The sequence below is a fragment of the bacterium genome (genome assembly GCA_040755755.1).
Taxonomy (GTDB): Bacteria; SZUA-182; SZUA-182; order DTGQ01; family DTGQ01; genus DTGQ01.
Genome location: JBFLZW010000010.1, coordinates 115,343 through 163,644, shown reverse-complemented (window position 1 = coordinate 163,644; position 48,302 = coordinate 115,343). Strand labels below are relative to the sequence as shown.

Sequence of the window (48,302 nt, the reverse complement as noted above, 5' to 3'; positions counted from 1 at the left end):
CTGCCTCCGGTATCATGGTCTTTAGTTTTTTTCTGCCCATATAATACCGGAAACTTCAGTCAGGGGTGGGGGAATTTTGCATTGTCACAAACCCCTAAAATGGGGGAATTTTAGATTATCACAATCATTTGACCAATGATAGACAATTGGCTGATTTGGTAGGTTTCAATCCTCACCCGCCCGCGAGGGCGGGTGCCGCCAGTTCAACTCAATTAATGGCTATCCCTAGCGTTATGTTTCAATCCTCACCCGCCCGCGAGGGCGGGTGCCGCGCTCATGGGAGTTCAGACCCACGAGCCTGCGTGGGGTGTTTCAATCCTCACCCGCCCGCGAGGGCGGGTGCCGCTTTCCAAATTCGCCAAACTCCGTGCGGGTCGTCGGAGTTTCAATCCTCACCCGCCCGCGAGGGCGGGTGCCGCATAGTGAGCTACGAGCTTACGATGCTACGGTTGTCGGGTTTCAATCCTCACCCGCCCGCGAGGGCGGGTGCCGCCAAAAACTTATCGATGATATTCTCAACATCATTTTGTTTCAATCCTCACCCGCCCGCGAGGGCGGGTGCCGCTTGATTGTCCAACCCAATGAACACTTCTATAAACAGGTTTCAATCCTCACCCGCCCGCGAGGGCGGGTGCCGCGATATAGCGATGACAATACATTTTGTTCAGACTCAGGTTTCAATCCTCACCCGCCCGCGAGGGCGGGTGCCGCGATCTCGTGGTATGGGATCGTATTTGCCACCAGTGTTTCAATCCTCACCCGCCCGCGAGGGCGGGTGCCGCCCGGGCGGTCGGGGAAAGTTATTTCTACGGAGATGTTTCAATCCTCACCCGCCCGCGAGGGCGGGTGCCGCCGGCCAATTTTCGATATTTGCCATATGACTTTTAAAGTTTCAATCCTCACCCGCCCGCGAGGGCGGGTGCCGCCAGGCCAGGGGAGCCACTCGGCCGGATGTGGAGATTGTTTCAATCCTCACCCGCCCGCGAGGGCGGGTGCCGCTTTCCTCCATTGGTAGCGGGCTGGTATAAGATTATGGTTTCAATCCTCACCCGCCCGCGAGGGCGGGTGCCGCCTGAAAAAAACCATCGATCCGCTCCTGATCGTCATCGTTTCAATCCTCACCCGCCCGCGAGGGCGGGTGCCGCTGCCTTGATATTCTCACTATTCAAAACTCTGGTGAGTTTCAATCCTCACCCGCCCGCGAGGGCGGGTGCCGCCTGTAATACCGCCAAAATAACCTATATAATTATCAGTTTCAATCCTCACCCGCCCGCGAGGGCGGGTGCCGCTCTTGCAGGAGTCAACTATGCGTGGGAAGTGCTTTTGTTTCAATCCTCACCCGCCCGCGAGGGCGGGTGCCGCGTTCTGAAGGGTTTCGTAACATCCTGAGCATAAAGTTTCAATCCTCACCCGCCCGCGAGGGCGGGTGCCGCTGGTGAATGCTGATAGATATCCTCTTTAAAAGTTTGTTTCAATCCTCACCCGCCCGCGAGGGCGGGTGCCGCTCCTGTTACCCGATATAAATTCTCAGGAGGAGAATGTTTCAATCCTCACCCGCCCGCGAGGGCGGGTGCCGCGAGCCAATACAGTACTATCTTTGCCACCTGATACTGGTTTCAATCCTCACCCGCCCGCGAGGGCGGGTGCCGCACTATTCCTCGAAATCTTTATCTGTTATCAGGGAGGGTTTCAATCCTCACCCGCCCGCGAGGGCGGGTGCCGCCTGATCAGGCAGGGCGATCTATTATTTGCTTGGGATGTTTCAATCCTCACCCGCCCGCGAGGGCGGGTGCCGCCACCGTCAGTAGTGGTAATAGTAACACTACTAACGTTTCAATCCTCACCCGCCCGCGAGGGCGGGTGCCGCGCTGATAGATCCCCTGGCTACCGGCCAGCCAGGGGAGGTTTCAATCCTCACCCGCCCGCGAGGGCGGGTGCCGCTTTTGCCTGTGGATCAGGTGCAGGGTTACTGCCATGTTTCAATCCTCACCCGCCCGCGAGGGCGGGTGCCGCAAGGTTTATGATTGGCAATTCATGAAAGGTTTCGGTTTCAATCCTCACCCGCCCGCGAGGGCGGGTGCCGCAGTTAGGAAGCACTACCAGGGTAATAACCAGTAAGTTTCAATCCTCACCCGCCCGCGAGGGCGGGTGCCGCCCGGCTGATTATGTTGCCAAAGTGTACAAATCACTGGTTTCAATCCTCACCCGCCCGCGAGGGCGGGTGCCGCAATACCAAGAATGTTCTTGATGCAGCTCGAGAGCGTTTCAATCCTCACCCGCCCGCGAGGGCGGGTGCCGCACGTGTGGGATCCTGAGCAGCAATTGCTGCTCCGGGTTTCAATCCTCACCCGCCCGCGAGGGCGGGTGCCGCGGTTCAGTTCGCGGTATTCCAAGCGTCTGTTCCAGGTTTCAATCCTCACCCGCCCGCGAGGGCGGGTGCCGCGATACTATTACATTGAATTTACTATTACGGTCAACGGTTTCAATCCTCACCCGCCCGCGAGGGCGGGTGCCGCTTGAATTATCTATCTCCTGAAGTAGCCGATAGAAGTTTCAATCCTCACCCGCCCGCGAGGGCGGGTGCCGCTATTCAGGCTCTGAGTATCAATCAGATCGGACTAGTTTCAATCCTCACCCGCCCGCGAGGGCGGGTGCCGCGCTATGTATTGAAGGAGCCCGTGAGTCTGCCGCCGTTTCAATCCTCACCCGCCCGCGAGGGCGGGTGCCGCTTAATATAATTTTCTTTTTCCAATACCCAATATGGTTTCAATCCTCACCCGCCCGCGAGGGCGGGTGCCGCTCTATTCTGTGTTCGCAGGCATTCATTGATAACGAGTTTCAATCCTCACCCGCCCGCGAGGGCGGGTGCCGCTACAAATCCCCGATTTTTGGAAAGGTAAAATAGTAGTTTCAATCCTCACCCGCCCGCGAGGGCGGGTGCCGCCAGCCAGGGGAGGGAAACCCGGTCGGATGAAAGGGTTTCAATCCTCACCCGCCCGCGAGGGCGGGTGCCGCCTATTCCTCGAAATCTTTATCTGTTATCAGGGAGGGTTTCAATCCTCACCCGCCCGCGAGGGCGGGTGCCGCGAGTTTGCGTACCCATTGTACAACCCGTTCGATACACGTTTCAATCCTCACCCGCCCGCGAGGGCGGGTGCCGCAGCAAAAAAATTCGGGCTCACATTAAGTGAGTATACCCGTTTCAATCCTCACCCGCCCGCGAGGGCGGGTGCCGCCATAGACAAGCTTTAGCTCGTCGTGCCCTTCGTAGTTTCAATCCTCACCCGCCCGCGAGGGCGGGTGCCGCGTGGCAAGATCAAGGTTATGCCCAAGGATACGATGTTTCAATCCTCACCCGCCCGCGAGGGCGGGTGCCGCTATGAGGGTACAAGGCATTCATTTGCAAGTCAGGCAGGTTTCAATCCTCACCCGCCCGCGAGGGCGGGTGCCGCTTGTCGCTCCACCACATGCGTGAGGAGTCAGATGTTTCAATCCTCACCCGCCCGCGAGGGCGGGTGCCGCAGTCACCCTGATTACCGGAAAATCAGGAATAACTTGTTTCAATCCTCACCCGCCCGCGAGGGCGGGTGCCGCACGAAATCATTTGGCGAATGGATTACAGAGAGAAGAGTTTCAATCCTCACCCGCCCGCGAGGGCGGGTGCCGCTAATGATGTATATTCAACGATACGACAATACCAAGTTTCAATCCTCACCCGCCCGCGAGGGCGGGTGCCGCACCAGGGCGAAGTGCAGGCAGCATTGGCAATCTTGTTTCAATCCTCACCCGCCCGCGAGGGCGGGTGCCGCGCAATAGTTAAAGTGATACTTTAAGGTAAGTGATTGTTTCAATCCTCACCCGCCCGCGAGGGCGGGTGCCGCGGTAAAGAGTGATGACAAGCAGGCTCTCTCCCTGTACGTTTCAATCCTCACCCGCCCGCGAGGGCGGGTGCCGCGGTACGGGCAGCAATTCAGGCTACCAGAGATGCGAGTTTCAATCCTCACCCGCCCGCGAGGGCGGGTGCCGCAGGTACGGGCAGCAATTCAGGCTACCAGAGATGCGAGTTTCAATCCTCACCCGCCCGCGAGGGCGGGTGCCGCTATCGCCTGATGTCTACATCGCGCGCGAGGCTCTCGTTTCAATCCTCACCCGCCCGCGAGGGCGGGTGCCGCGGTACGGGCAGCAATTCAGGCTACCAGAGATGCGAGTTTCAATCCTCACCCGCCCGCGAGGGCGGGTGCCGCATACGGGCAGCAATTCAGGCAAGTAGAGATGCGAGTTTCAATCCTCACCCGCCCGCGAGGGCGGGTGCCGCTCGCTACATCGATCAGCTCGTCAGCTTCACGTTCGGTTTCAATCCTCACCCGCCCGCGAGGGCGGGTGCCGCTCTAAAGCTCTGATTCCATTTTTGGTACTCGGTTGTTTCAATCCTCACCCGCCCGCGAGGGCGGGTGCCGCGCTCTCCCCAGGTTATCGGCCAAACCTGGGGAGGAGTTTCAATCCTCACCCGCCCGCGAGGGCGGGTGCCGCGATTTTGGCTGTTTCAATACCTCGATACATGAGGTGTTTCAATCCTCACCCGCCCGCGAGGGCGGGTGCCGCTACAGTAATAAAGCCGGTTCCCGGCCCAGGTAGAGTTTCAATCCTCACCCGCCCGCGAGGGCGGGTGCCGCTGGGTGCGCTCCAAATCGATTGTGGAGGCCAAGCCGTTTCAATCCTCACCCGCCCGCGAGGGCGGGTGCCGCACCTGTAATATCGGCGGGGCCGAAAAATGGACTCCTGTTTCAATCCTCACCCGCCCGCGAGGGCGGGTGCCGCGAAAATAATCTTCGCAATCTCCTTATCGATGCCGGTTTCAATCCTCACCCGCCCGCGAGGGCGGGTGCCGCGTGAGTTTGAAGCGTCGATCATTAACCCCTTTGTTGTTTCAATCCTCACCCGCCCGCGAGGGCGGGTGCCGCATGCAATCACATATTGCTGTGATTTCTGCCAGAGTGTTTCAATCCTCACCCGCCCGCGAGGGCGGGTGCCGCCTGGGGATGTCTACGGTAACTTCTAACTCACTAGGTTTCAATCCTCACCCGCCCGCGAGGGCGGGTGCCGCGTGGAGGTTAGAAATGGTTAAATTTGCCGAAACCAGTTTCAATCCTCACCCGCCCGCGAGGGCGGGTGCCGCATGACAATTCCTGCACTTAAGCCACACCCGCTGAGTTTCAATCCTCACCCGCCCGCGAGGGCGGGTGCCGCATTTCTTGTCCGGTGAGTTTCAGCCCAGGCAAGAGTTTCAATCCTCACCCGCCCGCGAGGGCGGGTGCCGCCGGTCGGGCAATTTTTTGTCCGTAGAACACGAGTTCGTTTCAATCCTCACCCGCCCGCGAGGGCGGGTGCCGCCCTGCGAACCGTTTTCTCTCTGCTCACCGCCGCCGGTTTCAATCCTCACCCGCCCGCGAGGGCGGGTGCCGCGACAGCTTGACGATATCCCGGAACCTGACGAGCGAGTTTCAATCCTCACCCGCCCGCGAGGGCGGGTGCCGCGCTTGCCCTGTACTCATCAACCCACCCTTCACCCTGTTTCAATCCTCACCCGCCCGCGAGGGCGGGTGCCGCATGTTTATGCACCAAGGGACAGGCATTGGCAAGTCGTTTCAATCCTCACCCGCCCGCGAGGGCGGGTGCCGCGGGAGTTCAGACCTACGAGCTTGCGTGGGATGAGACGGTTTCAATCCTCACCCGCCCGCGAGGGCGGGTGCCGCATTTCCAAATTCGCCAAACTCCGTGCGGGTCGTCGGAGTTTCAATCCTCACCCGCCCGCGAGGGCGGGTGCCGCCGGCCAGCCAGGGGAGAATCACCCGGCCGAATGAGGTTTCAATCCTCACCCGCCCGCGAGGGCGGGTGCCGCCAGGGGAGGACAACCATAGCCGGATGTGGAGAATAGTTTCAATCCTCACCCGCCCGCGAGGGCGGGTGCCGCAATTCATCGATAGCGGTACAGGTACAGGAGATATTGTTTCAATCCTCACCCGCCCGCGAGGGCGGGTGCCGCAGATAGCGATAACCACCCACTGTACTTCGGTTGGGTTTCAATCCTCACCCGCCCGCGAGGGCGGGTGCCGCGACCAGGGGAGGACAGCCATAGTTGGGGAGGAATGGTTTCAATCCTCACCCGCCCGCGAGGGCGGGTGCCGCAGTATTATGGGAGGAATTCGAGAAATTCTCTGGAGTTTCAATCCTCACCCGCCCGCGAGGGCGGGTGCCGCCCGATAATCTACGCACGGCCGTGCTGGATAATGTTGTTTCAATCCTCACCCGCCCGCGAGGGCGGGTGCCGCGATATGACCTTTCATGCATAATCCCTCCTGACATGTTTCAATCCTCACCCGCCCGCGAGGGCGGGTGCCGCGATAGCCGAGCTTGGCATTGATACCGATGGATTCCGTTTCAATCCTCACCCGCCCGCGAGGGCGGGTGCCGCTTGTTTCGTCCTCTGGGGATAGCTGGGGGCATTCGTTTCAATCCTCACCCGCCCGCGAGGGCGGGTGCCGCGATGTCGGACGAATTCGGTCAACCATAGCCAGCCAGTTTCAATCCTCACCCGCCCGCGAGGGCGGGTGCCGCAGGCGGTGGTAGGTGGACAATAGTTGGTTCAAATTTGTTTCAATCCTCACCCGCCCGCGAGGGCGGGTGCCGCGGGAGGGAAACCGGCCGGATGAGGAGATATAAAAATGTTTCAATCCTCACCCGCCCGCGAGGGCGGGTGCCGCTTGCCGGATATTTGGGAGATTGGCGAAAGATTACGTGTTTCAATCCTCACCCGCCCGCGAGGGCGGGTGCCGCGTGAGTTTGAAGCGTCGATCATTAACCCCCTTGTTGTTTCAATCCTCACCCGCCCGCGAGGGCGGGTGCCGCAGCCCGCCTATATATATATATGATATAACCCTCTCGACGTTTCAATCCTCACCCGCCCGCGAGGGCGGGTGCCGCTGTCGCAATAAACCTGGTGCCCCCTCCCCTGGCAAGTTTCAATCCTCACCCGCCCGCGAGGGCGGGTGCCGCCTGGGGAGGACCACTAGGCCGATTGAGGAGAATGGGTTTCAATCCTCACCCGCCCGCGAGGGCGGGTGCCGCTGCTCATCATGTCTGACTAAAGCATTTTGCTCTAGTTTGTTTCAATCCTCACCCGCCCGCGAGGGCGGGTGCCGCCTGGAAACGGGTTGCGCTGAGCTCATGGTAATGACGTTTCAATCCTCACCCGCCCGCGAGGGCGGGTGCCGCTACAATCGGTGCAAAATGGCAGCAAAAAATCAGCAGTTTCAATCCTCACCCGCCCGCGAGGGCGGGTGCCGCTTTAGGGTGTTTGGGAAAAGCGGGAAGTTTTTGGGTGTTTCAATCCTCACCCGCCCGCGAGGGCGGGTGCCGCTCGCTCGGCAATAGCTAAATTACTCCCGGAAATTGTTTCAATCCTCACCCGCCCGCGAGGGCGGGTGCCGCTACTGGCAAAAGACCGATCGAGTATGGGATATGGGTTTCAATCCTCACCCGCCCGCGAGGGCGGGTGCCGCTATTGCCCTGTAACTAATTGTAATTATTGTATTCATAGTTTCAATCCTCACCCGCCCGCGAGGGCGGGTGCCGCATATTATCGGGAAAAACGGTGAAGTGGATATCGTGTTTCAATCCTCACCCGCCCGCGAGGGCGGGTGCCGCCGGCCGTGCTGGATAATGTCAAAAGTTTACTCAAGTTTCAATCCTCACCCGCCCGCGAGGGCGGGTGCCGCGCCGGGGAAAGGTTGGAGGTACCATTTCAAGTATCAGTTTCAATCCTCACCCGCCCGCGAGGGCGGGTGCCGCAGCTGCACCGAGAGCTCAATTTGCTGGCGCTCGACGTTTCAATCCTCACCCGCCCGCGAGGGCGGGTGCCGCTGTAGCTGCACCGAGAGCTCAACCTGATGCCGCTCCACGTTTCAATCCTCACCCGCCCGCGAGGGCGGGTGCCGCCTGATAACTCCCCTGGCCACCGGCCAACCAGGGGAGAGTTTCAATCCTCACCCGCCCGCGAGGGCGGGTGCCGCAGTTAAGCGAAAGTTATGTTTATAAGCACTGGCGCGTTTCAATCCTCACCCGCCCGCGAGGGCGGGTGCCGCCGGATATGCCGGTAAAAAACTTAACCGGCGTATCAAAGTTTCAATCCTCACCCGCCCGCGAGGGCGGGTGCCGCGCACATTGGAAATCGAGGACGCAGGATTCCACGGTGTGTTTCAATCCTCACCCGCCCGCGAGGGCGGGTGCCGCGAAATACTACCGAAATTCTCCCCTGGGGAACACCAGGTTTCAATCCTCACCCGCCCGCGAGGGCGGGTGCCGCAGCCTCCATCGTTCATTTCTCAGGATCCGGAGAATGAGTTTCAATCCTCACCCGCCCGCGAGGGCGGGTGCCGCGATCGAGCCCGACAAAACATCCTGATCGTAATCTTGTTTCAATCCTCACCCGCCCGCGAGGGCGGGTGCCGCTGTGGGCGATTAAAGAGACTATGGGTCGGATGAGTGTTTCAATCCTCACCCGCCCGCGAGGGCGGGTGCCGCTATAGATATTTCCGACAAATTTGGATTCTTCCCGGTGTTTCAATCCTCACCCGCCCGCGAGGGCGGGTGCCGCCCGGGGAAAGGTTGGAGGTACCATTTCAAGTATCAGTTTCAATCCTCACCCGCCCGCGAGGGCGGGTGCCGCATATCCAGATAACACAATCCCATTGTGGCTACAGATAGTTTCAATCCTCACCCGCCCGCGAGGGCGGGTGCCGCTCGATCGGTAAGCAAAAGAAATGGAACCAAACATGTTTCAATCCTCACCCGCCCGCGAGGGCGGGTGCCGCCTTTTGCCCGGAAAGGCAAAGAGTACCGGCAGAGAGTTTCAATCCTCACCCGCCCGCGAGGGCGGGTGCCGCATTCCCCAGAATCGAGGATTTGACCAATTTAGGTCGGTTTCAATCCTCACCCGCCCGCGAGGGCGGGTGCCGCATGAGTCAAGGTTAAAATCGATTTTAACTCGGATCGTTTCAATCCTCACCCGCCCGCGAGGGCGGGTGCCGCTCTGAAAGATTTTTGGCTCAAAAGAACAAACCAGAGTTTCAATCCTCACCCGCCCGCGAGGGCGGGTGCCGCATTATAAGGTAGAGATCACAGATGCTGATACTCAGATTGTTTCAATCCTCACCCGCCCGCGAGGGCGGGTGCCGCTATGTGAATTGCCAGAGTTTGAGCCAAAGACCTATGTTTCAATCCTCACCCGCCCGCGAGGGCGGGTGCCGCGCTGCACCGAGAGCTCAATTTGCTGGCGCTCCACGTTTCAATCCTCACCCGCCCGCGAGGGCGGGTGCCGCCCGATGGAATAAATTTTCTGCCGATTGACAAAAAGTTGTTTCAATCCTCACCCGCCCGCGAGGGCGGGTGCCGCGCTTTTTTAGTGGCACTACGAGGATCGGAGGGGCCGTTTCAATCCTCACCCGCCCGCGAGGGCGGGTGCCGCGAGGTCGGCAAACATAAGATTTGGATGAGATCAAAGTTTCAATCCTCACCCGCCCGCGAGGGCGGGTGCCGCTGGCTATAGTCCAGTACCGTGGTCCCCGACTTCCAGTTTCAATCCTCACCCGCCCGCGAGGGCGGGTGCCGCCATCCTGCGGCCAATCCGCAGGATCGAGGAGATAAGTTTCAATCCTCACCCGCCCGCGAGGGCGGGTGCCGCGAAGGTTAATTTTCTTCTTCCGTGAGCGGACAATGTTTCAATCCTCACCCGCCCGCGAGGGCGGGTGCCGCTGGATTTTGGCTGTTTCAATACCTCGATACATGAGGTGGTTTCAATCCTCACCCGCCCGCGAGGGCGGGTGCCGCAGGTAGATCAAAAATTATATATGCAAATGTTCCTGTTTCAATCCTCACCCGCCCGCGAGGGCGGGTGCCGCCAAAGTAGACGCCCATGCAATACCTCCCACATTGGTTTCAATCCTCACCCGCCCGCGAGGGCGGGTGCCGCGCAATAAAATAAATGTAAATCCTAATACTCATCATGTTTCAATCCTCACCCGCCCGCGAGGGCGGGTGCCGCAAGACATATCAGGGCCTTGTTTAATTGGGGGAAGTTTCAATCCTCACCCGCCCGCGAGGGCGGGTGCCGCTGGGAGGTTGAGGTTCTCCGGGATACGCATCCCGGAGTTTCAATCCTCACCCGCCCGCGAGGGCGGGTGCCGCAATATTCCGAGCGCTTGAAACAAAACCAGCAGGTTTTTGTTTCAATCCTCACCCGCCCGCGAGGGCGGGTGCCGCTCGATGCCGATATCCACTTGGACCCGATCAGCGAGTTTCAATCCTCACCCGCCCGCGAGGGCGGGTGCCGCTCCTTTTTTTGCTCATCAAAAGGTAAACTGTACAGTTTCAATCCTCACCCGCCCGCGAGGGCGGGTGCCGCGGTATGTGATTGGACTAAATCTCTGCCCGAATTTATGTTTCAATCCTCACCCGCCCGCGAGGGCGGGTGCCGCTCGAAATGGGTAAAGAATACCTATCATGGTATATCGAGTTTCAATCCTCACCCGCCCGCGAGGGCGGGTGCCGCTGGGATTATGTTAGAATTCTGATTGGGGCTCAGATTGTTTCAATCCTCACCCGCCCGCGAGGGCGGGTGCCGCGTGGTAGAGATAGACGATAGATTTAAGGTGTTTGGGTTTCAATCCTCACCCGCCCGCGAGGGCGGGTGCCGCGAAAGGTCTGACATCATTCCTCAACTTTACTCCAGTTTCAATCCTCACCCGCCCGCGAGGGCGGGTGCCGCTGGGAGGTTGAGGTTCTCCGGGATACGCATCCCGGAGTTTCAATCCTCACCCGCCCGCGAGGGCGGGTGCCGCCGGACTTCTGATCTGGAGCCCAGGAGGAACATATGTTTCAATCCTCACCCGCCCGCGAGGGCGGGTGCCGCGGAAACGAGCGATGTGCAATTGATTCAGGTTGCTGTTTCAATCCTCACCCGCCCGCGAGGGCGGGTGCCGCTTATACCCTGCACGAGTGTATGCGCGCGATAGGTTGTTTCAATCCTCACCCGCCCGCGAGGGCGGGTGCCGCGCGGATCCACAGACCCTCACCATCATCATTAGTGCGGTTTCAATCCTCACCCGCCCGCGAGGGCGGGTGCCGCCCTCCTCATCATCCTCATCATCATCATTGAGGAGATCGTTTCAATCCTCACCCGCCCGCGAGGGCGGGTGCCGCCGGTCATCTTCAATGTAATTCAGACAAAATTCAAGTTTCAATCCTCACCCGCCCGCGAGGGCGGGTGCCGCTGGTTCATTTCTTGCTAGCCAGAGGCATGATCAAACGTTTCAATCCTCACCCGCCCGCGAGGGCGGGTGCCGCGGTAAAAAGCGACGACAAGCAGGCCCTATCGCTGTACGGTTTCAATCCTCACCCGCCCGCGAGGGCGGGTGCCGCTCTTCCGACGCCGAAATGCTGGCGTCCTGGCAAGGTTTCAATCCTCACCCGCCCGCGAGGGCGGGTGCCGCCCGATAACCTGGGGAGAGTGCGTCAATCTCCGCGGTTTCAATCCTCACCCGCCCGCGAGGGCGGGTGCCGCGAGAGGATAACAGAGGTTGTTATCCTCCCCAAATTGGTGTTTCAATCCTCACCCGCCCGCGAGGGCGGGTGCCGCTCCCGCGCATACACTCGTGCAGGTTACAGGGCAAAGTTTCAATCCTCACCCGCCCGCGAGGGCGGGTGCCGCAAGCAGATTGCTATTCAGCATCGTATGTGGTCGGCAGTTTCAATCCTCACCCGCCCGCGAGGGCGGGTGCCGCCATTATCCAACACGGCCGTGCGTAGATTATCGGGCAGTTTCAATCCTCACCCGCCCGCGAGGGCGGGTGCCGCCGGGGAAAGGTTGGAGGTACCATTTCAAGTATCAGTTTCAATCCTCACCCGCCCGCGAGGGCGGGTGCCGCTGGAAGTCTGGAGCTCTTTCACCCTTATGATTGTCAGGTTTCAATCCTCACCCGCCCGCGAGGGCGGGTGCCGCAGTATCTGTATTTCCTCAAACATAAACAGATACTTAAATCCTCATTTACGCGAACCCCTGAAATTTAGGCTGCAAAATGTTCTAATAAAAAGTATCACCTCCTCCCAAGCTTAATAAAACCATATCCTTACCTCATCCGCGACCCCCCCGGCATTTCCGATGGTGCATCAGGTTCGCGCTGAATAACATTTATTCCTTTCACACTTCCCCTCCCCACCCCACCTGCATGCGGGTGGTGGAGACTATTTATTGCCTGGTCAAATTATCAAAGGTTCATCAAAGAATAGGGTCCTGCTCTGTCCATATGTCTCAACATAGTTGTCCCTCTGCCCTACAAGCCGGTAGAGTCGAAGGTTGTCTTCGTCTTTGTTGATCTCCTTGAGAAGTTTCCTTCGCAGTTGTTCGAATTGTACATCATTGACCTGACATTCGAAGACGGATTTTTGCACTCGCTGGCCATAATTTTTACATACCTGGGCTACCCGCCGCAGTCTCCTACAACCAGCTTTTGTCTCGGTAGATACATCATAAGTGACGATAATCAGCATGTATTTAGTTCCTTACCCGCAATCACTTGCTCACTCCTTGTTGCTTTGTACATCTTCGGTGAGTGAGGAAATAGTGAAAAGGATTCCATTGGCTCATGGGTAACTTTTATGGTGCTCTCACACCTCTTCACTACGAATACAAAACAGGTGTATATGCCTCCAGATCTCCGCGCAGGTGTCTGGCCAGCAATCTTGCCTGAATGTGAGGGATAAGGCCGAAGGGGGCTTTTGAATCCAGAATCGGGTGGTGGAATTCGTCCTGTTTCCGTTTCTGGTAGGCCACTACCACGGCTTTGCGTCCCTCATCATTAAGATATATAGCTCCGCCGGGTCTGGACTCGAAATGTTTGGCAGTTACCTGTTTCCGGTTAATCAGTGTCAGCGCCAGACGGTCCGCCAATATAGAACGGAATTCTTCCATCAGGTCCAATCCTAATGATGGTCTTCCTGGCCTCAGGGCATGGAGAAAACCCATCTGTGAATCGAGCCCGACTCCTTCCAGTGCTGAAACGCAATCATTCAGCAGCAGGGTATAAAGGAACGACAGGAGGCTGTTCACCGGATCAAGCGGCGGCCTTCTGCTTCGGCCATTCATGGTGAAGAACTTCCGCTCGCTCTTCTTGACCATCCGGTCGAAGGACTGAAAATAAGCTTCGGCCGCTTCTCCCTCAAATCCTCTCACCTCGTCAATATCCTTTGCGTCCTTCAGATGGAACAGGACATTGGAAATGGTATCGCTGGCTTTCTTTAAAGCATCGATCTCCTCCTTTTCTTCATTATCGCTCTCCCGTATCCCGCGCAAAAGTATCTGTCTGGCATTTTTTACCTTACCGGCAACGATATTTCTGGCAATGGCCAAAGTCCGCTCCTGTTCCCTGACCGCCTCATACTGGGCCTGGCGGAGCAGGACATTACCGCTGGTTTTTCCGACCATGCGGCATTTGAACTGCCCATTCCGGTCAAGGATCACCACCGCCCGGCCATCGTCCGCGCATCGGGCCATGATAAAGGGGCTCATCATGACATTTCCCATAGTGACAATGGCCCCCAGGTGATGGAGGGGAACCTGGAGTTGCACCTTTCCCTCTACTTCAATCTTCACTGTCTCATGATCCAGGCAGACATAAGCTCCCTGGGTCATAACATACAGCGTGTTCAGAAACTGTTTCACGTGTATTCCTCCCGCTTCGCTTGCTTTCAATCCTCAGACATACCGGCAGATTGAAGGGTACTGCAAACAACAAGTCTGTGATTGCGCTATTCCGGACGTTCCAGAGTAAACAGCTCTCTGGCCGCCCGCCGGTTCCTGGTTTTATCACCGATCACATCTGGCAGGCAGGATTCTCTCAATGAACAATCCTTACACCGCTTATCATTCACCGGAGGGGGAATAAGCCGGTTAGCAATCATCTCATGAACGGCAGAAACCACCTTTTCAAGCTGCTCTCGCAGGGACGCGGTAAATATTACCTCTTTCCGCGCGCGTGAGCCATGCCAATAGAGCGCTCCTTTCTCCACCCTTACGCTGAGCATCTCTTCCAGGCAGACTGCCTGGGCGCAGAGCTGCATCGCCTCGTGGTGGCCAGTGCGGCGGTGGCCGGATTTATATTCGACCGGATAGGGAATATCACCGTGAAACTCCACCAGATCGGCTTTCCCCACCATATTCAGTCGGCGCGACCATATCGGCAGCGCCCGCTCATAGCGGACGCCAGCCAACAGGTGCGAGGAGTCGATATCCACATTCTCGTGCACATCCCGGCCACGCATGGTGTAAATGTTCTCGTCCCATATATGCTCTATATGGATGAGGGCACACTGACGGGGACAGTAGCTGTAATGCTCCAGGGCGGAGACCATGATGGGGTCGGTTAGTTCTTGTGAAGTCATAGTGACCTCCTTTCATCTTTCCACAATGTCTCCAGGGAACTCCTGCAAAATAACTTACCCATCTTAAGGATAGTAAACCTATCCATTCCCTCGCCCCCCTTTTTGAGGGCAATGGCATTAACATTAAGGATTATCCGCGACCAATGCCCCTCACCCCGCCCTCTCCCCAGAGGGGTGAGGGGGAAAAACGCTGCCCCAAGTAATGCAATTGCCCCTTGAGGGAGGGTGTTAGGTGGGGATGAATGATAGAATCCACCTTGAGTAGAGTAATAATTGGGAGTTTTCCCAGATATCTGTAGCCAAACGGGTCACTGCATTTCGAGAACGGTAACGCCTGGTGGCATGACATCCTGGCCGGGAACAATAATAGTGTAATCGTTGAAATCCCTTACGGGAACATTTTTGGCTTCAACTTTCACCATATCGAAAAGTTTATGAACAGGTGCGTTGCCCATTACTGAATCATGTTTAAAGACAATGAGTTTTCGGGTCGCCATCTGGCCCCGTGCCGCTGAGCGGTCATGCTCGAACATATTGATAAGGGCTTCCCAGAAGAGAGAAAGGTCATCCTCGCTGAAACCTGTCTGGCCTGCTAAGGATGCCGAGATAAAGCCGTGACAGCGGTACAGGGCATAGGGGACCGTATATTTCCTTCCCATGGTGCGGTTATCTCCCTGCTGTTTCTCCGACTCCGCTTCGGTGGCAACCGCCATGCGGGTTATGCTGTGCTCCAGGGGAACCACCTGATCCACGCTGCGGGCAAAAGTCAATTGTACCGGCCCTCGTACCTGCCCACAGTTAGGCGCCGATTTCAGAGACATTACAGCACCGAATGTACGCACATCAAAAAAAGTTTCGCACATCTTGCCTCTGCCCTTTTCCACTTCTTCACCAGTGGGTTTGCGTGACTTGGCAGCTTTCAGGGCGTTGGTAAGGAAGTCCTTCGCCTTTTTGGATAGAGTTACCTCTTTCAGTTTTGCTTGAGCTTCCTTTTTGTCCATATCAGAGGCCAAGACTAAAAAGGCTGTTTCGGCTTCATCATCAGGATCAGGAAGGAGTAAAGTCAATCCTTCCGGAAGATCAATTTCTTTCAGGTCTTCCACGATTTCTTTCGGAACCGGCAGTTTTACCTCTTCGCCGAGTTTAATGCCCAGGGCATTGAACGCCTGGACATGAGCCCTGCCAAGAACAGATTTTTCCTTAACATAAATGTCATAGGGAACTGCCAGCTCCTTTGACAGCCCCACGTAGTTACGGACTTTACGCTTGATGCAGACATCGGTAACCAGGCCGTGTCCTGTTTCCGGATCGACACGGGGAAGATTGCCCGCATCAGGGTCACCATTGGGGTTGCCATCTTTCACATCAAACAAAAGCACAAAATCGTAACGGTTTTTAATCGTGGTATTCATTGAAATTCCTCCTTTGTACATTGCGCGCTAAATCCGCAGCCAGTTAGGATCGGCGATGAGATCGCGTGCGGTATTTGGTGGGGCGAAAAGCCCCCAAATCTACATTTGCTTTATAATCAAATGGATAATTATTCTTTTGGATTACCGCTCCTCTTTCCTGATAAAGAAGTGTCCTGCCGCTGATGATAATAACCAATGGCAAAACGTCCCTGATCGCAAAGGTCCAGGCGGGATGGAAAATCACTGAGCCCGGCCATGATTTCACTGATCTGCTTTTCCAGATTGACAGCCTGGCCCTTATTGTCGAGTTTGGCAATGTGATGGTTTTTCAATTTGAGCAGGTGGGGAAAGACAACAACCGGTGTGCTGGAGGCCGCAGCATAGAAACGGTCACGAATCGTTGCATTGATACCCGGACTGGCGCATTCCTGTGCCCGCTCAAGAACTGCAAAAAGACGTCCCAGCCGATAACCAGGGTTGGCATTATTTTGATCAAGCGACATACCTACCTCCTTTTCGCTCTTTCTGTAGAATCTCGCCTCCCGCACCAGCACCGCTTTGATGAGCGCTGCCCGCGGGTAGGAGACGTTGGGTAATGAGTTTCCGTTTTTATCCTTCCTGGATTGTTCCGCCTTGATCCGCATAATTGCGGCATTGAGTAAGGTCTTCGGATATGGTGTTCCGGCCAGGATGGATTTCATCACTTCACCAGCCAGATTGGGTTGGATGTTTTTGGAATCTCCCTGCATGGCCGTAGATACCAGCAGGCGGAATAATGACAGGTGGTCTGGTTCTTTGGGGCTATGCAGAATAGCGATATCATCGAAGTGCTGCCGGATATTTCTGGCCACTTCGCCGACTGTGCCAGCATACCAGAAACGAATCGCAAGCCGTGCAGCATTAGGTGCAAGACCAAGAACAAAGAATGGCGTCAGGTCTTCATCCAGTGGAGGAGCACCGCCTGTCGGTCCAGCGTACAGGTTGCGGATAGCTGCGTTATCCTGGTCCGACACTTCTTTGGCAGGTTCACCGAAAAGATCGGCGAACCATCTTTCGATAGAATTTTCCCTTGCTGTCCAGAATACTGTGCTGGCATCACCAACCTGAATACGCTGCCGTGAACCTTTGGCAAGCAGGGTATTGAGAGCTGTGGTATAGGCAAATTCAGCCTTTTTCCCAATCGGTGCGTTTTCCCCTTGGGTTTTACTAAATGAATTAAAAGCCGGAAGGTTAAAGGAAACAATATTGGCGCCGGTAGGCTGGGCACCCCATACCCCTTTAATGGCAGTGTGCAGGCGAACCGGCTGGTCAAGTTCACCGGTAATCAGGCAAGGTTGCTGCTCTCTTTCTTCATTTGCGTCTCCGCTGGTAATAGCTTTAATCACCACATCACGCTGGCATATCAGGTCCATGTCACCCTCAAGTTGGAAGGTAATGTTTGCACCACTCTCCTCAATTTCCGGCCACAATGGGTGAGCGAATACCTGAGCGAAATCGCCGCGTTCCAAAAACCGGACTACTGAGGAAATCCCTTCGTCTGCTGCCGGATCAGGAAAGGTTTCATGAATATTGCTTATAAAACAAGCGTGCTGCTCTTTGGCGCGTTCCAGCAATTTTGGGAAATCTTTCTTCTTGTCTACCTTGGGTCGCCCCAACACATAAGCTGGATTCTCCCAGAGAAGATTGGAGGCAATGCCGCTCGTTTTTTTAACTGCTTTTGGAACAGTGCAAATACGGCCTGTTTTCCTTTTTCCCTCTCCCTGGCGTGTATCCTGCAGACCAATAAAATTACCCTTGCGATCAAGGATAATCAGGAAAGGAATCTCCTGTTTCTGAAAACCTTCCAGCGCTACCTGAGAGTTATCTTTAAGGCGCTGGTAGTATTGAGCTAGTGCCTGAAGGATCATGACCGCACCTCCTTATCATCGAATGGCGGTATTACCAGACGGCCATTTTCCAGGCATGCCCGGAAAAAGCGCGGCATAGGCGCTTCTCCGCCATAATCCAGGTCATGAAGCATCCAGCCAAGCTCATGCCGCCCCGTGGAAATCGGCGCAGGGAGTGGCTGATCGTGGGCAATCGGTTCAAAGTGAGCGCTGAACTCCCGGCAGCCAAGATAAGGCTGGTTAAAACACTGCCCTTTCTCAGTCCGGCGATAAAACATCTCCTGAAATTTGATAATGGTATCTTCCGGTCCGGCCTTATCCGTCAGCTCGAAATATGCGTGAATGGTATAGGCCACATCCCGGAGAAAAAGACCGGCGCGCTGCTGCCGATGATCTTCTATGTACATACCAGTCTGGCCACTGCCTTTTTTGGGTGTTGCGCAGTCGGTTGACATGACTGTACCAACCTCATTGCGCCTGACCGATTCCCAGCGGATGGGTTTCAGCACATCGATTTGCGTGACTCGCCAGAGAATAGCCGGTTTCCAGAGGATGGCTTCCAGTATGCCACGCGCCGCAGAAGGTGTCATGACATCGTAGGAAACTCGCTCGACTTTCATCTCCGGCCGGGTAAAGCAGGCGTTTTCGCCCCAGACCTTAAGCCGCAGGATACGGCTTTTTTCCGGCATTTTCGGCATGGTTCCTCCTTTCATAAGGTTTGCCCTAACCAAGCAGTTCATCGGGTTCATATATTATTGACTTATCGGGGCAGAAACCCAGGTCTTCCTGGTAAAGTGCCTCATGCCCCTGGATGTAAATCCCGGGGCTGATTTCTCTGATACTACCACAAGCCAGCAGTTTTCCATGCAGTGAGCGCGGCAGGTTAATGACATACCGCTGAAGCCTTCGCAGCAGCCACCGCTCCGGTCCGGTTTTGGTCAGTTTTTCAATCAACTCAGCCCCTTCACCGTATCTAACCATCACCGGTGCCTGGCATGATTCATCAATCAGGTGGAATTTTGCGGCTGCGGTGCGAAAGCTGAATCTGAATTCCGGATCTTTACCTAAATCATGGAGAATGCCTTCGGCATCCAATCCGCTTCCTTTGAGCCAATACAGCTCCTTGAAAAATCTGGTGAAGCGTTCCGGTCCGAGCAGATCATCCACCTCTTCGGCCAGAAGCTGTCGCCCGATCTCGGCAGCCTGCCGAAGGTGTCCTGCTGGAATTTTGCTGGGAGGAATAAAGATTACAACATGGCCTTCTTCACGATGGCCTTCCCTGTTGCACCGTCCGGCAGCCTGGGCAATGGAATCAAGACCAGCCAGAGCACGGTATACAACCGGGAAATCGACATCCACCCCGGCTTCCACCAGTTGGGTGCTGATTACGCGAGTGGGTATAGTATCTTTGAGCCGCTGCTTTATCCGGGATATTACCTGCGAGCGATGGGCGCCGCACATGAGAGCGGAGAGATGGATAGTCCCTTCAGACTTATGCTGGCAAAGTATCTGGTAAAGCTCACGGCAATCGTCACGGCGATTAACAATGCACAAAACCGATGGATGTTCTATAAGCTCCGAAGCAAGCTGCTCCCAGGTCTGCGGGGTATGCAAATCCTTTGGGACCTGCACCTTTACGCGCTTGAAGGAATTATGGAGTGATAGCGGATCATCCATGATCTCGATCATCTCAGGCAGCCCGGAAAAGTCGAAATCAAAAGCTTTATGCGGTCCTAATACAGGCTGAGTGGCGGTGCTCAAAACCAGAGTGACACCGTAATGCTGCTGCAATTCTTTTAAGACTGCCAGGATCGGATTTAAAAATTCAGGCGGCAAAAGCTGTGCTTCATCGAGCACCACGACGGAATTCACGATATTATGGAGCTTGCGGCAGCGGCTTGTGCGGCTGGCAAAAAGAGATTCAAAAAACTGCACGGAAGTGGTGACAATGACAGGTGCATCCCAATTTTCACAGGCTAAACGGCTTCTGCTGGTTTCCCGCCGGGCTTCGGATGCATCGAGGTTACTGTGGTGCTCTACAACGGCGTCAGGAAATATTTTCCTGAACTGGTCGGCAGTCTGTTCAATGATGCTCGTGTAGGGAATGACATAAATAATCCGCCGCTTTTGATACAATACAGCATGATTCAAGGCAAATGCCAGGGATGAGAGGGTCTTTCCTCCGCCGGTAGGAACTGTCAAGGTGAAAATCGCTGGCAGGTGCGAGGCCATTTCTCTGCACCGTTGAAGTATTTGCGCCCGAAGCCTGTTGATCGGAGTATCATCCGCATCCCTTTGCTTGCTCTCCATGTATGCCGTGAACATCGGCAGCAACTCGGAAAGCCCTGGGTATCCTTCCCTGGACTGCGCCTTTTGTGGCTCAAGAAAGGATTCTGTATCGAGGAAATCAGCATCTACAAGGCAGGAAAAAAGCATCCGTATCCAGAGAGCGGGATCTGAACCGGATTTTGGCTTTTCTTTTGGGACCCCCTGCTTCAGGATTTCAGGTGGAGGGTTTGAGGCAATCATCACTTTCAGCAGTTCAGCTTTTTTAATACGCTGGGCTAAAGCGGCCATTCCTGAGCTCTCAGTCTGCCAGTCAGGTAGTCCGGCATGGTGGCCAGTAATGAGATAGGCGAGAATGCGGCCAACCTTGCCGAATTGTTCAATTGAATAGATGCCACCAGCCGTAGAATGATCCACTCGTCCCTGCCCCTGCTTAGTTTCAAGATGTGCATCCATGCCATCTGCGGTACGGATCATCTGCTGAAAGTCTTTGGAATACTTGCCAAGGTCATGCCAAAGCCCGGCCAGTCTTCCCCATTCTGCACAGTCGAACTCTCCTGCCATCTTTGCCGCTCGTGCGGCAGTGCCAGTCAAATGATCATAGAGAGATTGCCTACGGCCATCCTCCGTCACATGGGCGATCGGTTCGTCAGCTTTTATCATTGGCTATCATCCTTTGTGCTGAAAAGATCAGCGGTCAGATTATAAGATTATATTTGGATGGGTAAAAACCCTCCTTCATTCTTTACAAAGGGGCGAGTGAATAAATTCTTCCTGATATTGTAACATATCAAAGAAAAATTGGAAATACTATGAATATATCTGATCACCGGCCAGTACCTGCTGGCCGCAGCTCACAGCCCACTGGCAACTGAGCACTCAACTTAATCCCTTGCCCCTGCCTGTCTGGAAGGGTAAAACTGTGTACAGAACTTAAATACGCGACAAGTTGTCTCCCCTCCCCTGCCCTTTTGCCTCTTTCTCCCTCTCCCCAGAGGGCAATGGCATTAACTTAAGGATTATCCGCGACCAACGCCCCTCTCCCCGAAGGGGCGAGGGGGAAAAGGAGGCTGCCCTCAGCTCAATGCCTGCCCTTCAGTTGTTAATGGCATTGCCCTAACAGGGGGCCGAAGGAGAAAAATGCTGGTATGAAATCGTTCCGGGGAAACAAAACGGAATATGAAACCGTTCCCGGGGAACGGTGGAAATGGATGGTGGAAAGTGGGGCGGGGAATTTTTATTTTACCACGAAGATCACGAATATAACAGGCAACAGGTAATATCATCGTGATCTTCGTGGTGAAGATATGGAGAAAAAAGTCGGTTCAACGTGCTTCTCATCCTGCTTCGCCAAAATCAAAGATTCCTCCATTGCCTTTGGAATCGCCAAACAATGCATACCAGGCACGGGAGGTGTTGTAGCCGCCTAAAATCTTCTTCATTTCTTCTACTTTCAGTCTTTCATCCTCACTGAGGTCATTAATTTTGATTCTGGTAACTTCAACTTTTTCCTGCATGATTTATCCTCCTTTATCGTTAAAGAAGTTAATGCAAGGTAAAGTGATTACTACTTACCAATTTTTGGCTTACCTTTTGTCCTCCTTTGCTTGTAGTATTGAGCGGGAACAGGTGGATCGAGGTGAGGATTTAAAATTAAAACTATCCTCATCATCATCTCACCTGATTATTTCATCGGCCATTCCAGCTAAATATTCAAGGTCTATGGGAAAATGTCCAAAAAGATGACAGACATCCTGTAAAAAAAGTCTGGTTTGAAACATTATCGGTAATTTTTTTCAGCATGAAATTAGAGCCCAAAGGCGGAATACGAAGCCATGTTCAAGTCAGGACGAAAAAATATTTGTATTGCCACTCTCAGAAAAAACCATACAAGAGATTTATTATTAACAAAGTTACTAACCTGGCACCGTATCAGCTTGTCTCGTGGGCAATCCCGGCATCTTTATGAAAAGATTCGGTAATACAATGCAACCGGCGATCATTCTCTTCTCTACCCATATCCACATCTACACCCATATCCATCTCCATATCCTTATGCTCATGCTTGCGCTGATGAGTTTTCTGCTCATCCATGAACCCGCTGACGGGAAAACCGGCACGGCTGTCACTCTCTCGCTGTCCGATGGCCTGAACATAGCTCTCCAGAAGAATACCGATATCCGGTATTATCTTCTGGATAAAAATACAGCCGACCAGGAGGTTGATTATCAGGAGGCTGTTTACCTTCCTTACCTGAAGATGAGCAGTAAAATGGGCACGTATTCCTGGGATGTCTTGACGGCTGCTAATTACCGGGATCACCACATCATGGACTACGATCTTTCCCTCAGTAAAAGGCATTCCCTGGCCGGAACATCATCCCTGCATTTTTCGACCAAAAGTGACCGGATCACATATTATGCTCCGCGCGTTCATCAGGATGAGTATACATCGACCATCTTTTTCAAATATGATCAGCCCTTATTAAAGGGTTGGGGCAGGGAAATGGCAGATTTCGAAATCCATAAGGCCGGCATACGCAGGGAACTGGCTATACAGAAACTTGAGGATGAGAAAAATACCATTCTTTTTAAGGTATTCAGGAGCTATTTCTCGCTGTATCTGACGGGAGAAGAGCTCCGGCTGAAACGCGAAATAAGAAAAAATACGCAAGAAATATATAATGTGGTAAACGAAAAAGTGAAGATGCAAAAACTCCCGATAACAACCTTAAATAAGGTGCAAGCAACCCTGCTTATTCAGGATAAGGAAATAGCCGATCTGGAAAACGAAAAGCGGAAAAAAGAGCATGATCTTATGCTCTCCATATATAATGCCTCATGTAATACTTCATATAATACCTCCCAATCAGATTCAAATACAAATTCAGATACAGATCCAGGGATTATCCTTTCCACTCAGCCGGATTCCGTGATTGCTTCCTTTCCATCGCCTTCCTGGCCGGATACGCAGGTCAGATCAGAAAAGATGGATTTTATTCTGGCAAATTATGCTCATCAGTTACGGTTAGCTGAAAAAGAAAGAGAAAAAGCTGCAAACAACCGAAAACCCGATCTTACGATATCCCTGGAATTCGGAATAGATGGTTATGATCATCAGGAATGGTCACGGTCAATTGGAGATATCTCTTCGAGCAATTACCGTGCCCTCATCACCGGCGTACTTGGCCTTCCCCTGAAGAATACGGCTGCTCAGGCCGACCTTGCGGCAGCGGAAAATAAAAAGCGGCAGCTTATGATCCAGATAGGCAATCGCCGGGAGGAAATCAAAAACCTGGTCAGCGAGCTGCGGGATGATATGGAAACAGCGGGGAATAACATGGCCTTAAATGAAAAGATCGCTGCCATCTCGAAGCAAAATCTCGAAAACGAAATAGAGCGGCTGGTGGGAGAGAAAAGCACTGTTCTGGATACTCTCGATTATCAGACTGCCTTCATCAACGCAAAGCTTGCTCTGCTCAACACAAAAATGGATTACCTAATGCTCATCGGCACCTATTACCTGGTGAGAAGGGAAATGCAAGACCTTATATCAGGAGTCAGGAGTCAGGAGTCAGAAGTCGGGAGTCGGAAGCCGGGAGAAAATAATTGCTTATTGCACTATTTTTTTCTCCTCCCTGGAGGGGCGATAGTATTTGATGGAGGCTGCTTACCCCAAAAGCCCCTCACCCCGGCCCTCTCCCCAAAGGGGCGAGGGAGAAAATCGCTGCCCTCAGTACACAGCGCGATAAATCCGCGGCCAGTCAGGCTCGATAAAGAGATCGCGTGCGGTATTGGGTGGGGCAAAAAAGCAGCCCCACCACCCTACATTTGCTCCCTGGCGGGGCGATAGTATTTGATGGAGGCTACTTACCAAAAAAGCCCCTCACCCCGGCCCTCTCCCCAAAGGGGCGAGGGGGAATATATGCCCTCCAAGAGGGCGAGGGGGGCTGCTTGCCCTCCGGGCAAGGGGGTGCAGGTGCCATTAACGAAGTTCATGTGCCCTTAACGAACTTAAGGTAAGTTAAGTCAAGTTAAATCAATCGACAGGATAGCTATAGGATAGCTATGGATATCAACGATCTCCATCATTTTATCCGGAAGATATCGCTCTTTTCCATCTTCAGCGATGAGGAACTGGCCCAGTTGACCAGGATGGCTGAGCTCAAATCGGTCAAGGCCGGTGAGCTTATCTTTGATCAGGGTGCTTCAGGAAAGGAATTTTACCTTGTTTACAGCGGAAAGGTCCGCATCCTCCAGAGAAACGAAAAAAACCAGGAGATCAATCTCGGGGTCAGAAGCGGGGGGGACCACTTCGGCGAAACAGCCCTCATTACCGACAAGCCCAGAAATGCAGCGGCCCGGGCAGTGGAAGACAGCGTTATCATATCCATCGACCATCAGCTTTTTTACGACTACGTGTATTCCAAACCCGAGTTGAGAGAATATTTTGACAAGTTTATTCGAGCCACCTCCATTCATCAGTTCCTGAAATCGTGCACGGAGCTGTCGTCCATACCGCCAAACCAGTTGCAGTACCTGGTGCAGAATTTTCATTTGGAATTTTTCAAAGAGGGCGATGTAGTCTTCAGGCAGAATGCCAAGCCGGATAAATTTTATCTGATAGAAAGCGGAAAGCTGAAGGTGATCAGGTGGGAGGGAAAACGGCAGGAGATAATCAATTTTCTCCGTGAAGGCGATTTTTTCGGTGAAAAGGCCCTGGTGGAGGACAGCCAGCGGTATGCGGATGTGATCTGCCTCACCAACTGTACCTTATTCTCCCTTGCCAAAGAGACCTTTCATGAGCTGGTGACCCATTCGCCAAAAATAAAAAAGGTATTCGAAGACCGCATTCTCTCTTACCTGACCGATAAGCCGCCGATACCCTACCAGGAAATCATTAAACAGGAGATGGCCGGCCTCCAGGATATTCAGGTTCACAAAGATGCCTCCGCTGACCGCGAGGCAGCAGCTTCTCTCCCGGAAAAACCAGGCCCTGGGAAGAGATTCTTTTCCCTGTATTACCGGAACATCCGCTTTCCTTTTATCATGCAGCACGATCAGATGACCTGCGGCACAACCTGCCTCATGATGATCGCCAAATATTACGGGAAGAATTTTTCTTCGAGCAGGCTGCGAGACATGGCTCATGTCGATCTCAGCGGCTCATCGCTGGCCAATCTTGCTTCGGCGGCGGAGCAACTGGGCTTTTCCACCCGGGGGATGAAGCTGAATTACGATACCCTGCTGTCCATCCACCTTCCCTGTATAGTACACTGGCAGGGGTATCATTATGTGGTTGTTTTCCGGGCGGATGAAAAGAATGTCCGGGTGGCTGACCCGGCCCTCGGTCTTCGCACCTACCCCAGGGGGAAATTTCAGGATAACTGGAATGGGATAACCCTCACGATCGAGCCTACCCCGGAATTTGAGAAACAGACCGAGGATACGACATCGTTCAGGAACTTCATCCAGTTTGTCCGTCCCTATAAACTGATCCTTCTGGAGATCCTGGTGGCATCGATCCTCATGAATCTCTTCGCTCTGGCTACCCCCATCTTTACCCAGAACGTGATCGACAAGGTCCTGTTCCATAACAATTCTTCCATGCTGAATATCATGCTGACCGGAATGATTCTCATTCTGATCTTCCAGTTCCTGGTGCGGGTCCTGCGGCAATACCTGATTGTACATACCAGCATGAAAATAGATCTCAGAATGCTGGTGGCCTTTTACAAGCACCTGCTTTCCCTGCCCCTGGGCTATTACAAGGTGCGTAAAGTCGGCGATTTCATCTCCCGGTTCGGTGAGAATAAAAAGATCCGCAGCTTCCTGACCAACACGGCCCTGACTATGATTCTCGATACCATCCTGATCATCGTCTACCTGTCGCTGATGTTCTATTACAACGTGCAGATGACCGCCCTGGCCCTTTTGTTCATGCCCGTTTTTATCGCCATCACGCTGATATTTACGCCCCTGTTCAAGAGACTGAATGTCGATTCCTTTGCCGCTCAGGGTGAGTGCGAATCGCACCTGATCGAATCGATCAATGGAATCGATACGGTCAAGGCCATGAATATCGAATATCCCACGCGGTGGAAATGGGAGGATAAGTATATCAAAAGCCTGAACATCGACTTCAGGCTTTTTACCACGGCCATGTATTTTCATTCCCTGGGAGACTTTGTGGGCTCGTTAAGCTCGACCATCATTCTCTGGTACGGAGCCCAAAAGGTCATGCAGGGCACCATCAGCGTCGGTGAATTGATGGCTTTTATGGCCCTGATGGGCAGTGTCATAACGCCGATCAACCGGATCATAACCGCCTGGGACAGCATCCAGCAGACACTGGTCTCGGTCGATCTGCTCAATGACGTATTCACCGCCAGAGCTGAGTTTCCCGGATCGATGGAAGAGGCAACAGGCATGGTGATCAGAGAGCCGCGGGGTGAGGTCACTTTCGAGAAGGTTTTTTTCCGGTACGGAGGAGAGAACGCCCCCTCTATTCTATCCAACATAACCTTACGAATCGCTCCCGGCCAGACAGCGGCCATTGTCGGGCGAAGCGGTTCCGGCAAATCGACCCTGGTAAAGCTCATTGCCAGGCTTTACGATGCGACGGAGGGCAAAATTTCCATCGACGGATGCGACCTGAAAAATATCGATCTCGCCAGCCTGCGGAATATGGTGGGATTTATCCTTCAGGACAGCTTTATCTTCAATGGAAGCATCCGCGAAAATATTTCCTTCGGCGATCCGGAAGAAACCATGGACAAGGTCATGGAGGCTGCAAAACTGGCCAATGCTCATGATTTCATTACCGGCCTTGGCCAGGGGTATGAAACCAGGGTCGGTGACAGCGGGCTTCAGCTTTCGGGCGGTCAGAAGCAGCGGATCGCCATTGCCCGGGTGCTGTATCGGAATCCGAAAATCATTATCTTCGATGAAGCCACCAGTTCGCTCGATACGGAATCCGAACAGGCCATTCAGAAGAACATGCGGGTCATTCTGAAAGGAAAAACCGCTCTCATCATTGCCCACAGGCTGAGTACGGTACGGAATGCGGATGTCATCTTCGTGATGGATAATGGAGAAATCATCGAACAGGGGACGCATGAAGAGCTGATGGCCAGGCGTGGACTGTATCATTACCTGAATCATCAGCAGTTGAATTTGTAGGGTCTGACTTTGGGGAATTGTTATGGAATCTGCCAGGGAAACCGCAGAAAACACAGACCGGAAAGACCGGGAGATTGACCAGCCGGATATGCTGAAGATAACACCGGCTGACTCGCCTTCGGAGAATTATCTGGTAACGGAGCATCTTCAAAGGATGCCGAACCTGTTTGCCAGGGGATTGATCTATATCATGGTCTTGATGCTGGCCGTTGCCCTGGTCTATTCCCTGCTCAGCAAAATCGATATTGTCGTGGAAGGCTTATCCCTTGCCCGGCCCGATTCACCTGCCATCAGGGTCCTTTCCGACAGGAACGGATACCTGGAGAAGATAGCGATCTCCGAGGGACAGCGTATTGAAAAGGGCGCACCGCTCTTTTTCATCCTGTCAAAGGAGGCGATCTCGTATCGATCGAGAATCGACGAGCTGCATGCTGCAATCCCTCTGAAGGAGGAGTACTACCACAACAGCATATCATCCTCTCAGGACGAATTGGAGCGCATCAAACGCGATCTGCTGAACACGCTCACGGTAAAGAGATTGCAGCTTGAGCAGAACAGGCTTTCCCTGCATGCACTTGAGATCGACCTTGCCTTCTGGCACAAGGAAGTGAAAAACCTGGAGAAAGAGTATGAAAACACCCGGAAGCTGTTTGAAAAACAGCTTACTTCCATAGCGGAATATAACAATATCAAGAGCCGGTTCGAGCGGGCGGGTGCAGAAGTGAATAAGCTCATTTCCCAGAAGAACATTACGGAAAAAGATTACCGTATCCTGCAACAGGAGATCGAAAATGCCCAAGCGAGTGCTGAAAGTAAAATGGCCGCTCTTCAGAAGGAGATTGAAAACCTCGAACTTGAAGAAAAGACCGTCATTCAGTCGCTTCGTCATGAATTGAACATGAACGAAAAGATGCTCTCGCTGCAGGGAAATACTTCTTCAGGCATCGATCCTTCTTTCCAAGCAGCCGATGAAAAAGATACAGGGACCATCATACGGGCAGACAGGGCAGGCATAATCTCGGAGCTTTATTTCAGAAACAGGGGGGAATACGTCCGGGAATCCGATCTTCTGTGCACTATTCTCCCGCTAGACAGCCCCCTTTATATGGATATCATGATAGCCAACAAAGACATCGGCTTTATCGAAGCAGGTATGGACATCCACTATAAATTCGATGCCTTCCCCTATGCTGATTACGGAACCTTGTCCGGAAAGGTGCTTTCCATTTCTCCCTCAGCCGTTGAAGATAAAAAACAGGGATTTATCTACCATATCAGAGGGAGCCTCCGAAAGCCGTACTTTGAAATTCAGGGGAAAAAATATTTTCTGAAACCCGGTATGACAGCGACCGCAGAGCTGGTCACCGAGAAAAAAAGTATCTTTTCCCTTTTGTTTCGCAAGATAAAAATGAGATAACCAGGGAGGAAACAGTGTTTCGACCACGGCGCTGGATAACGCCTTGCGTCACTGACCACTGACCACTGATCACTGACCACTTCACTAGAGGGGAGAATGACTATGGAAACAGGCTATGCTCAGGGAAAAATTTCGGATGAAGAAATAGTGAAATATCTTGCCTTAACCGGTATGGCTTACAGCATCTATCCTGAAATCATCAGGCAGAAAGAAGCCCGGAAAAAGGCAGAGGAACTGGGGTTGACAGTTACTGACGGCCAGCTTCAGACATTTGCCGATAATTTCAGGAAAGCCCGCAACCTCTATTCAGCCAGGGACATGATTGCCTTTCTGAAAAATGCAGGACTGACCTTAACTGACTTTGAATTCTTCTGTGAATCGGCCCTGTTAACCGATCTTCTCAAAGAACACCTGGCTGACGAAAAGAAGGTGGAAGAATATTTTGTCAATAACCGCTCTGACTTCGATCTGGCCAGAATTTCCATCATCGCTGTCAAAGAAGAGAATCTGGCCAATGAGATTATCATGCAAGTGACCGAGGATGGCGAAGATTTTCACGGCCTGGCCAGAAAATATTCTCTGGACCCAAAGAGCAAATATTCCGGCGGTCATGTTGGCCTGGTATCCCGTCATTTGCTTGGACCCGAATTAGCTGCCAGGGTATTTAACGCTTCACCGGAAGATGTGCTTGGCCCGTTTAAAATCAATGACCTGTTTCAGGTGATCCTGGTCGAGGAGGTTATGAAAGCCGATCTTGCCAGCCAGGAGGTTAGAAATGGGATAAAAGACCGGATATTCAATGAATGGATTGCGCAAAGCCTTACACGAACATAAGGCCGGGCACAAAAGAGCGTTTTATTGATCTCCTGGCTCGATCATCTCTCTCACAGTTTGAAGCAGATCGGACAGCGTATACGGCTTTTGAAGAAACCGGTATCCTTTCTCCCGGATAACGGCCCATTGTGACTTTGGAATAGCATAGCCACTAACCAGGAGAATCTGCAATTCCGGGCGATATAAGAGAAGCTGATTAATCAAATCAAGGCCAGTCTGATCAGGCAACCTGTAGTCGCTTAATATCAGGCTGAATTCCCCTTTTTTTTGCCTGAAAATGTCCAGTGCCTCTTGTACGCTTGATGCCTCGCTCACAGAATAGTTGTTTTTCCGAAGCAGTGCTGCCGTGAGTTTGAGAATATCCTCTTCATCCTCAACAATGAGGATCTTCTCACCCTTACCATGGAACTTCTGTATGGACATTGCTCTGTTCTCTATTCTCCCCCATCATGAATCAAGAGGGAGCATTACCAGATTGTTACAGCCTGATTCCCTACCTCTGCGTCACACCGCGTCATTCCCGCGCAGGCGGGAATGACGATGGGAACGCCTTTATTTTTCCCTTGAAAGTGTCCGGTAGTGAGTAAAATATATTAAATGCTCATCCAAGATAGTAGAGTGTAGAATACGAAGTAGAATGATATATAAATTACTTCATGATAGAAACATATTATATTTAATAGTAATCTAAGGTGAGTTAGCTTGTCAAGGTGAAATAGCAAACCTTATTAAGTAACACTGAAATTTCACTTTTTTGGGGGGAAAAAAGATTGATTCAGGTTTCCTCTGCCCGGCCACCATGGGTGAGCAGTGCCCTTCACTATGCCGTTTCAGCATGCAAAGCTGTGCATGCCCGATGATGATGAGTATTATCTATTCCTCATATACTTTTCTTCATATACTTTTTAAGCCTATCTCTGATTGATCTGCTTTTCATAGTAAGCGAGAATTCTGCGTTCATCACACAACTGGCTTTCATAATAATTGATGGTATCCCTCGCTTGCCTCTCCTGTTCACGAAGGATCATGCTTAATCGATAGGCAATTCTCTGCACTCCCTTTGGGTCCAGGTTCCAGCTTAAATTCTCCGTCCAGTTCGGGTCTTCGGTCAAATCTTTAATATAAGCGCTGCCGTTGCTGTTATCTTCTACCTGGGCATTTTTGCTGAGTATCACGGCTGACGAGTTGTCGAAAAGTACGGCTTTTGAATTATCATATAATATAGCCAGGGAGTTATCGCACAGTACGACGGATGAATTGTCGTGGAGCTCGCCCGATGCGTTGCTGCAAAACAGCCCTGATGAATTACCGTATAATATGGCGAAAGAGTTGCCGGAAAATATGCTGCTGTTCCTGTACATATAAGGAAGGAGCGGCAGAGATTGCGGGAACGCCGTAGTTAAGGCAGCGAGTGTTGCAGGAAACCTCAAGAGTCTGATCGGCAGCCGTGAAGAGGTCTTCTCTCTGCTGTCGAAAACCTTGACCTTCGAGTTGTTAACGAACAGCCGCTGATCTCTTCTGATCTGCCACTCAAGATTATCGACAATGAATCTCTCCTGCCATACCGTGGCGAGTGCTTCTTTGGTTCTTTTTTCTGCTTCTTTTCTATTGAACCATGCAGGAAAAATGTCCTGGTCCGTCTTCAAGTACCAGTTCGTGGATTTTTGGTTGAAAATGTCTTTATCCCTGGGTAATAATTCAACCCTGACAAAGTCCGGTTCCCGGTCAGTATCTTTTAATCCTGATTTCTCGAGCAAATCTTCGTGACTATCGGTGTTGGCGTTGTAAATAACACTATCTTTGGTAAGTATTGCACTGAAAAATTCACACATAAGTCCCTCTCTTGTACGATGACCCAATCATGTCAGTCAGGACATATTATACGAAGCGTGTCTGGAGCACTGCTTATGAGCTTGTCTTGTACTATGAGCAGTGATAAACAGGAAGTAAAACGAAGAGGATAGTCAGTCTGGTCCTTATTCAACCTCTGGAAAAACCGCTGATGCTCACCTTCCTTAATATACTCTATTAGGCGGAATATCAGTCAAGTTAATTACTCAATAAAATTTATCTTGACAATATTATCTTGCCGGATTGCCTCTGGTAATAGTGAATTGCTGGTATATTTTTTGGGGAGAGCCGGAAAAGTCAGCCTATTATATCACACACAGGCAGTCCATGTCCTGTCATGGCATAAATTTTACGATTTTTCATCTTCTTTACACAGCCTCTCCCCATCTCTTCCGATCCAGTTTGCAGCATGCGCCCTGGGGCAGCAAACCAGAGGCAGAAGGGCTCCGGCAGCGGGACATCAGGGGTATTAAAGGGGGCCTTGCATGCGCAGGACATCCCGTAAGGGCTCCTCCCCGCTCATTGGCACAAAAAATGCTAATTCTTATTGTATTAGTTGAATTTTCGATAAGATAGGCCACGGGGTCATGCATTCCCTGGATATCGATAAGGGTTCCTGTGAGTTTGAGGTTGTGGGTTTAAGGTTAGCGTGAGTACCTTCAGACGACCCGGATCGAGTTGTCAGAACATGAGAGAGATATCCGGCAACACGCATCAACCGGCAAGGGGGCGGAATGAGCAGGAAACCTTTTGGCATTCTATATTGCCTTCGAATGATGAGGGTTTATCAACCCGAAAGAATAAACTACCTGCTCGCGTTAACCGCATTCATCGCCTTTTTTTCCCTCCCGGCCGTTATTGCCCAAACCAACACTCAATATTATATTCCCGATAACGCTCATAACGCTAACGCCAATGCTGCTCATAATGCCTATAATACCTATAATAATATCTATAATAATGCCTATAGTGCCTATAACGCCAACAATAGTTATTATTATGCGAAGAGCAATACCTATTACATTTATAACACCTATGCGCCTTCCTCCTCCGGCACCGCTGGAAATCTGACTTCTGCTTACTACTTCCCGCAGACCCAGAGCGCCTTTCCGGCCAACCCGTCCTATTACTATCCACCTGCCCGGCTGCCGGATGTGACATCCTCAAGCTCAGCCGGATTGTTGAATCGCATGAGCTCTACCAGTGAGTACTATTACCCGTCGATGAGCCCGGCTACTCCCCTCCCCTACCTCAGTTACAACTTCACCAGCGGCAGCTACTATTTCCCGAACAACAGCTATGCCTCAAGCACAGGGTACAGCTCCGGTTATTACAATATTCCCGGCAGTAGCTATTTTATCTCGAACACCGGCTACTATATTCCGGATTCAAGGCTGGCCTCCGGCGGGTCCCCGAATTTTTATATTCCCAGCCAGGCCGCCTCTTTTTCGCCCTCTTCCTCTTGCGGCTATTCAGGCTTCTACAACCTGGCCTTATTTCCATTTACTCCTTTTTTCATTAATTCTCAGTTTTCGCCATCCACGTATCTGAATGGCAAACCATTCACTCTGCCTGCTGTCGGACGCAGAGCATCTTCGGTTGCTTCACTGGTCATGGCCAATCCAACGCGCGGAATGTACTGCTGGGACCCCTTGAGCTGGCTCAATGCGGGTTTTCAACTTGGCATCTGGGATAAAAACCTCCCGATCCGGGCGCAGACTCTTGACCAGGATGGATTTCTCCTCCCGGTCGCTCCTGCCTTCACGGTCCAGACAACCGGACAGACAGGCAATATGGTTCTCTTTCGATCCGATCTGCAACTCTACGAGGGTCTGGCCGAAGGGGCTGGGTCCGCCGATTACCTGGTCACGGCCTGGGTGGATGCTGCTTCAGTTACCACCGTGGCTCACCGCAGAAACACTTCCTGCGATTTCTGCCATCCTGCACCGCCAGGCCATATTGCTGTCTCTGACACCTGGGGCAGGTGCAGCATTTGCCATAACCTGGGCAATGTAGTCCATATTCATGCCTACCGGGCCGGCATTGCCATTGACAACTGCTACCAGTGCCATCCAACCGGCTGTCTGACCGGTGTGCATGGCCAGGTTGGCTTGTGGTGTGTGGATTGTCATGGAAGTTTACTGGATGCGGAAAACCACCAGATGCTGATTCCCGGACAGCTTGGCATGCCCCATTGTGCCGATTGTCACGACCCGTTGCATTCAGAAAACCTGCCTGCAATTTTCATGAGTTCCGCAGGTCATGGCGGGATATGGTGCATCAACTGCCATGCAGCTACCCATACCGAAAGTGCTCTACCCCTTGGCTATAACAACTGCACGCTCTGCCATACCACTCAGGCCGGGCTGTCCTGGATGGGCCCTGACTGCCAGGCATGCCATTCCTCCTCTGTCTCACCACACATGGTGACACTGTAAGGGAGCAGAAGCCAGGAGTCAGAAGCCAGGAGTCAGGAGTCAGGAGTCAGGAGTCAGAAGTCGGAAGTCGGAAGAAAAGACAACCTTTATTCTGGCTCCCCTCAATTTCTCATTTATCAATATCCCCACCAGGGCTGCACATCGAGGAGAAAATCGAGGTAGCTGCGGGCTCCGTGAACATCGTAGGCAACAATGCTTACCCAATACTGACCGGGAAAGTAGGTCAGGAAGGAATAAGTTCCGTCCGGGGTCATGGTTCCGATATTGGTGCTGTAATACAGGTCTTCGCCATCAGGATCGACAAAGCCGGTAGCCACAGTATACAGCTCTCCGGCGCGGACCATTTGCGGGCTGGGGACATTTACCACCCGTACCGGCGGGTGATTGAGCCAGGTACCCCGGTTGACTATGGTCAGATCCCAGACAGTCTGACCGGTAGCCCCTTTTTCGTCCCGAACAGTTACCGCCAGCTCGAAAAAACCCTCAAACTGGGGGGTAAATCGAATCAGACCGGTGTGGGGATCGATAAGGGCTTCCTGCCAGGGGCCGAATTGATAGGCGGGCAGACCGTCGATGGTCGCAGAATAGGTAAGCTGATCATAATCTTTATCGAACACCCTGACCTGATGCACGAAAGGCTCTCCTACATAGGCTACAAACCGGGAGCGCATTCCGGATCGCTGAATGAGGGGAGGATAATTCTGCACAGGGTAATTGACCACTGACAGAGGAAACATGGTGATATCATTGGTGTATCCGTCAGATACCATGACTGTCACCAGCAGGTCCTCGAAATATTGGGCGGTAAAGCTTATCAGTGCCCTCTGAAGAGACGGGTCGCTGGCAAGATATGGGTCGTCCGGATAATCGTGAGGATCCAGTTCCCGGAGAGAAAACCCTTCATCAGCAGGAAGTCCCTGAATCCCCCATCCATTGACCTGAATATGGAAGGCAAGTTTCCTGTTCTCAGGGTCAGAGGCATAGAGAATCAACTCAAAGGGCTCGAACAGGGTGGCAAACTGTGGTCCCGGATTCCAGATAAAAGGGTGATGATTCTCGTAGCGCGACAGGTCATCGGAAAAGGTGATTTCGTCAAGAGAGTATTCGTTTCCGGAAAAAACAATCCCATAGATGCCCTCAAGACTCTGCGGCGAAGGTAAAAGACCCTCCTGAACGGCCTGATCAAGGTCTTCCTGCAGGTTGCGGACCAGACAATGCCAGGTGGAATCCTGAATCTCCCGTCCGGCAGGATAACCGAGGCAGCGAATGGGGCCGGATGCGGAAATCTCCGGGGGCGGAGGGATATCAGGGGAAAAATTCCCCAAATCCTGCACCATCTCTCCCTCAACCGGAAGATAACATAACCAGAGCGATCCGCTCTCCCGCGTCCTGACCAGCAGAAAGCACCTCAGTTGAGTAAAGCTTTCAAAGCTGACAGGGGCCTTCATCTTGTAACTGAAACCGGCCATCCTTGGCGCTGTACCGGCCTCAGGGTCCGGCAGGTTATAATTTGCCAGGCAATATGGCTGCAATCCGTTGAAAACGGAAGGCAGGCAATGCACCGTCAGGACCCTGCTCCCTTCAGCCGGATCAAGCCGGGTGGAAATTTGGCCATACCCTGCCCCATATCCCATGACCGGGTAAGCATAATCTGAGCTTTGCCATCCGTGATCAAAGGGGGAATCCCAATATTCAAAGTCATCGAAAATAAAGGCTTCCCCCCGTCCGTCAAAAACCAGGCAGAAACAGGTCAGGACCGTGATCAGGACCAGGATCAGGCATATCAGCAGGCGGGAGCAGTGGGCTCCATATTTGGCTCTCATCGATACAATCCTTTCTCCATCCATTTGGGAGAATCGTAATTGCAAATATTATACCTGTTTCGCTACCGGACACTTTTTTTTCAATTCCTGTAATCAACCGCGAATGCACACGAATAGACGCTAATAAATTCTTTTGATTTGCCTTCATTATCGAGTCCTCTTTGTTCAGTTCGCGTTCATTCGCGTTCATTCGCGGTTGTTACCTCAAAAGTGTCCGGTAGAGAGATACCTGTTTGATTTGTTGATATTTTATAAGCTTACTTTCAAAACATCAAACACGGTTCATGGCCGTAAAAGTGCTTTAACGAGGAGTTCCTCTTGTATATTTCCAAAATCATCCATTTGCGCATAAGTTTAATGGCCGGTGATCAGTGGTCAGTGGTCAGTGGCCAGTGGCCAGTGGCCAGTGGCCAGTAAAGAAAAGACAGAAGACAGAATTCAGGAGCCGGGGGCCGAAACATAAGTGTTGGACAGAGTTTTCTGCAAAAACTCTGCTAATTTTTTGTAAGATCTGCTACACAATGAGGTAAAATTTTGTTACAATCCCGCTACTCACCATATGGATGGTTATCTGCCAGAATTTCTCCAACAAACGCAAGGAGGTAGAAGAAGTGGCCAAAGGTCCTGAAAAAGATCCACAGAAAGCGATGAGCGAAGAAATACCGGTTTGTCCGCACCCGGACGAATCACGTCTGCCTGCTCAACCGGGCACGAAATCGAAGGGTTGCCGGAGGACATCTGGTTGGGGCAGACAGGCGGGAAAATACACCAGGCCGGCAGTGCAGATCGAGTCGTCACCAGTATGTCGAAAGGGCGGATTCAGCAGGCGTCAATTCTTGAAAGCCGCGGGAGTCGGGACTATCGGTCTCTGTCTCAACACATTCGGACTGAAGGGAATTGTGTATGGACAGGGATCCGATATCGACGGCCCCGGTGACGGGGGTTCCCTGATCGGCGCTGTAAGGCTCAACCCGGCCAGCGCCTATGGCGATATACCTGCCCTGCTTGAAAAGCATATTCAGGAAAAGGATGATACAGCCTGGAGGCAGATCAAACAGCGGATTGATTACACCTATGATAACCTGGGCCATGCACTCTGGCCCGTCTTACGCGAGGAAGACCTTGAAGATAGAATCAAGGGTGAAATCAATTCAGGGAAGAAACTGTTTTTTAAGCCGAATCTGGTTAATCCCGAAGCTCTCAGCCTGAGCGGTGATGGTTCGCCGGGTTTGACAACAGGCCTTGTCGCTGCGACCAATTGGACATTTATTGCTGCACTCATGCGGTTTTTCCACGAAAAACTGGGCATTGCCTATTATCAGATGGCCCTCGGTGAAGCTGGAGCCATGATCCCTTCTCACTCTGCACTGGTTAACTGTCCGCCGGAAGCGCTGATGGAAGGGTGCGGATTTCCGCTTCCGGACGGCACCACGTACTGGGCAGGATGGCCTTTCTATTTCATCAGAAAATATCTGGCAGAAACGACAACGCCTCTCGATTCTCATGATAACCCGATGAACGGCTATCTGGACGGCATTACGGGAAATCACCTCACCCCTGGCGAGGCCACCCGCAAAGGCAAGCTCATGGTGTATGATTTGAATAATGCCGAGCGCTTTGACCGCGGCCGGTCAGTGCCTGTTCCCGATGGCGGCGACAACTATAAGGAAGGAATTATTATCCACAAGGCGCTCATCGGAGATCCGAACGACCCGGATAACTATCCGGGAAGTGTTTTGATCAACTGTCCGGTTTTAAAAGTCCACGCCCTGACGGTCATTACCAATGCAATCAAGAACCTCGGAATAGGAGGATGGCCGATGTGCGCAGGGCATGATCATGATCCAGGCACTCATGACTGGGCATATGCCTATCCGCATGCTTACCCGTCAGGCATAAAAGGAGGTGTTCCGGGAGGGGAAAAGAAAGGAGGAGTCTATCATGCCAGATGGTACGTGGAAGAGGCAAATGAAGAGGGAATGCCGCTTCGGATAACCAGGGCCCCGAATTCCGGGCTTGACGGCACGATGGTAGACATCAATCTGGCCTTGAAAAGCCAGGTACCTTGCATACTGCACATCGTTGATTCTATCCAGGCGATAAACATCGACCATTCCGGCGGCGGCACGGGTGTGGCCCAGGACGAGGGCCTTATCTTTGCCTCGAAAGACCCTGTGGCCCTTGATCTGCTCTGCAGCCGGTATATGTTCAAAAATGTGCCGAGAAGTTCTCTTGCTCCCACTCGGTTTCTCCGAAGTGTACCGGTGCCCTGGTATAACAAGGCCCGCAAGTCAATCGTTACCCGTCTTGGGGTTGATTCGCGTCTGTCCAGATCCACGCTCTTCGGCTACAGTGCAGGCAGGGGGCTTGGGAAGCTGTGCTATTATGTGAAGGGAGCGGATACGGCAGCCTCAAAACCATCGCGTCTGGCATCGAAAGACGGCCACCTTGGCAGGATTGAGCAGGGAAAATTCGAAGATATCATGACTCGGGAATTCTATTTCAGCCAGTTGAATACCCTCTGGGATCTGCAGACTACGGTGCTGGCATATGCGCGGGCAACCGATGCCCTGACTCAGGCAGCCTATGGCTATAACCCCGGGTACTCCGATGAGTTCATGTCCCTGGATGAGAATGGAGATGGCGTTATCGATGACCTCGAACTGGGGAGAGAGGGCGGATGGGATTGCTTTCTTTCTGTAGCCGGCATTGGCTCTCATCTGGCAGGAAAGGGTGAGATACACCACAGTGATTTCTTCATCTATTCAAGAATGCTGAAATATGCCAATAAAGCCTGGAATATCGATACCACCGGGCTGGAAGCCCGCCATGTCGAGAGCCTGAAAGTTTTTCTGGACTCACTGGCTGTGGCTGTTGCCTTGGCGCTGGCAACAGGGCCGGAAGGTATGGATCCCTTTTTCCAGATCACCTACGGGACCGGCAGGAGGGGAATCCCCAAATGGCCCAGCCTGCAGTTTGCACGCTACGGCTTTGAAATGTCCATAATACACGATCACCTTTACGCAAATGCCAAAGCCTTTTCGGAGGCAACCGGCAGAGAATTTATCCTCTTTGTGCCGGATTCCGTACCCTACTTTTCACCTGCTGCCTATAACCCTGAAGGGATACCCGATATCAGGGAAATAAGCAGTAGAGAATTTCTTCCCAATGGAGAGCAAAATCCAAAGTATGATCCGGACTTTTCCGCAAAGGTCTTTACAGCCAGGTTTCAGAACGGGGAGGTATGGTGAACCATGATAGATATCAGTAACGAAAAGCTTAAAGAACTGAAAGAGATTTCCCGGAAAAGGCTTCCGGGGTTTGGTCCCGCAATCGATATCAGAGAAGCGGCGGAAACGGCAAGGAAACTGAGCAAGATCATCGGTAAACATTTGAAGGAAAATCCTGAAAGGGAAACATAAGGGCTTTTCCTCAGAGGAAAAAGGCGCAGCCGCCAGCCGGAAAGCCCCCCTGTGGCGGGGGCTTTCCGGCTGGTGGATATTCACCATAATAGGCAGCAGGATAAGTATACAGCGCGTAAATCCGCAAATGGAAAAATCAGGGGAAACAGCCTCTGACAAGCTCCTGAGCCTCCTTCAGCCAGCTCTTCCGCTGCTCGATTGAGCTTGTGACCACGACTCCGAACATTCGCCGATGAACATTCTTAACTCCGCACAGGCCAAAGATACAGTTTTTCCAAAGAGCTTCAAGGGGATCGGTGAACACTTCGCGTTCCTTCTCCTCCGGCGTATTCGAGGTGTTGAAGATAATCGCTGTTTCCGCTTTCAACAGACCAACCGCAATTCCCTCGCCGCCACCGCCCTCAGGGAATTCACAGGCCACCTTTGCGGGCGAAATATCCGGTCAGCCCAGCCTTTGAGAATCGCCGGTGGCTGTCCCCACCAGTTGGGATGGATGATAATAATCCCGTCAGCCGCAGTGATTTCATCGCAATGCGCTTTGACGACCGGGTCGAGCGCAGCCCCCCGGGGAATCTCTTCAGCCGGGAGAACAGGATCAAATCGCTCCTGGTAGAGATCGTGAAAGACGACCTCATGCCCATTGCTGTGCAGCGCCTGCATCGCTGCTCCAGCAAGAGCATGGTTGAAACTTCCGGCTCTCATAAAGTGCGCCCCTGACAGAAGAGAGGCGATTATAAAGGGTATTATGCTCAGAAACATCTTTGTTCCTTTCCTTTACCTGAATCCGCTGGCCAATACTGCTGGTTGTTTCTCTCCGATCAGCCTGGGGAAAAAATCCATATCTTCTGCCCTCTTGATTGTCTCGCCAAGGCGTTCTCCTTCCTTATTATGCAGCAGGTAAAAATCAAGGCACTGGTTCACGATTTTCAGCACTTCTTCCCTTGAGTAAATGCCGGGGAGCTCTGTTCCCAGTCGAGGATGTCGGCCAAGCTTTCCTCCTATCAGGATGCGATAGCCGGTGTCTGCCTGCTGGAGGGTTCCCGCAGGGCAGACTTTGAGACACTGGCCGCAGGAAAGGCAGCGGTTTGGATCAATGAGCGGGGCATCCATGCCCGGTGAAAGCGAGACAGCCTGTTCCTTACAGACATTACCGCAAGCGCCGCACTGACTGCACGGCTTGTCAGAAATTTTTACCCTGCTGGCACCGATGAGCCCGATATCTACGATTTGAGGGCGTGAGCAGGCATTCGGGCAATCGGAGACCGAAACTACAAAGTCATGGTGCATCTTTAACGGCCCTGTAACGTGGTTTTTCAGAAAATCCCTCAGATTTCTGGCGGAAAGGCAGGCTTCCAGGCTTTGGACTAAACCTGAGCCTGGTACTGCCTGGTTAGGGCATCCTGCTGAACCAAAACATGTCTCAATTCGATATCCCCTGACTTCCTGCTCCATGCTATCAATAAACCTTTTCTGGCATGTCTGAACATGACAGAGGTTGACCTCCTGGGCCCCGGAGCGAAGCGCCTCCTCTTCGACTCGCTTTCTCACCCGTTTTCGAATAAAGAAGGGTATCTTTGATACAGCCTCTTCGGCCTGACTTGTCCATTTCATAGGTTATCCCTCTTGGTAAATTTGACTTTTCTTCCGGTTAGCGTCTCTCCCCCTCTCATTATACTATGCAAGGATCATTCTGGCCAGATCACGCAATTCGCTACCCTCTGCCATCGGATCGCATCGGGTGACAGGGGTCCCCTTCCTGCTTCTCCGAAGGAAGCTTTCACTTATGTCGAAGAGAAAAATATCAGCGAATCGCAGAGTCTATTCCTCATAGCGTGATAGAAAGATAGATAAGGAAGGAAATCGATGCCAGGCAAGTCAAAATATGTCATAGCCTTACTGTTCTCCACCTTATTATTGTTTTCAGGATATTTTAGTCATCTCCATGCTGTGGCGACTAAGGGCCTATCCGAAAAGTCCCCCTCACCCCAACCCTCTCCCCCCAGGGGAGAGGGAGTGAGTGGTTGCGGCAGCATCAGCATTGGAGCCGTCCCCACTTTTCGGATAGACTCTAATGACCATGACGATGATTACAAAATTGGAGCCGAAGATGTCCTCCAGATTTCTGTTTGGGGGAACGAACATCTCAACCAGGAGGTTATAGTCAGGCCAGACGGGAAAATATCTTTCCCTTTGGTGAACGATCTCAGAATAATCGGTTTAACTACCGAGGATTTGCGGAAAATAATTACCGAAAAACTTGCTTCATTCATCAGTAATCCTGAAGTATCGGTCGTTGTGAAAGGTATCAACAGTTATAAGATCTATGTGATAGGTGCTGCAAGCTCTCCCGGCGTGATTGTCTTAAAAAGAAAGACGAATTTATTGCAATTCCTGGCAATGAGTGGTGGTTTGACTTTAGCCCAAAACGCTGACCTTAAGAAGGCTTACATCTTGCGGAACAACAAGCGGTTGCCGGTAGATTTTGAAAAGCTGGTTGAAGAAGGTGACATAAACCAGAATGTTGACCTTCTCCCGGATGATGTGATCTATATACCGGACAATTTTCCCAAGCGAATCACGATAATCGGTGAAGTAAAAGCCCCTGGAACGATAACTTATAAAAATGGCATTACGGTTCTTGATGCAGTGTTAATGACTGGCGGTCCTACCGAGGATGCAGATTTAAATGATACGAGAATCGTCAGGAAAACACTCCAGGGGAATAGTAAAGAGGGCAAGGCAGCCGTTATCAAGGTGAAATTGAAAGATATCATGAAAAAAGGGAAGTTGGAAAAAAACATAAAATTGGAGCCGGGCGATACAGTCCATGTGCCGGCAGGTATCTTATAACCCTCTTGAAATGAAAGCTGTCGTAAGAGAGAATAATGATGAAGAAAAATACAGGATTACATCTTCTGCTTTATTTCTTTGTTGTATTGTCTTCTTTCCTGACGGTCCAGCCGGGAGAGGCTGCGAGGATCAGGGGAGCTGAATTGCTGACCAATGTCCTGGTAGAAGAAATCTATGATGATAACGTTTACCTGACTGACCGGGATAAACAAAGTGATCGTCTTACCCATATTGTTCCATCCGTATCTTTTGACAAGGCAGAAAGCAATTTTTACCTCAACCTTCGTTATGGCGCGAATTTAACATACCATGATACCTATCACCAGGAAAATCAATATCATCACACCGGTTCCTGGGATACAGGGATAACTCCGGGATCAAAATTGAAAATAGGTATGAAAGGCAATGATACCTACGATTTTATCAAGGTAGACGAAAGGGAAGAATTATTGGCGGACAATACTGCCAGGCTTAACTGCTTTTCAGTTACTCCCTATCTGGAAAAGGAAATCGGGAAACGATGGAATATCCTTCTGGCTCATACCTACTCAGAAAGAAAATACAGGAATGAGCGTGAAGACGAAGAAGAAGACCTTGAGAACAGTGAATATCAAGAGGAAAATGCTGATCTTCAATGCAGGCTGAGCAAAAACGTTTCGATCATCGGGGGATACTGGTATTCCCATACGGATTTTTCTGAGGACACGCTTTCTTATTCGGAACAGGGAGCCAGCGGTGGCCTGGCTCTTGACCTTGTGAAATCAAAAGTGAGGGTGAGGGGAAGAATAGGGCATGTTTGGAAAAAAGATGAGATGGACAAAAAAGATGACTATGAAGTTATTGACTCACAAATAGACATTTCCCTGATAAAAAGGACCCTCATCACTGCCGGATATACCAGGTCTTCTTCCTATTTGCCAACCCACGAGATAAACAACGATTTTTATATCTCTCACAAGGTTTCGGGCAATATCCAGCATGATCTTTTTAATCAAAAAGTTATTATTCGATATGGTGCAACTTACAATTTCCTGGATTATGGCCCGGAAGAGACGTCAGACAACTCTTACTCGGAAGAGCGGTCAGACAAATCCTACCATGGAACCGCCAATCTGGACTGGAAAATATCCAGATCTATCTTACTTTCCCTCAATGGTGCCTGGACAAAGTCTAACTATACCTATCATTTAGATACCAGGCAAGATACATCCTCCGGGGGAGGAGCGGCCTTGAGATGGGAGATACTGAAACCGCTAATCGTATATCTGAACGGTAATTATACTGAATCCAACTATGAGCCGGAAAATCGTCGGCAGAAGCTTTATGATGGAAAATGCAGGTTATCGTACAAGATGAGCACGAATGCCTTTTTTGAGCTTGGCTACCAATACCTGGAAAAAAAGTCCGCATATGATCTGCTGCCGCAGAAGGATATTCCGACTGATGAGTACAGTAATCATAAATCCAGTCTTGGCTTAAAATTCGTATTTTAGCATCGCTTTGTGTGAGGAGAGAACATCTTGAGGTCAATGCCAAATACAAAGAAAGTAGAAAGTAGATATACGATAGTTTCATTTCTCGATATGGTAACCCGCAGGAGATATCTATTCTTAGCTATCTTTGCACTCATTACCATAATAGGCATTGTCTATAGTTATATGGCCCCAAAAGTGTATACAGCTTCTGCAACTATACTCGTCGAGAAAGACAAAATCATTAATCCTCTCATTCAAGGCCTGGCTGTAACGCAGACTCCCGCTGAAAGATTAACCACCATCAGGCAACTTATTTTGAGCAGAAGCAGACTGACTCAGGTTATCAAAAAGCTTGATCTGGACCTGAAGATCAAGACACCTCTTGAGCTTGAAATGCTGATTGAAAGGATGAGAGAATCTACCAGCATAGAAATCACCGGTAAAAATCTCTATCGAATATCATACGGAGGCGATAATCCAAAAGTAGTCCAGAATGTCGTTAATACTATCTGTAATCTTTTCATTGAAGAGAATTTAGGTGCAACCAGAGGTCATGCTCAAGATGCCTTCTCCTTTATTGAAGCACAACTCAGCACTTACAAGAAAAAACTTGAGGAATCAGAAACTGCGATCCGGGTATTTAAAGAACAAAATTTAGGACAATTACCGGGCGAGGAAGGCGATAACCTCAAAAAACTGGAAGAGTACAGGAATTTACTCACCGAAACGGAAAGAGAGCTCCAGGAAGCACGGCTTCAGAAATCCCTCCTGGAACATCAGCTTGCTGCGGAACAGCCTCTTATCCTGTTTTTCAGCTCCAGCAGCAGTGACACTCAGCCTTTAGAAAATCAATTGGCTCAATTAAAGCTTCAGCTCAGTTATTTATTGAATAAATATACTGAAAAGTATCCGGAAGTAATCAGCACCAAAGCGCAGATAGAAAAAATCGAGCAAAAGATTGCTGAAGAGGCCAAGAATAAAAATAAAAACAAAAGCAGGGGAGAAAAGAAAGCATCTGAGGAACACAAGAGAGCAGACTCAACAACTGAAGCGTTGAATCCCATGTATCAACAAATGAGACAGGATTTGGGTAATATCGAGATCAAGATCGATGTATTGGCAGCACGCGTGCAGGAATATAAGGAAAAAACAGAAGAATACGAACAGAGGGTTCAAAATATACCCAAACTTGAAGAAGAGTTGATTCAATTACAAAGAGGTTATGATGTCAATGCTGGAATTTATAAGACCCTCCTGAATAAACTGGAAGAGGCAAGGATATCACGGGAGCTTGAATTACGGGAAAAAGGCAGTAATTTCCAGATCATAGACCTGGCTCAATTACCGTTGATTCCAAGCAAGCCGAAAAGACCTCAACTTATAGTAATCAGCATGGCCCTTGGTCTCCTGAGTGCTCTCGCCACAATTTATCTGCTCCAACATTTTGATAGTTCTCCAAAGAACCTGGATGAAGCCAGGGCATATTTCGATTACCCTGTACTGGCTGGTATCCCTCTCATAATATCAGAGGAAGATAAAAAAAGAAAAAGAAAAGGGGATATACTGTTTTTATCAACAGCCGGAATGTTTGTTATTTCGGTATTGCTGATAATAGTAAGAGAATTGGCGGTTACCTCTACCTTTACCTTATTTTTCCTGAAGTGATACGGTAACCCTCTCATACTCTCCTCAAGGAGAGGACAGACAACATCATTTTCGTTATTCTGCGAGTCAGGGTCTTGTTTTCTGATTATCGACCGGAATGGAAAAGAGCCTTGACTTCACGGGGCGAAGCTATGCCATTGAAATCCGACCGTTAGGCACCAATATAGTATAATAGTATCACATTTCCGGCAAGTAATTAAACAAAAAAATACATGTCTCCTGTCAAGCAAATATCTCCTTTTCGGATTGTTATAGCTGCTGCCATTATGCTGGTAACGATGGGCTGCCTCAAATACCTGAGTCGGGATGAAAATATTCCTTCTCGCAAGCCCTTTTCAACCTTTCCCAGGCAAATAGGCGAGTGGACCGGCAAGGAAGAGCATTTTGACCAGAAAATCTACCAAAAGCTCGGTGTCGATGATTCGATCCTGTGCAATTATCGTACCCCTGACGGCTCCCCGGTTGAGCTTTACATCGGCTTTTATCAACGCCAGCGGAAAGGCGATATCATTCATTCTCCCAAAAATTGTATGCCCGGGGCCGGCTGGAATTTTGCCAGAACCGGAAAAACGACGATTATCTCTCCTGATCTTCAGGGGCAAAATATCACCGTCAACAATGTTCTCCTAGAGCGGGGAAATGATCGGCAGGTCATGTTTTACTGGTACCAGGGCCGGGGAAGATTTATGACCTCCGAATATATGCAGAAAATTTACCTGGTTACCGACTCCATTACCCGGCACAGAACGGATGAAGCCATGGTCAGGCTCCTGGCCCCGGTTGCAGTCAGTGAAGAAGAAACTGTCAACTATTTGAAAGAGTTTACTCAACAACTTATCCCTGTGCTCCAGGCATATATACCCTCCTGAGATATAAGGGGTCCGGATTATCCAATGAAAAAACTCCTCTCCTCAACTTACCTTTATATGACTATTTTACTGTCTTCATTCTTTATGCTCTTTAGCACTACTCTTATTGAGCTCGGCAGGGATTGGATGGAAGACCCTAACTATTCACATGGTTTTTTCATTCCTCTTCTTGCGGTCTCGATGATATGGCATAAGAGAAAAGAGCTGTCTTCGTATTCTGTGGAATCAGGCAACTGGGGAATAGTGCTCCTCGTTCTTGGGATGGCAGTGCATATTGTGAGCAACCTCGGTGCCGAGCTGTTTACCATGAGACTGGCTGTCATCATATCTCTCTTTGGCCTTTCGTTCTTTCTCCTGGGAAAAGGAATTACCCGCAAGATCGCTTTTCCCCTGGGTTATCTCCTGTTCATGGTCCCGATCCCGGCCATCATCTGGAATGCGATTGCCTTTCCCCTGCAGATATTCTCCTCGGCTATGGCTGAAAACCTCATCAAAACCATCGGGATTTCCATTGTGCGGGAGGGAAATGTTCTGTACCTGGCCAATACGACCCTGGAGGTCGTGGATGCCTGCTCCGGCCTTCGCTCACTGGTCTCACTCCTGGCCCTGAGCTCGGCATTCGCGTATTTTTCCAGTCATTCCTGGATAAAGAAATGGCTATTGTTTCTCTCAGCCATACCCATTGCCATCATGGCTAATGTGTTTCGGCTCAGTATGACAGCCGGGTTTGCCAGCCGCTTTGGTGCCGCAGTTGCCCAGGGTTTCCTCCATGAGTTTTCAGGAATGGTGGTCTTCCTTCTCGGATTACTCCTGCTCCTTGGCTTCCATAATGTTCTTGGCCGGCTCGGAACAGGTGGGAAAACAGTAGTCCATCAGGAACCGCTCATATATAACCACTGCCCGGAGAGAAAAGATGAAATCGGTTTCTCCAATTCACCCCCTGAAAGACCTTCTCTCTTATTGACCATTGATGTTGAAGACTGGTTCCAGGTGGAAAACTTTAAGCCGGTTATCCCCTTTGCTGACTGGCCGAATAAAGATCTGCGAGTAGAGAAAAATACCTATCGCTTATTGGATTTTTTTGACGAGGCCAAAGTAAAAGCCACATTCTTTGTACTTGGGTGGCTCGCCGAGCGAATCCCCGGCCTTGTCCGGGAGATCCATTCCCGCGGACATGAAGTCGCATCTCATGGATATAACCATATGCTCTGTTCCCGGCAATCAAGCCAAAATATGGAAGATGATCTTGCCAGGAGTAAAATGCTCCTGGAAGATATCATTGGCTTTCCTGTTCTTGGCTACCGCGCTCCGAGCTTCTCTATCAGTGATGAAATTCTGAAAATGGTTGAAGAGTGCGGGTACCTTTACGATTCAAGTTTTAATTCATTCGGCGTCAATGCTCGATACGGGCGGTTGGCTTTAGCCGGAAATTGGAAAAAAGGTATCGCTCACAAGGTTTCGGAAAATTTATACGAGCTTCCTATCAGTAATATTACCTTCTCGGATTGCGTTCTTCCCTGGGGAGGAGGTGGATATTTCCGCCTGATACCCTTTCCAGCATTTATAATGGGTGTTCGATACATACTCAAAAATGACCATGCTTATCTCTTCTATTTGCATCCGTGGGAAATTGACCCGGAGCAGCCTGTGGTAAAAGAAGCCTCACTCTACGGGAAATTCAGACACTACACAAACCTGAATAAAACTCTCTCTAACTTGTTCCAGTTCGTACAGAATTTCGAACAATGCCACTTCACGACCTGCTTCCAGTATCTTATGGATATCGACGGTAAGGAGCACGGATTACAGGAGAAAGTGAACACCAATGGCCACTCTTACACCTCACTCAAGTCAGCAGATGATCGACCTTCAGAAAACCGATTCCAGAAAAGCGACCATAACAATCAGGCAGTTACGGCCAAATGATCAACCAGCGTGGGATAATTACGTCAAAGCACATCCGGATGGGAGTTTTTTTCACCTCATCGGCTGGAAAAATATTGTCGAAAAGACCTTCGGGCACAGTCCCTGTTACCTGCTCGCCGAGCAGACCTTCGACCCGCCGGAAGCCATTACCCCTGATGATCAGAGATCATCTCAAACCACCCTTGCAGGCGTACTTCCTCTCTTCTTCATCAAAAGCTTTCTTTTTGGAAAGTTTATAATCTCCAGCCCTTTTGCAGAAGTCGGGGGTGCACTTGCCAATAACACCGAGATAGAAAATTTATTACTGCAACGGGCTGTGGAAATTACCAAAAGCCAGGGACTCGACTATCTTGAGCTCCGGTATAAAGATAAACTGCTCAATGGGCTTGCACTCAAGAGCCTCTATTATAACTTCAAACGGGAGATATTCCCGGACCTTGACCAAAACATGGAGGCCATTCCAAGAAAAGCCCG

The 48,302-nt window shown here is 51.3% G+C and carries 25 protein-coding genes, 1 pseudogene and 1 CRISPR repeat array (1 of these 27 cut by a window edge); of the genes and pseudogenes, 13 read left to right on the top strand and 13 right to left on the bottom strand.

The annotated features are described in order from the left end of the window. Nucleotides 1-162: 162 nt before the first annotated feature. A CRISPR array of direct repeats spans nt 163-12,055; the repeat unit is 37 nt; unit sequence GTTTCAATCCTCACCCGCCCGCGAGGGCGGGTGCCGC. A 257-nt stretch (nt 12,056-12,312) separates the two neighbouring features. The 8 genes from cas2 to AB1611_03935 form a co-directional block, all read right to left on the bottom strand. After that, the gene (gene cas2 / locus AB1611_03970; protein ID MEW6378751.1) at nt 12,313-12,603 is read right to left on the bottom strand and encodes a CRISPR-associated endonuclease Cas2; all 291 of its coding nucleotides are present in this window, start codon (nt 12,601-12,603) and stop codon (nt 12,313-12,315) included. A gap of 130 nt (nt 12,604-12,733) precedes the next feature. After that, complete coding sequence (gene cas1c / locus AB1611_03965) at nt 12,734-13,774, bottom strand: type I-C CRISPR-associated endonuclease Cas1c (GenBank protein MEW6378750.1); 1,041 nt, start codon at nt 13,772-13,774, stop codon at nt 12,734-12,736. Nucleotides 13,775-13,860: 86 nt separating this feature from the next. Beyond that, nucleotides 13,861-14,493, bottom strand: a complete 633-nt coding sequence (cas4, locus tag AB1611_03960; protein MEW6378749.1) for a CRISPR-associated protein Cas4 — start codon at nt 14,491-14,493, stop codon at nt 13,861-13,863. Nucleotides 14,494-14,801: 308 nt separating this feature from the next. Beyond that, nucleotides 14,802-15,905 carry a type I-C CRISPR-associated protein Cas7/Csd2 gene (cas7c, locus tag AB1611_03955; protein ID MEW6378748.1) on the bottom strand — a complete coding sequence of 368 codons (1,104 nt, stop codon included), beginning with the start codon at nt 15,903-15,905 and terminating at the stop codon, nt 14,802-14,804. A 128-nt stretch (nt 15,906-16,033) separates the two neighbouring features. Beyond that, nucleotides 16,034-17,812: a type I-C CRISPR-associated protein Cas8c/Csd1 gene (gene cas8c / locus AB1611_03950; protein MEW6378747.1), complete on the bottom strand. Its 1,779-nt coding sequence runs from the start codon at nt 17,810-17,812 to the stop codon at nt 16,034-16,036. After that, the gene (gene cas5c, locus AB1611_03945) at nt 17,809-18,489 is read right to left on the bottom strand and encodes a type I-C CRISPR-associated protein Cas5c (GenBank protein MEW6378746.1); all 681 of its coding nucleotides are present in this window, start codon (nt 18,487-18,489) and stop codon (nt 17,809-17,811) included. The genes cas8c and cas5c overlap by 4 nt, the downstream gene beginning before the upstream one ends. 25 nt (nt 18,490-18,514) lie before the next feature. Further along, on the bottom strand, nt 18,515-20,740 hold the full coding sequence (cas3, locus tag AB1611_03940) for a CRISPR-associated helicase Cas3' (protein ID MEW6378745.1): 2,226 nt from the start codon (nt 20,738-20,740) through the stop codon (nt 18,515-18,517). Between the two features lie 674 nt (nt 20,741-21,414). After that, entirely contained in the window at nt 21,415-21,594 is a 180-nt protein-coding gene (locus AB1611_03935) for a hypothetical protein (GenBank protein MEW6378744.1), read from the bottom strand. Between the two features lie 469 nt (nt 21,595-22,063). Here AB1611_03935 and AB1611_03930 point away from each other — a divergent pair, with 469 nt between their 5' ends. From AB1611_03930 to AB1611_03915, 4 genes are all read left to right on the top strand, one after another. Next, a complete protein-coding gene (locus tag AB1611_03930; GenBank protein MEW6378743.1) occupies nt 22,064-23,929 on the top strand; it encodes a TolC family protein in 1,866 nt (621 codons plus the stop codon). A gap of 215 nt (nt 23,930-24,144) precedes the next feature. Further along, complete coding sequence (locus tag AB1611_03925) at nt 24,145-27,258, top strand: peptidase domain-containing ABC transporter (protein MEW6378742.1); 3,114 nt, start codon at nt 24,145-24,147, stop codon at nt 27,256-27,258. 22 nt (nt 27,259-27,280) lie between these two features. After that, a complete protein-coding gene (locus AB1611_03920) occupies nt 27,281-28,675 on the top strand; it encodes an HlyD family efflux transporter periplasmic adaptor subunit (GenBank protein MEW6378741.1) in 1,395 nt (464 codons plus the stop codon). 102 nt (nt 28,676-28,777) lie between these two features. After that, the gene (locus tag AB1611_03915; protein ID MEW6378740.1) at nt 28,778-29,509 is read left to right on the top strand and encodes a peptidylprolyl isomerase; all 732 of its coding nucleotides are present in this window, start codon (nt 28,778-28,780) and stop codon (nt 29,507-29,509) included. 21 nt (nt 29,510-29,530) lie between these two features. Here AB1611_03915 and AB1611_03910 read toward each other — a convergent pair whose 3' ends face one another. Further along, a complete protein-coding gene (locus AB1611_03910) occupies nt 29,531-29,932 on the bottom strand; it encodes a response regulator (protein ID MEW6378739.1) in 402 nt (133 codons plus the stop codon). A 488-nt stretch (nt 29,933-30,420) separates the two neighbouring features. Further along, the gene (locus AB1611_03905; GenBank protein MEW6378738.1) at nt 30,421-31,341 is read right to left on the bottom strand and encodes a hypothetical protein; all 921 of its coding nucleotides are present in this window, start codon (nt 31,339-31,341) and stop codon (nt 30,421-30,423) included. Nucleotides 31,342-32,094: 753 nt separating this feature from the next. Here AB1611_03905 and AB1611_03900 point away from each other — a divergent pair. Then, entirely contained in the window at nt 32,095-33,798 is a 1,704-nt protein-coding gene (locus AB1611_03900) for a cytochrome c3 family protein (protein ID MEW6378737.1), read from the top strand. Between the two features lie 116 nt (nt 33,799-33,914). Here AB1611_03900 and AB1611_03895 read toward each other — a convergent pair whose 3' ends face one another. After that, nucleotides 33,915-35,645 carry a hypothetical protein gene (locus tag AB1611_03895; protein ID MEW6378736.1) on the bottom strand — a complete coding sequence of 577 codons (1,731 nt, stop codon included), beginning with the start codon at nt 35,643-35,645 and terminating at the stop codon, nt 33,915-33,917. 587 nt (nt 35,646-36,232) lie between these two features. On the opposite strand from AB1611_03895, the gene AB1611_03890 reads away from it, so the two are divergent. After that, on the top strand, nt 36,233-38,872 hold the full coding sequence (locus AB1611_03890) for a DUF362 domain-containing protein (protein MEW6378735.1): 2,640 nt from the start codon (nt 36,233-36,235) through the stop codon (nt 38,870-38,872). A 3-nt stretch (nt 38,873-38,875) separates the two neighbouring features. Beyond that, on the top strand, nt 38,876-39,043 hold the full coding sequence (locus AB1611_03885) for a hypothetical protein (GenBank protein MEW6378734.1): 168 nt from the start codon (nt 38,876-38,878) through the stop codon (nt 39,041-39,043). Nucleotides 39,044-39,179: 136 nt separating this feature from the next. On the opposite strand, the pseudogene AB1611_03880 reads toward AB1611_03885, so the two are convergent. Continuing rightward, nucleotides 39,180-39,745 (bottom strand): annotated as a pseudogene (locus AB1611_03880) (NAD(P)H-dependent oxidoreductase). Between the two features lie 72 nt (nt 39,746-39,817). Further along, nucleotides 39,818-40,654 carry a 4Fe-4S dicluster domain-containing protein gene (locus AB1611_03875; protein MEW6378733.1) on the bottom strand — a complete coding sequence of 279 codons (837 nt, stop codon included), beginning with the start codon at nt 40,652-40,654 and terminating at the stop codon, nt 39,818-39,820. A gap of 336 nt (nt 40,655-40,990) precedes the next feature. On the opposite strand from AB1611_03875, the gene AB1611_03870 reads away from it, so the two are divergent. From AB1611_03870 to AB1611_03845, 6 genes are all read left to right on the top strand, one after another. Next, nucleotides 40,991-41,893: a polysaccharide biosynthesis/export family protein gene (locus AB1611_03870; protein MEW6378732.1), complete on the top strand. Its 903-nt coding sequence runs from the start codon at nt 40,991-40,993 to the stop codon at nt 41,891-41,893. Between the two features lie 35 nt (nt 41,894-41,928). Beyond that, the gene (locus AB1611_03865) at nt 41,929-43,386 is read left to right on the top strand and encodes a hypothetical protein (GenBank protein ID MEW6378731.1); all 1,458 of its coding nucleotides are present in this window, start codon (nt 41,929-41,931) and stop codon (nt 43,384-43,386) included. A 36-nt stretch (nt 43,387-43,422) separates the two neighbouring features. Continuing rightward, on the top strand, nt 43,423-45,033 hold the full coding sequence (locus AB1611_03860) for an XrtA system polysaccharide chain length determinant (protein MEW6378730.1): 1,611 nt from the start codon (nt 43,423-43,425) through the stop codon (nt 45,031-45,033). A gap of 212 nt (nt 45,034-45,245) precedes the next feature. After that, the gene (locus AB1611_03855) at nt 45,246-45,902 is read left to right on the top strand and encodes an exosortase C-terminal domain/associated protein EpsI (protein MEW6378729.1); all 657 of its coding nucleotides are present in this window, start codon (nt 45,246-45,248) and stop codon (nt 45,900-45,902) included. A gap of 57 nt (nt 45,903-45,959) precedes the next feature. Continuing rightward, nucleotides 45,960-47,828, top strand: a complete 1,869-nt coding sequence (locus tag AB1611_03850; protein ID MEW6378728.1) for an XrtA system polysaccharide deacetylase — start codon at nt 45,960-45,962, stop codon at nt 47,826-47,828. Next, on the top strand, nt 47,728-48,302 hold the 5' portion of the coding sequence (locus tag AB1611_03845; GenBank protein MEW6378727.1) for a FemAB family XrtA/PEP-CTERM system-associated protein. 574 nt of this gene lie beyond the right edge of the window; 575 of the gene's 1,149 nt are visible here — the first part of the coding sequence; it begins with the start codon at nt 47,728-47,730; the stop codon falls past the right edge of the window. Before AB1611_03850 ends, AB1611_03845 begins: the two co-directional genes overlap by 101 nt.

Bases quoted from the DNA above. Each gene is read 5' to 3' on its own strand.
- cas3 (MEW6378745.1), bottom strand. From the start codon at position 20,740: ATGATAAAAGCTGACGAACCGATCGCCCATGTGACGGAGGATGGCCGT.
- cas7c (MEW6378748.1), bottom strand. From the start codon at position 15,905: ATGAATACCACGATTAAAAACCGTTACGATTTTGTGCTTTTGTTTGAT.
- AB1611_03850 (MEW6378728.1), top strand. From the start codon at position 45,960: ATGACTATTTTACTGTCTTCATTCTTTATGCTCTTTAGCACTACTCTT.
- AB1611_03910 (MEW6378739.1), bottom strand. From the start codon at position 29,932: ATGTCCATACAGAAGTTCCATGGTAAGGGTGAGAAGATCCTCATTGTT.
- AB1611_03895 (MEW6378736.1), bottom strand. From the start codon at position 35,645: ATGGATGGAGAAAGGATTGTATCGATGAGAGCCAAATATGGAGCCCAC.
- cas5c (MEW6378746.1), bottom strand. From the start codon at position 18,489: ATGCCGAAAATGCCGGAAAAAAGCCGTATCCTGCGGCTTAAGGTCTGG.
- cas8c (MEW6378747.1), bottom strand. From the start codon at position 17,812: ATGATCCTTCAGGCACTAGCTCAATACTACCAGCGCCTTAAAGATAAC.
- AB1611_03905 (MEW6378738.1), bottom strand. From the start codon at position 31,341: ATGTGTGAATTTTTCAGTGCAATACTTACCAAAGATAGTGTTATTTAC.
- AB1611_03925 (MEW6378742.1), top strand. From the start codon at position 24,145: ATGGATATCAACGATCTCCATCATTTTATCCGGAAGATATCGCTCTTT.
- AB1611_03920 (MEW6378741.1), top strand. From the start codon at position 27,281: ATGGAATCTGCCAGGGAAACCGCAGAAAACACAGACCGGAAAGACCGG.
- AB1611_03855 (MEW6378729.1), top strand. From the start codon at position 45,246: ATGTCTCCTGTCAAGCAAATATCTCCTTTTCGGATTGTTATAGCTGCT.
- AB1611_03915 (MEW6378740.1), top strand. From the start codon at position 28,778: ATGGAAACAGGCTATGCTCAGGGAAAAATTTCGGATGAAGAAATAGTG.
- AB1611_03935 (MEW6378744.1), bottom strand. From the start codon at position 21,594: ATGCAGGAAAAAGTTGAAGTTACCAGAATCAAAATTAATGACCTCAGT.
- AB1611_03860 (MEW6378730.1), top strand. From the start codon at position 43,423: ATGCCAAATACAAAGAAAGTAGAAAGTAGATATACGATAGTTTCATTT.
- AB1611_03875 (MEW6378733.1), bottom strand. From the start codon at position 40,654: ATGAAATGGACAAGTCAGGCCGAAGAGGCTGTATCAAAGATACCCTTC.
- cas4 (MEW6378749.1), bottom strand. From the start codon at position 14,493: ATGACTTCACAAGAACTAACCGACCCCATCATGGTCTCCGCCCTGGAG.
- AB1611_03865 (MEW6378731.1), top strand. From the start codon at position 41,929: ATGATGAAGAAAAATACAGGATTACATCTTCTGCTTTATTTCTTTGTT.
- AB1611_03885 (MEW6378734.1), top strand. From the start codon at position 38,876: ATGATAGATATCAGTAACGAAAAGCTTAAAGAACTGAAAGAGATTTCC.
- AB1611_03900 (MEW6378737.1), top strand. From the start codon at position 32,095: ATGAGCAGGAAACCTTTTGGCATTCTATATTGCCTTCGAATGATGAGG.
- AB1611_03930 (MEW6378743.1), top strand. From the start codon at position 22,064: ATGCAACCGGCGATCATTCTCTTCTCTACCCATATCCACATCTACACC.
- cas2 (MEW6378751.1), bottom strand. From the start codon at position 12,603: ATGCTGATTATCGTCACTTATGATGTATCTACCGAGACAAAAGCTGGT.